General features: G+C 33.2%; 49 protein-coding genes and 1 tRNA gene (2 of these 50 cut by a window edge). 19 read left to right on the top strand and 31 right to left on the bottom strand.

Annotated features, from left to right (window positions below; all coding sequences use genetic code 11):
* The 6 genes from rpsB to ABD939_RS11595 form a co-directional block, all read right to left on the bottom strand.
* On the bottom strand, positions 1-157 hold the 5' portion of the coding sequence (gene rpsB / locus ABD939_RS11620; RefSeq protein ID WP_345168733.1) for a 30S ribosomal protein S2. It extends 626 nt beyond the left edge of the window; the window shows 157 of its 783 coding nt (coding positions 1-157); its start codon is at positions 155-157; its stop codon lies off the left edge, out of view.
* A 193-nt stretch (positions 158-350) separates the two neighbouring features.
* Positions 351-737, bottom strand: a complete 387-nt coding sequence (gene rpsI / locus ABD939_RS11615; RefSeq protein ID WP_345168730.1) for a 30S ribosomal protein S9 — start codon at positions 735-737, stop codon at positions 351-353.
* 1 nt (position 738) lies between these two features.
* Positions 739-1,194, bottom strand: coding sequence for a 50S ribosomal protein L13 (gene rplM, locus ABD939_RS11610; RefSeq protein ID WP_345168727.1), 456 nt, complete (start codon positions 1,192-1,194; stop codon positions 739-741).
* Between the two features lie 153 nt (positions 1,195-1,347).
* Positions 1,348-2,403 (bottom strand): DUF3179 domain-containing protein, encoded by a 1,056-nt coding sequence (locus ABD939_RS11605; protein WP_345168724.1) that lies wholly within the window; start codon positions 2,401-2,403, stop codon positions 1,348-1,350.
* Between the two features lie 6 nt (positions 2,404-2,409).
* Positions 2,410-3,381 carry a transporter gene (locus tag ABD939_RS11600; RefSeq protein WP_345168721.1) on the bottom strand — a complete coding sequence of 324 codons (972 nt, stop codon included), beginning with the start codon at positions 3,379-3,381 and terminating at the stop codon, positions 2,410-2,412.
* Between the two features lie 110 nt (positions 3,382-3,491).
* A complete protein-coding gene (locus ABD939_RS11595; protein ID WP_345168718.1) occupies positions 3,492-4,454 on the bottom strand; it encodes an L-threonylcarbamoyladenylate synthase in 963 nt (320 codons plus the stop codon).
* A gap of 132 nt (positions 4,455-4,586) precedes the next feature.
* On the opposite strand from ABD939_RS11595, the gene ABD939_RS11590 reads away from it, so the two are divergent.
* Both ABD939_RS11590 and ABD939_RS11585 read left to right on the top strand, forming a co-directional pair.
* Positions 4,587-6,539 (top strand): YgiQ family radical SAM protein, encoded by a 1,953-nt coding sequence (locus ABD939_RS11590; protein ID WP_345168716.1) that lies wholly within the window; start codon positions 4,587-4,589, stop codon positions 6,537-6,539.
* A gap of 133 nt (positions 6,540-6,672) precedes the next feature.
* Positions 6,673-7,467 carry a CPBP family intramembrane glutamic endopeptidase gene (locus ABD939_RS11585; RefSeq protein WP_345168714.1) on the top strand — a complete coding sequence of 265 codons (795 nt, stop codon included), beginning with the start codon at positions 6,673-6,675 and terminating at the stop codon, positions 7,465-7,467.
* Positions 7,468-7,624: 157 nt separating this feature from the next.
* Here the strand turns inward: ABD939_RS11585 and ABD939_RS11580 are convergent, their stop codons facing one another.
* The 15 genes from ABD939_RS11580 to ABD939_RS11510 all read right to left on the bottom strand — a co-directional run bounded on the left by ABD939_RS11580 (position 7,625) and on the right by ABD939_RS11510 (position 21,098).
* Positions 7,625-8,551 carry a DUF3078 domain-containing protein gene (locus ABD939_RS11580; protein WP_345168711.1) on the bottom strand — a complete coding sequence of 309 codons (927 nt, stop codon included), beginning with the start codon at positions 8,549-8,551 and terminating at the stop codon, positions 7,625-7,627.
* Between the two features lie 139 nt (positions 8,552-8,690).
* On the bottom strand, positions 8,691-9,197 hold the full coding sequence (locus ABD939_RS11575) for a DUF2480 family protein (RefSeq protein WP_345168709.1): 507 nt from the start codon (positions 9,195-9,197) through the stop codon (positions 8,691-8,693).
* 67 nt (positions 9,198-9,264) lie between these two features.
* The gene (locus ABD939_RS11570) at positions 9,265-9,588 is read right to left on the bottom strand and encodes an SUF system Fe-S cluster assembly protein (protein ID WP_345168706.1); all 324 of its coding nucleotides are present in this window, start codon (positions 9,586-9,588) and stop codon (positions 9,265-9,267) included.
* A 1-nt stretch (position 9,589) separates the two neighbouring features.
* Positions 9,590-10,012, bottom strand: coding sequence for a SufE family protein (locus ABD939_RS11565; RefSeq protein ID WP_345168704.1), 423 nt, complete (start codon positions 10,010-10,012; stop codon positions 9,590-9,592).
* Between the two features lie 40 nt (positions 10,013-10,052).
* Positions 10,053-10,847 carry an META domain-containing protein gene (locus ABD939_RS11560; protein WP_345168700.1) on the bottom strand — a complete coding sequence of 265 codons (795 nt, stop codon included), beginning with the start codon at positions 10,845-10,847 and terminating at the stop codon, positions 10,053-10,055.
* 56 nt (positions 10,848-10,903) lie between these two features.
* The gene (locus tag ABD939_RS11555; protein ID WP_345168697.1) at positions 10,904-12,118 is read right to left on the bottom strand and encodes an aminotransferase class V-fold PLP-dependent enzyme; all 1,215 of its coding nucleotides are present in this window, start codon (positions 12,116-12,118) and stop codon (positions 10,904-10,906) included.
* A gap of 31 nt (positions 12,119-12,149) precedes the next feature.
* On the bottom strand, positions 12,150-13,463 hold the full coding sequence (gene sufD, locus ABD939_RS11550; protein ID WP_345168695.1) for a Fe-S cluster assembly protein SufD: 1,314 nt from the start codon (positions 13,461-13,463) through the stop codon (positions 12,150-12,152).
* A gap of 10 nt (positions 13,464-13,473) precedes the next feature.
* A complete protein-coding gene (gene sufC / locus ABD939_RS11545) occupies positions 13,474-14,226 on the bottom strand; it encodes a Fe-S cluster assembly ATPase SufC (RefSeq protein WP_345168692.1) in 753 nt (250 codons plus the stop codon).
* Positions 14,227-14,233: 7 nt separating this feature from the next.
* Complete coding sequence (locus ABD939_RS11540; RefSeq protein WP_345168690.1) at positions 14,234-14,650, bottom strand: hypothetical protein; 417 nt, start codon at positions 14,648-14,650, stop codon at positions 14,234-14,236.
* 50 nt (positions 14,651-14,700) lie between these two features.
* Positions 14,701-16,149, bottom strand: coding sequence for a Fe-S cluster assembly protein SufB (sufB, locus tag ABD939_RS11535; RefSeq protein WP_345168687.1), 1,449 nt, complete (start codon positions 16,147-16,149; stop codon positions 14,701-14,703).
* A gap of 15 nt (positions 16,150-16,164) precedes the next feature.
* The gene (locus ABD939_RS11530; protein ID WP_345168685.1) at positions 16,165-16,494 is read right to left on the bottom strand and encodes a HesB/IscA family protein; all 330 of its coding nucleotides are present in this window, start codon (positions 16,492-16,494) and stop codon (positions 16,165-16,167) included.
* Between the two features lie 139 nt (positions 16,495-16,633).
* Complete coding sequence (locus tag ABD939_RS11525) at positions 16,634-17,701, bottom strand: cytochrome-c peroxidase (protein ID WP_345168682.1); 1,068 nt, start codon at positions 17,699-17,701, stop codon at positions 16,634-16,636.
* Positions 17,702-17,713: 12 nt separating this feature from the next.
* Complete coding sequence (locus ABD939_RS11520; RefSeq protein WP_345168680.1) at positions 17,714-18,481, bottom strand: MbnP family protein; 768 nt, start codon at positions 18,479-18,481, stop codon at positions 17,714-17,716.
* Positions 18,481-19,821 carry a hypothetical protein gene (locus ABD939_RS11515; RefSeq protein ID WP_345168677.1) on the bottom strand — a complete coding sequence of 447 codons (1,341 nt, stop codon included), beginning with the start codon at positions 19,819-19,821 and terminating at the stop codon, positions 18,481-18,483. The genes ABD939_RS11520 and ABD939_RS11515 overlap by 1 nt, the downstream gene beginning before the upstream one ends.
* A 17-nt stretch (positions 19,822-19,838) precedes the next feature.
* Entirely contained in the window at positions 19,839-21,098 is a 1,260-nt protein-coding gene (locus tag ABD939_RS11510) for a choice-of-anchor B family protein (protein ID WP_345168675.1), read from the bottom strand.
* A gap of 227 nt (positions 21,099-21,325) precedes the next feature.
* Between ABD939_RS11510 and thiL the strand changes: the two genes are divergently transcribed.
* Entirely contained in the window at positions 21,326-22,372 is a 1,047-nt protein-coding gene (gene thiL, locus ABD939_RS11505; protein WP_345168672.1) for a thiamine-phosphate kinase, read from the top strand.
* On the opposite strand, the gene ABD939_RS11500 is transcribed toward thiL, so the two are convergent.
* From ABD939_RS11500 to ABD939_RS11485, 4 genes are all read right to left on the bottom strand, one after another.
* Complete coding sequence (locus ABD939_RS11500; protein WP_345168669.1) at positions 22,362-22,604, bottom strand: CXXC motif containing zinc binding protein; 243 nt, start codon at positions 22,602-22,604, stop codon at positions 22,362-22,364. The genes thiL and ABD939_RS11500 overlap by 11 nt on opposite strands.
* Before the next feature lie 76 nt (positions 22,605-22,680).
* On the bottom strand, positions 22,681-22,947 hold the full coding sequence (locus ABD939_RS11495) for a hypothetical protein (RefSeq protein ID WP_345168666.1): 267 nt from the start codon (positions 22,945-22,947) through the stop codon (positions 22,681-22,683).
* 56 nt (positions 22,948-23,003) lie between these two features.
* Positions 23,004-23,783, bottom strand: a complete 780-nt coding sequence (locus tag ABD939_RS11490) for an alpha/beta fold hydrolase (protein ID WP_345168663.1) — start codon at positions 23,781-23,783, stop codon at positions 23,004-23,006.
* 93 nt (positions 23,784-23,876) lie between these two features.
* Positions 23,877-24,533 (bottom strand): hypothetical protein, encoded by a 657-nt coding sequence (locus ABD939_RS11485; RefSeq protein ID WP_345168660.1) that lies wholly within the window; start codon positions 24,531-24,533, stop codon positions 23,877-23,879.
* A 190-nt stretch (positions 24,534-24,723) separates the two neighbouring features.
* Here ABD939_RS11485 and ABD939_RS11480 point away from each other — a divergent pair, with 190 nt between their 5' ends.
* Positions 24,724-26,046, top strand: coding sequence for an aspartate kinase (locus tag ABD939_RS11480; RefSeq protein WP_345168657.1), 1,323 nt, complete (start codon positions 24,724-24,726; stop codon positions 26,044-26,046).
* Between the two features lie 201 nt (positions 26,047-26,247).
* On the opposite strand, the gene polA is transcribed toward ABD939_RS11480, so the two are convergent.
* A complete protein-coding gene (gene polA / locus ABD939_RS11475; RefSeq protein ID WP_345168655.1) occupies positions 26,248-29,097 on the bottom strand; it encodes a DNA polymerase I in 2,850 nt (949 codons plus the stop codon).
* Positions 29,098-29,163: 66 nt separating this feature from the next.
* Entirely contained in the window at positions 29,164-30,834 is a 1,671-nt protein-coding gene (locus ABD939_RS11470; protein ID WP_345168652.1) for an MFS transporter, read from the bottom strand.
* Between the two features lie 197 nt (positions 30,835-31,031).
* On the opposite strand from ABD939_RS11470, the gene ABD939_RS11465 reads away from it, so the two are divergent.
* Together ABD939_RS11465 and ABD939_RS11460 are read left to right on the top strand one after the other, a co-directional pair.
* A complete protein-coding gene (locus ABD939_RS11465; RefSeq protein WP_345168650.1) occupies positions 31,032-32,264 on the top strand; it encodes a metallophosphoesterase in 1,233 nt (410 codons plus the stop codon).
* Between the two features lie 140 nt (positions 32,265-32,404).
* Positions 32,405-32,701 (top strand): thioredoxin family protein, encoded by a 297-nt coding sequence (locus ABD939_RS11460; protein WP_345168647.1) that lies wholly within the window; start codon positions 32,405-32,407, stop codon positions 32,699-32,701.
* On the opposite strand, the gene ABD939_RS11455 is transcribed toward ABD939_RS11460, so the two are convergent.
* Both ABD939_RS11455 and ABD939_RS11450 read right to left on the bottom strand, forming a co-directional pair.
* Positions 32,698-33,342, bottom strand: a complete 645-nt coding sequence (locus ABD939_RS11455) for a polysaccharide deacetylase family protein (protein ID WP_345168645.1) — start codon at positions 33,340-33,342, stop codon at positions 32,698-32,700. The two genes, ABD939_RS11460 and ABD939_RS11455, sit on opposite strands and share 4 nt — an antisense overlap.
* A 7-nt stretch (positions 33,343-33,349) precedes the next feature.
* Positions 33,350-36,658 (bottom strand): protein O-mannosyl-transferase family, encoded by a 3,309-nt coding sequence (locus ABD939_RS11450; RefSeq protein WP_345168643.1) that lies wholly within the window; start codon positions 36,656-36,658, stop codon positions 33,350-33,352.
* A 235-nt stretch (positions 36,659-36,893) separates the two neighbouring features.
* Here ABD939_RS11450 and ABD939_RS11445 point away from each other — a divergent pair.
* A tRNA-Gln gene (locus tag ABD939_RS11445) sits at positions 36,894-36,966 on the top strand.
* Positions 36,967-37,002: 36 nt separating this feature from the next.
* Here the strand turns inward: ABD939_RS11445 and ABD939_RS11440 are convergent.
* The gene (locus ABD939_RS11440; protein WP_345168640.1) at positions 37,003-37,827 is read right to left on the bottom strand and encodes a universal stress protein; all 825 of its coding nucleotides are present in this window, start codon (positions 37,825-37,827) and stop codon (positions 37,003-37,005) included.
* Between the two features lie 135 nt (positions 37,828-37,962).
* On the opposite strand from ABD939_RS11440, the gene rimP reads away from it, so the two are divergent.
* The 3 genes from rimP (at position 37,963) to infB (ending at position 42,508) form a co-directional block, all read left to right on the top strand.
* Positions 37,963-38,424 (top strand): ribosome assembly cofactor RimP, encoded by a 462-nt coding sequence (gene rimP, locus ABD939_RS11435; protein ID WP_345168638.1) that lies wholly within the window; start codon positions 37,963-37,965, stop codon positions 38,422-38,424.
* Positions 38,425-38,437: 13 nt separating this feature from the next.
* Positions 38,438-39,670, top strand: a complete 1,233-nt coding sequence (gene nusA, locus ABD939_RS11430) for a transcription termination factor NusA (RefSeq protein WP_345168636.1) — start codon at positions 38,438-38,440, stop codon at positions 39,668-39,670.
* 78 nt (positions 39,671-39,748) lie between these two features.
* Entirely contained in the window at positions 39,749-42,508 is a 2,760-nt protein-coding gene (gene infB / locus ABD939_RS11425; protein ID WP_345168634.1) for a translation initiation factor IF-2, read from the top strand.
* A 78-nt stretch (positions 42,509-42,586) separates the two neighbouring features.
* Here infB and ABD939_RS11420 read toward each other — a convergent pair whose 3' ends face one another.
* Positions 42,587-42,982 carry an SPOR domain-containing protein gene (locus ABD939_RS11420; protein ID WP_345168632.1) on the bottom strand — a complete coding sequence of 132 codons (396 nt, stop codon included), beginning with the start codon at positions 42,980-42,982 and terminating at the stop codon, positions 42,587-42,589.
* Between the two features lie 213 nt (positions 42,983-43,195).
* Here ABD939_RS11420 and ABD939_RS11415 point away from each other — a divergent pair, with 213 nt between their 5' ends.
* From ABD939_RS11415 to ABD939_RS11375, 9 genes are all read left to right on the top strand, one after another.
* Positions 43,196-44,494 carry a c-type cytochrome gene (locus tag ABD939_RS11415; RefSeq protein ID WP_345169081.1) on the top strand — a complete coding sequence of 433 codons (1,299 nt, stop codon included), beginning with the start codon at positions 43,196-43,198 and terminating at the stop codon, positions 44,492-44,494.
* 73 nt (positions 44,495-44,567) lie between these two features.
* Positions 44,568-47,675 carry a TAT-variant-translocated molybdopterin oxidoreductase gene (locus ABD939_RS11410; RefSeq protein ID WP_345168629.1) on the top strand — a complete coding sequence of 1,036 codons (3,108 nt, stop codon included), beginning with the start codon at positions 44,568-44,570 and terminating at the stop codon, positions 47,673-47,675.
* Positions 47,676-47,703: 28 nt separating this feature from the next.
* Complete coding sequence (gene nrfD, locus ABD939_RS11405) at positions 47,704-49,440, top strand: NrfD/PsrC family molybdoenzyme membrane anchor subunit (RefSeq protein ID WP_345168627.1); 1,737 nt, start codon at positions 47,704-47,706, stop codon at positions 49,438-49,440.
* 9 nt (positions 49,441-49,449) lie between these two features.
* Positions 49,450-49,980, top strand: a complete 531-nt coding sequence (locus ABD939_RS11400; protein WP_345168624.1) for a DUF3341 domain-containing protein — start codon at positions 49,450-49,452, stop codon at positions 49,978-49,980.
* 8 nt (positions 49,981-49,988) lie between these two features.
* Positions 49,989-50,540 (top strand): c-type cytochrome, encoded by a 552-nt coding sequence (locus tag ABD939_RS11395; protein ID WP_345168621.1) that lies wholly within the window; start codon positions 49,989-49,991, stop codon positions 50,538-50,540.
* Positions 50,541-50,560: 20 nt separating this feature from the next.
* On the top strand, positions 50,561-51,934 hold the full coding sequence (locus ABD939_RS11390; RefSeq protein WP_345168619.1) for a quinol:cytochrome C oxidoreductase: 1,374 nt from the start codon (positions 50,561-50,563) through the stop codon (positions 51,932-51,934).
* Between the two features lie 29 nt (positions 51,935-51,963).
* Positions 51,964-53,037 carry a cytochrome c oxidase subunit II gene (locus tag ABD939_RS11385; protein ID WP_345168616.1) on the top strand — a complete coding sequence of 358 codons (1,074 nt, stop codon included), beginning with the start codon at positions 51,964-51,966 and terminating at the stop codon, positions 53,035-53,037.
* A gap of 29 nt (positions 53,038-53,066) precedes the next feature.
* Complete coding sequence (locus tag ABD939_RS11380; RefSeq protein WP_345168614.1) at positions 53,067-54,860, top strand: cytochrome c oxidase subunit I; 1,794 nt, start codon at positions 53,067-53,069, stop codon at positions 54,858-54,860.
* 223 nt (positions 54,861-55,083) lie between these two features.
* A protein-coding gene (locus ABD939_RS11375; protein ID WP_345168612.1) for an Ig-like domain-containing protein crosses the window boundary here: on the top strand, positions 55,084-57,671 show its 5' portion. Its footprint extends 2,122 nt past the window's final position; only the first 2,588 of its 4,710 coding nucleotides appear in the window; it begins with the start codon at positions 55,084-55,086; its stop codon lies off the right edge, out of view.

The following is a 57,671-nucleotide window of genomic DNA, read 5'->3' as shown; positions in this document are numbered from 1 at the left end:
CAGCTTCATCAATTTTAGCCGCTGTTTTGTAAAGGTTTATTATATGGATACCGTTACGCTCCATATAAACGTAAGGTGCCATATTTGGGTCCCACTTACGTGTAAGGTGTCCGAAGTGTACACCTGCTTCAAGTAATTCTTTTACTTCTACTGCCATTTTGTAATAGTTTACGTTCTGTTGAATTAGCAATGATTAAGTGGTCATTATTTAAAAAATTCGCCTTAACCATTTAGATGCTAAACTAAATCCTGTTTTTACACTAGGACAACAATAACTGTTTTTAATTTATTATTTGTTTTGAAAATGATAAAGGAATCTGATAATCAGATCCTGAACCAAGTCCAGGATATTAACGTTTAGAGAATTGAAACTTCTTACGTGCTTTCTTCTGACCGAATTTCTTACGCTCAACCATTCTTGGATCTCTTGTTAATAAACCTTCTGGTTTTAAGATTAATCTGTTCTCTGCATCAACCTCGCACATAGCACGAGAAATTGCTAAACGAACAGCTTCAGCTTGTCCAGTAATACCACCTCCATATACATTTACTGTAATATCAAAGTTGGCGTCATTGTTAGTCAAAGCTAAAGGTTGTTTTACTTTGTACTGTAAAGTAGCAGTAGTAAAATAATTAGCTAAGTCTTTTTTATTGATTGTAATGTTTCCTTTTCCTTTAGAAACATAAGCGCGCGCAACAGCCGTTTTTCTACGGCCAATTTTGTGAATTACTTCCATGTTATTTAAATTCTTCTAGATTTATTGCTTTTGGCTTTTGAGCTGCATGAGCATGCTCTGAACCAACAACAACTGTTAGGTTACGGAATAAAGCTGCACCTAATTTATTTTTAGGTAGCATTCCTTTAACTGATTTTTCTACTACTCTAGCAGGGTCTTTCCCGTACAACTCAGTAGCAGTTAAACTTCTTTGACCTCCTGGATAACCTGTGTGACGAATGTATGACTTGTCAGTCCATTTGTTACCAGATAACGTGATTTTTTCTGCATTAATAATGATAACATTATCTCCGCAATCAACATGAGGTGTGAAGTTTGGCTTGTGCTTACCTCTTAAAAGTTTTGCAACTTTAGAAGCTAAACGACCAAGCGCTTGACCTTCAGCATCAACCAAAACCCACTCCTTATTTACAGTAGCTTTGTTTGCTGAAATCGTTTTGTAGCTTAATGTGTCCACACTTTGATTTTTTTAATTATTAAACATTCCTCTCTCAAAAAGAGTTTGCAAATTTACGATAAACTATTGGATTAACAAACAGTGATGTAAGATAATTTTTTGTTGAATTTTAATATATGTAATTCGTTAATCTTCATGAAATTAATTAGAAAATTATTGGGTAGAAAAAATCTCTGGGTTCGGGTAAAAAACTGCAACAGCAAACCAGTAACTCATAACAGATTTTACAGATTCCAGAGATTCACCAGTTCTTGGGCCTTCAATGGCTGTACCGAATATAGACCACTTGTTGCCTTCATTATCTTTAAAGAAAGACTCTGAATCATTAAAATCATATTCAAAGGTTAGGTTGGCTTGATCGTTATTTAAGCCAAAACCATAAATTATATCATTATTACCAGCAATTAAATAGTTTTTACCTTCAAAAGAATCTTTTATGATTTTACCATTTGTAAAGTCTGAAAATTGGTATACTTTCGATTTTGTTTCATCAATTATCGCATACACTCTTTCTTTATTTGGTAAAGCAGGATTTGTAATTTCGGGTCTAAAAATAAAGCGATTATTATTAGTTGCATAATCTCCATAAGGCGAAGTTCCATAATTTCTAGAAAAGCCTGTTTGTGCATTTAAAACTTGAGAGTCAGGATAAAGTGCTTTCCATGTTTTCCAGTTGGTTTCAACAACGTTGTACAATTTTGGTTTGTCGTTAATGAGTTCTCCGTTAACACATTTTAACTGAAGTTGAGACCAATTACTATCAGTATTTCTATCGTACAATATGAGGTTAGCATTGTATAATAAACCAGAAACACCAAAAGTAGTTCTAGTGTTATTGGTTTTACTTTCCCAAGCAAAAGCTGTGCCAGTTAAGGGACAATAATTTAAAGTAAAAAAAGAACCATCAATTTCGTCGTTTACCACTTCATGCCAATCTAGAACAACATGTGGGTATGCCTTAGTTTCATTGCCTTTAATTATGCCTACCACTAAATCGTCATCTGCTAAAAATGAAACTGATGCAGCTTCAGTGAATTGTGGGTTGTCTATGGACGGAATACCATCCTTCCCTGGGCCGCCATCTAGAATTTGGTTGATAGGTATTAACCATTCGGAAAACTCATTAGGAATGCTGTTTTCTACACTTTCACTAGTGGTGCTACATGACGTTAATAGAACTAATAATGCCAATAAGATGTAATTTTTCATAGCTGCTTATCTTAAGTTTAATAATTTTGATTTTGGTTTAATTTTAAATAGAAAACCAGTTGTAATTCTATAGGTAGGTGTTAATTGTGTGCCATCAACATTACTATATAAAGGTAATTCTGCTCTGGTAGAAAACACCAAATTTGGTTTTATATTAATTGAAAAATCTGGAATTATAAATAACCAATTCCCACCTGTATTGTCTAAGTTAAATCCGTCTATTTCATCCTGTTTAGCATCCCTATATTTTAAACTTATACTTGGGGTTGCTAATGTTTTTAAGATTGAAAATTGATCTGAAACACCCAAAAAGGTTTGAATTTCGTTCCCAAATTTATAGCTTGAATTTTCAAAATAAGAATTATTGGTGCCGGTACTTCTATAAATAATTCTTCCAGAAAAAGTAAGTGAAGGCCTAAAATTAGCTTGCTTTGATGCTGAAAGAAAATAAACAACATCCCAAGCATTACTACCAGGTTGTAAATCGGCATTTAGAGTAATACCTTGATTATTTGTTTCTGTTGAAGAACCAAAAGGGATTTTAGCTCCTAAACCCAATTCGATATTACTGTTTTTTCCAAGCCCATTTTTAAAGTTATATTTCAGTAATAATAGGCCATCTCCAATTCCAGAAGTTTGGTCTAAATTTTCATTTCCAAATTGAGAAATAACCCTACGTTGGTTAACCCAAGTAAATAAGCCTTCTACAGATAGCCTGTTGGTTACAGCATAGCTTATGTTAAAAAGTATTGAATTGGTTATTCGTAATCTTGAATCGTCATTCAATTTTTCTGTTCCGTTATTTAAAGTATTAAGGTTATTGTAATCGTAATTAAGACTTAGTTGGAATGTTCCTTTTTCTTCAACAGACATGCCAATGTTATTAGAAAGTGGAATTCCGCCAGAACAACACGTTTGAGCATACATAGTTGATGCACAAATAATAAAAACGATAGAAATCGATTTTTTTATTAACATAGCTTTTTTAAATACGACTACCTAAAGTGTCGATAAAGCTTTTGGTTTCTTACTTATTTTAAAATTAAAGGTCAAAAAAGGGAAATATTGACAAGAAAATAGCTTATTCTTCAAGAAGAATAAGCAGCACGTTGCAATCTATCATTGATTGATTTGCCTAAACCATAATCAGGAAAAATTTCAGCAATAATTACATCTAAATTTTGTTTGTCCAACTCATGCAAAGCATCATACAATTTTGAAGTTGCTTCCTGAAAGCTTCCTGTTTCAGATAGTATAATTTGTTTTTGAATTACATCACTTTCAATAGCAGATTTAAAAATTAAAACCCCAATGCGTTTTCCAGAATAATTTTTAAGATCTTCTATTACATTTTTTGATAAAACAGTTAAAGTTGAAGGTGCATAATGTCTCTCTAACATTCCTGGGGCATCTGGATTAATTTCTTTTCGGTTTTTTATTTTAACTTTTCCAACAACCGTTTCAATTTCTTCAAGAGCTAAAGCTCCCAAACGGTAAACAACAGGTTCGTCGTTTTCAAAACCTATAATAGTAGATTCTATACCATTGTTACACGAACCGCCATCTAAAACTTGCTCTATATCATCCTTAAAATAGCGTTCTACATGTTCTGGTTTTGTTGGGCTAATACTTCCAAAAGGATTTGCGCTAGGAGCTGCTAAAGGAAATGGTAATTCATTTAAAAGTTCTAAAGTTACCGGATGATTAGGAACCCTAACAGCAACGGTGTCTTTCCCAGCAGTTATTATATCTGGAATTGAAGATTGCTTTTTTAAAACTAAGGTCATGGATCCTGGCCAAAAAGCATCGGCTAGTAATTTTGCTTTTTCAGGAATGTAGCTAACAATACTTTCTAAAGCTTCCTTTGATGGAATATGAACAATAAGCGGGTTGAAAAACGGACGTTTTTTTGTTTCAAAAATACATTTAATAGCTTTTTCACTATAAATATTTCCAGCAAGGCCATAAACAGTTTCGGTAGGAATAGCTACCAGTTTATCATCAGTTAAAAGAGCAACAGCTTTTTGTATGTCTTTTGAAATAATACTCATTAATTCAATTTAAGCGATGCAAAAATACGTTGTTTTATTATAATTCCAATTTATTAAAGGAATTCTAGATGTAGAAGTAATAATGTATAAATATGATTTAGGCATAGCTTTTTTAACTATTTTTGCAAAGCTATGGAGGAGTTAAAACTTTCGGATTGGTTACCTACCACAAACAAAGAGGTGAAAATTCGCGGATGGGATGCCCTAGATGTAATTCTATTTAGTGGAGATGCTTATGTAGATCACCCTACTTTTGGTCCAGCTGTTATTGGGCGACTACTAGAAAGTTTTGGCTTACGTGTTGCCATTGTACCGCAACCGAATGTTAATGATAATCTTCAGGATTTTGTAAAATTGGGAGCGCCAAAATTGTTTTTTGGAGTAACAGGTGGCTGCATGGATCCTATGATTAGTAACTATAATGCTAATAAAAAGCGTCGTGATAAGGATGCTTATACCCCAAATGGTGACATTGGTTTTAGGCCAGATTATGCAACTACAGTATACTCGAAAATTTTAAAAGAAAAATGGCCAGATGTACCTGTTTTACTTGGCGGTATTGAGGCTTCGTTACGTCGTGTAACACATTATGATTATTGGAGCGATACACTTATGCCAACTATTTTGGAAAGTTCCAAAGCAGATATGTTGGTTTACGGTATGGGAGAACAGCCACTGCGAGAGGTGGTGCGATTGATGCAGAAAGGTGTTCCGTTTTCAAGTATTACAACAATTAAACAAACAGCAGTTTTGTTGGATGCTGAGGCAAGAATCCCCAAAAATAGTAATTGGGAAGATGTTGAAATTGCTTCACATGAAATATGTTTAAAGGATAAGAAGAAATATGCTTCTAACTTTAAAATTATTGAGCAGGAGAGTAACAAATTAGCTGCGCGTAGAATTTTTCAGGAGGTAGGCGATAAAACGTTGATGATTAATCCGCCTTATCCAACCATGACGGAGGATGAAATTGATGCCTCTTTTGAGTTGCCTTATACACGTTTACCGCATCCAAAATATAACAAGCGCGGACCCATTCCTGCGTTCGAGATGATTAAGTTTTCTATTAACATCCACCGTGGATGTTTTGGTGGTTGTAGTTTTTGTACTATTTCTGCACACCAAGGCAAGTTTATTGCATCTCGTAGTCAGGAATCTGTATTGAGAGAGGTAGATAAGGTGGCAAACATGCCAGATTTTAAAGGATATTTGTCTGATATTGGTGGTCCAAGTGCGAATATGTATAAGATGAAAGGGAAAGTGCAATCTATCTGTGATAAGTGTGTGGCTCCTTCTTGTATTTCGCCTGTTATTTGTAGTAATCTAGATACCTCACATAAACCGTTAACAGATTTATATCAGGCGGTTGATAGTCATCCTAAAGTAAAGAAATCGTTTATAGGTTCTGGTATTCGTCACGATATGCTCGTGCCAGAATTTAACAAAAATGCTGACCCTAAAGAGTTGGATGATTATACAGAAGAAGTTATGACTAAACATGTTTCTGGTAGGTTGAAAGTGGCTCCAGAGCATACCAGCGATCCTGTTTTAAAATTGATGCGCAAACCTTCGTTTTCGTATTTCCATAAGTTCAAGCAGCGTTTTGATAAGATTAACATCAAGAAGGGCTTGAAGCTGCAATTGATTCCTTATTTCATTTCAAATCACCCTGCTTGTGAGACTGAAGATATGGCTAACTTAGCTGCTGAAACTAAAGATATGGGCTTTCAGTTAGAGCAAGTTCAAGGTTTTACACCAACACCCATGACGGTAGCCACAGTTATTTATTATAGTGGTTACCATCCATACACACTTAAAAAAGTAAATACGCCTAAAAGCCGCAAAGAAAAAGATGACCAGCATCGTTTTTTCTTTTGGTACAAAGATGAAAACAAAGCTTGGATTAAAAATACTTTGAACAAATTAGGTCGTCAAGATTTATTGAAAGTGCTCTTGCCAGAAAAAAATGAGAAGTGGCGTAAAAATAAACCAAAAGGAGATCCTAAAAATACGTTTAATGATGCGGTGCCTTTTAATCAAAGAAAAAATAAGGCTAAATTTAGAAGCAAGAAGAAGCGCAGGTAAATGTAATACGCTTTAATTAATTTATCTTTTTAAGTAGTTTTTAGATAAATTTTCTAAAGAGTTACATAATTATTTAGAGGTTTGTTGTAGTGTTTATATTCTAAGTTATCCAAAATTAAAAAAATAAAGAATATTGAGAATCATCAAAGCTATATTATTAACTGCATTACTTTTAGCAATACAAAATATACTTGAAATTAGCCTTTTTGTCGGACTTGACAAATACACGAACTTACTTGAAAAGGAATATAAAGAACATGTTTTTGGTATGGCTTTAATTTTAATTTGGATTTCATTCTTAATTGTTACCTACTTTTTTTGGAAACCTAGACCGAATTTAAAATCAGAATTGAATATTAAACAGTTAGATTTTACTTTAATTCCATATTTATTAATAATTGTAATTGGACTTGGTTTCGTAACACAACCGATAATTGATTTTAATAGAATTATAGATTTTTATTTGAATTCAGAGATAAAGCCTCATTATAAATTTCATGGATTTAGTACCCTTTTTATTTATTTCAGAGCTTCGAGTATTTTATTTGCTCCTATTTTTGAAGAATTATTTTTCAGAAAATTTTTGTTCTTAAAACTTCTTGAAAAAAATAAGGTTTGGATAGCTATTTTAATTTCGAGTTTATGCTTTTCGGCAATTCATTTTCCAACTCCAAATAATTTGATTCCAACTTTTATTTATGGAGTAATTGCCTGTATAATATATTTAAAAACGAAAAATATTGTTTATCTCATAATTATTCATTTTTTAAATAATCTATGTTCATTACTATATGCTGTTTTTGGAGAATCCTTTTATGATTGGGTTTATGGACTAAACTATGATTTTATGTATTGGGCTTTGTTTATATTTGGAATACTAATAACAATTTTAGGAGTAAAAAAAATAACTATAACTAACAAATTATAAAATTAATGCTTGGGTTTGTTTTAAAACCGCATTAATCTTATACAAACTTAGTTTTGGCAAACCAGATCAGTTGCAAAACCCTAAAAACGAAAAAATGCACCTCCATTTATTAGGAAGTGCATTTTTTGTAGATTATATTATTGTTTCTAAAAGTAGATTAGAATTTATAACTCAAACCAAAAGTGTAATACGTTTGTAAATCATTATCCACACTCTCAAAAGTCTCACCAGTATTTCCTAAAGTGTTTATTGAGTAGCTTAAGGCTTCTTGTTTGTTGTTTCTTAAACCAAAATCGAAACCAACACCAATCATTTTCCATAAAGTATAACCAAAAGAGTTTGTCCAAGTCCAGTTAGATAAGTCTCCAGATTTATAACTTTGGAAAGCAGATAGGTTGGTCTTGAAGTTTACAGCACCAATTTGTCTTGTATAATCTGCAACTATTTTAGCTCCTAAAGAAGATTCAAAAACAGTATTGCTATCAGCAAAAACAAAGTTGTAGTTTAGAGGGTGTACGACTACTATTAGGTTTTCAATAGGTGTCCAAGTTGCACCAATACCAACATCTAAATAGCCTGGGTCGTTAAAGTTATCTAAAAGTGTAGTTCTATATTCTGCTAATCCAGAAATGGCTAATGTTTTTGATATGTTTCTACCGTATAATGACGAAATATTGAACACATCAGTTCCAGTTCTAAAACTATCATCATCAGTAGGGTCATCTTTATCATCAAACTTTACCCAATTTAGATTAGTAGTTAATGCGTTTCTCCAGAAAAACTTTTCTTGAATTAAATTAGCAAAGGCATTTACAGTAAACCCTATATTACCCGAAGCATTATTAGGAGTTCCCTGTGCGTACCAATTATTAAAGTTAGATAAGCTACCCCCAATAGTACCAAAAGCTCCTTTTCTCCATCCTGGAAGGGCATCGATTTTTGCTTGTAAAGCATTTGCTTCAGCTTGTGCAGCATCTGCGATAGCTTGCTTTTCAGCTTTTTGAGTTTCTAATTCCTCTTTAGTTTGAGCATTAACGGAAAAAATTCCGAAGAAAAGGATTATTAAAAATAATAGTTTTTTCATTGTAATTCGTTTTTTTAATGTTGGCAAATATATATTAATTTTAACAAATGTTAATTTTTAAAATTAAAAATACTTTTAGTTGAAATAGGTTTTAATTTAGATTTTAGACCCTTTTAATATAAAAAGTCACTTATAAAATTTATTTCTTTTTGAATAGTGGCACAGAAGAACATGCTTCACCATACATAATGGATTTTGCAACAGGTTTTAACTTTGTTGCTAACATAATGTAAGCATTTTGAGGGACAGGTTTGTTTGAGCATCCTTTGATAATAATGGGTTTGTCTTTATATTCAGAAACATCTATTCTTTCAATGATGTTTTGATATAAAGATGTTTCTAGCTGATCTAAATTACCAGTGATTACTTTTTTTACAAAAGGTTGAAGTTGTAGGCTTAATAGCATATACGCCCAACCTGGAATAATGGCATCGCTACTACAAGTTAAAGCTACATAGTTATCTTGGTATTGAGCCCAATCGTGCTCAGAAACCTGAGCTCTGAAGTCTTTTTCGCGAAGTACAAAACCTTCATAGAGCCAATCTTTAATATCAAATAAAACACGTTTACCTTCAGGGTAATAATCTTCAAGGTTTAAAGTGACCAGTTTGCTATTCGCTACGCGATTTATAATTTCGTCTTTCAAAAAAATGATGTTAAGTTTTATTTAATAAGAAAACTTTAAACTAAGTTAAAACTAAGTTAAAACTGAATTAAAGCATTCCCAATTCCAACTTCGCTTCCTCACTCATTAACTCCTGCGTCCATGGCGGATCAAAAGTAATTTCAACTTCAGCGTCTTTTACTGCGTTTAAAGATTTTACTTTTTCCTCAACTTCCAATGGTAAAGTTTCTGCTACAGGGCAGTTTGGTGTTGTTAAGGTCATTAAGATTTTTACATCATAATCTTCGTTTACAAATACGTCGTATATTAACCCTAGTTCGTATATGTCAACGGGTATTTCGGGATCATAAATCGTTTTTAAAACGTTTACTATTTTTTCGCCTAATTCGGCTGTATCTATTACTTCACTCATTTTAATTCAATTGTGTTTGGTACGCTATAGCATACATTTTAAGCTGCTTCACCATACTTACTAAACCATTAGCACGTGTTGGGGATAAATGTTCTTTTAATCCAATTTTATCAATAAAATCGGTATTGGCATCAATAATATCTTTTGGGTGTTGATTTGAAAAAGCACGTATTAAAATAGCAATAATGCCTTTGGTGATAATTGCATCACTATCAGCTGTAAAATCTATTTTATTATCTTTCATTTCGGCATGCACCCAAACCTTACTCTGGCAACCTTTTATAATGTTACTTTCGGTTTTGTATTGGTCGCTAATTAGGGGTAAATCTTTTCCTAAATCAATCATATATTGGTAACGCTCTTCCCAATCTTCAAACATTGAGAATTCGTCAATTATTTCGTTTTGGATATCTTCAATACTCACAATCACAAATTTTTATACAAAAATACAACAACAAATGTTGCTATTCAATATTTTCAGCTATTGATAGAATTTCTTTAATAAGTGGGGCTATGTTTTTGTTTGGGTTTCCATGGTCAAATGGTGGTGTAACATAGACAGTATTTTCAAAAGAAATTTTTAAATTAGCTAAAGGTGCTCCATCAAATAAGAAATCTTTGCTCGGAGCTTCTAATGATGAAATTGTACTAATATCAATAGCATTTATAGTTTCTATAATTCTATCCCAATATTCTTTTTTACAAACTTCTGTTTTTGGATTACTACTTTTTTTGCCAGAAACAGAAATAGTTTTTTTATTAATAATAATCTTTTTGAAACCACCCATTGAAGATGAAGAATATTCAATACTTATAGGTTCATTCAAGGGTTCTTTAATAGCTGATAATAAGAATTTCTTTTTGTTATAAAGTGAAAAACCATTTCGCGAGAATAAAATTGAATTCGCTTTTTTAAAAACTTTGAATAACTTAACTTCTATTTGATTAGCATTTTCATCACACAACATTTTTGTAGAACCTATTTCGCCAAAGTTTAATGTATTATTATTTAGGCTATAAGGTCCAAAAAAACGATTACAACCTGAAAAGCCAGAAACTTGTTTAGAGCTTTCGTTAAAAGTTATATTTAGGTTGAAGTCGGAAATGTCCTCATACTTTAAGTGCTTAATATTGTATTTACCATCAAGTTCTTTTAATATAGTATCGTTATTTTGCATGTCCGCCATTAATTGATATTCGGTAGGTCCCCAACAGCATCGTAATATAACTAAACTAAAAATCATTAAAATAGATTTCATATTTGTGTTATTATAGATTTACTAAATTAAGTTACAAAAAAGACGCCAAAGACAATTTAAGAGAGCATCATTTTTGCTTTCTTAACGCCTTCAATAAAAATATCAATTTCTTCTTTTGTATTATAGAATGAAAAAGAAGCACGGATTGTGCCAGGTATTTTATAAAAGTCCATAATGGGTTGAGCACAATGATGTCCTGTTCTAACCGCTATTCCTAATTTATCTAAAATAGTGCCCACATCGTAAGGGTGAATACCTTTAAGGTTAAACGAAATAACAGAAGTTTTATGTTTTGAAGTACCGTATATTTTTAAACCATCAATTTCTAAAAGTTTTTCTGTACCATATTTTAACAACTCATTTTCATAAGCAGCTATATTTTCAAAACCAACGGTATTCATATAATCGATGGCAGCACCAAAGGCTATTCCGCCACAAATGTTTGGGGTTCCTGCTTCAAATTTATGAGGTAAATCTGCGTAAGTAGTTTTTTCGAAAGTAACTTCTGAAATCATTTCTCCACCTCCTTGATAAGGTGGTAATTTTTTAAGCCATTCCTCTTTGCCATAGAGCATTCCAACACCTGTTGGTCCACAAATTTTATGAGCCGATGTTACATAAAAATCAGTGTTTAATTTTTGAACATCTGGTTTTATATGAGGACTAGATTGTGCACCATCAATTAAAACTGCTGCACCAACTTTATGTGTTTTTTCAATAATGTATTCAATAGGATTAATAGTTCCTAAAGCATTAGATATATGATTTACAAAAACAAGTTTCGTGTTTTTTGATAGTAATTTGTCAAATTCAGTCATAACAAGTTCACCATCTTCATTCATTGGAATAACTTTTAAAGTTGCTCCAGTGCGTTCGCAAAGCATTTGCCACGGTACAATATTACTATGATGCTCTAAAGCGGAAACAATAATTTCATCACCTTCTTTTAAAAGCGTCGAAAACCCATTGGCTACTAAATTAATACCATGTGTTGTGCCTGATGTGAATATGATTTCATGCGAAAACTTTGCGTTAAAATGCGTTTGTATTTTTTGTCTTGCCTGCTCATATAAATCAGTAGCTTCTTGGCTTAAAGTATGGACCCCACGATGGATATTAGCATTGTAATTGGAATAATAATCGACAATAACATCAATAACTTGTTGAGGCGTTTGTGATGTTGCTGCATTATCAAAATATACTAAAGGTTTACCATTTACTTTACGAGAAAGAATAGGGAAATCTTTTCTGATGTCTTCGACTTTAAACATAAATATTAACCTGAAATAATTTCAAATAATTTTATAAATCGAAACCTATATTTACACCTAATTTATTTGCTATAATTTTGGTAATACGTTGTTTTAATTCAGGAATTTTTACTGAACTTAACACATTATTACTAAACGCATACATTAAAAGTGCTTTAGCTTCTTTTTTAGGAATACCTCGCGATTGCATATAAAATAATGCGCTCTCATCTAGCTGACCAATAGTACACCCGTGCGAACATTTAACATCGTCAGCAAAAATTTCAAGTTGAGGTTTTGTATTTATTGTAGCTTTATCGCTTACTAAGATATTATTATTAGCTTGAAATGCATTCGTTTTTTGAGCTTCTTTTTCAACAATAATTTTGCCATTAAAAACTCCTGTAGCACTTTCGCCAAATATACCTTTATAGTCTTGGTGGCTTTCGCAATTTGGTTCTATATGATGAACTAAGGTGTTATGATCCACATGTTGCTTACTTCCAATAATAGTAACTCCTTTTAAAATTGAATCTATTCGTTCCCCTTCCTGATAGAAATTAAGATTGTTTCGTATTAATTCCCCCCCAAAAGCAAACGTATGAACAGATGCAACGCTTTCTTGCTTTTGTTTGATAAATGTATTATCAATTAAAGATGCGTTTTCAGTATCATTTTGGATTTTGTAATAATCTACAATAGCACGTTTTTTAGCAAAAATTTCTGTAACACAGTTTGTTAATACTGCATTACTGGTTAAACTTTGATGACGCTCTATAATTTGGACATGAGAATTCTCTTCAACTACAATTAAGTTTCGTGGTTGCAACATAGTTGCAGATTCGTTGCCTGTTGAAAAATGAATAATTTGAATAGGCTTTTCAACTAGTTTATTTTTCGGAATATGAATATAGGCACCTTCACTAGAAAATGCCGTATTTAAAGAAGTTAAACTATCTTTTGTGGCTGCCTTATTGAAATAATTCTCAATAACTAAACGGTACTTAGGTTTAGAAAATGCTGCCGACATTAAGCAAACATCAATACCATCGTGTGTTGTTTGTGATAGGTGTGATGAATATTTACCATCAATAAAAACAACTTTATAAGTGTCTATGTCATGAATAAAATACTTTTTTACATCCCGATATTCCAAAGCATTTTCTTGTTTTGGAAAAACACTAAAATCTTCTTTTAAAATTTTATTTAAAGAAGTGTATTTCCATGCTTCTTCTTTTTTTGAAGGGAAACCTTTTTCTTCAAACACTTTTATTGCTTCAGATCTTACATCATGAACATAGGCATCTACATCAACACTGTTTTCAAATGCTAAAAATGATGATACTAATTTTTCTTTTAATTCCATTTGCTGAATGTTAAGCGTTCACTTCTTCTTTAATCCAGTCGTAACCTTTTTCTTCTAATTCGTGCGCTAATTCTTTTGTTCCAGATTTAACAATACGTCCATTGTACAAAACATGCACATAATCAGGAACAATATAGTCTAACAAACGCTGATAGTGTGTTATAACAACAACAGCATTGTCTTTACTTTTTAACTTGTTTACGCCATTGGCTACAATACGAAGCGCGTCAATATCTAGTCCAGAATCTGTTTCGTCAAGAATAGCTAACTTAGGTTCGAGCATGGCCATTTGAAAAATCTCATTACGTTTTTTCTCTCCACCAGAAAACCCTTCATTTAAAGAACGTGACAAGAACTTTCTGTCTATCTCTAATAATTCAGATTTTTCACGAATAAGTTTCAGCATATCTTTAGCAGGCATATCTTCTAAACCTCTTGCTTTTCGAGATTCATTGATTGCAGTTTTTATAAAGTTAGTAACAGAAACACCTGGAATTTCAACTGGATATTGAAACGATAAAAATACACCTTTGTGTGCTCGCTCTTCTGCAGCTAATTCTTCTATGTCTTCGCCGTCAAAAACAATATTTCCTTCGGTAACTTCATACTCTTCTTTTCCTGCTACAACAGATGCTAAGGTACTTTTGCCAGATCCGTTCGGACCCATTATTGCATGTACTTCACCTGGTTTTACTTCAAGATTTATACCTCTTAAAATACCCTTGTCTTCAACACTTGCGTGTAAATTATTTATTTTTAACATACTTAAATTATTGCCCTATTTTTATAGTATTATCTTCTTCTTTTGGTCGCTTAACATTTAATATTTCTACAATTTCAAGCTTGTTTTCCCAAAGAATTTTTTCATCTTTTTGGTTTGTTATTTTTCCTCTTACTTCAACAGAAACCATATCTGTTGGTTCTTTTTTATAGGCATCGGCCATTTTGTCTAATTCCAGCATTTTATCTGTAATTAGTACACCGTATATTTGCGCATGAGTTTGTAAAACAGCAGCGCCATCATGGTAAACAAATTCACCTTTAAGCAAGGTTAAACCATCACTTTGTTTAGCTGTTCTTTCATTAGACTCTGTAGAAGCATCTATTTCTTTGTTCTCTGATTTTGAATCGTTTTTACAGCTGATGAACGCTGTAAATATTAATACAATAAAAACTATTCTTTTCATTTTAATAAATCTTGATGATACACTTTAGCTACACTAAGTGCAACTTTTAATTATCCTACACTTCCTTCTAAACTTATTTCCAATAGCTTTTGAGCTTCAACAGCAAATTCCATTGGTAGTTTATTTAAAACTTCTTTACTAAAACCATTTACAATTAAGGCAATGGCCTTTTCTGTATCTATTCCACGTTGGTTACAATAAAAAATTTGGTCTTCACCAATTTTACTTGTTGTTGCTTCGTGTTCTATTTTTGCTGTTTTATTTTTTGCTTCTATGTATGGGAATGTATGTGCGCCACACTCGTTACCCATTAATAAACTATCACACTGCGAAAAATTACGTGCGTTTTCAGCTCTAGAATTTATTTGAACTAAGCCACGATAACTGTTTTGTGATTTACCTGCCGAAATTCCTTTAGAAATAATGGTCGATTTGGTGTTTTTTCCCAAATGAATCATTTTAGTCCCAGTATCTGCTTGCTGATAGTTGTTAGTTACTGCAATCGAGTAAAATTCACCTACAGAATTATCACCTTTTAAAACACAACTAGGGTATTTCCAAGTAACCGCAGAACCCGTTTCAACTTGCGTCCAAGAAATTTTTGCATTTTTCTCGCACAAACCACGTTTTGTTACAAAGTTGTATACACCGCCTTTTCCTTCTGCATTTCCTGGATACCAATTTTGTACCGTTGAGTATTTAATTTCAGCGTCATCTAAAGCAATCAATTCTACAACTGCAGCGTGTAATTGATTTTCATCACGACTTGGTGCTGTACAACCCTCAAGGTAACTAACATAACTGCCTTCGTCAGCGATTACTAAAGTTCTTTCAAATTGTCCAGTTCCAGCTTGATTGATTCTAAAATACGTTGATAATTCCATTGGACAACGAACACCTTTTGGAATATAACAGAATGAACCATCACTAAATACTGCTGAATTTAATGCTGCATAAAAATTATCTTTTTGAGGAACAACTGTGCCTAAATGTTTTTTTACAAGTTCTGGATGCTCTTTAATAGCTTCAGAAATACTCATAAAAATGATTCCTTTTTCACCAAGAGTTTTCTTGAATGTTGTAGCTACTGAAACAGAATCTACAACAACATCCATGGCTACTCCAGCTAATTTCTTTTGCTCATCAAGAGAAATACCTAACTTCTCAAAAGTTGCCAATAATTCTGGGTCAACCTCGTCAATACTATCGTATTTTGGTTTGCTATTTGGCGCAGAATAGTATGAAATACCTTGAAAATCAGGTTTTTCATAATGTACGTTTGCCCATTCTGGTTCTTCCATCTCTTTCCAAACACGAAATGCCTCCAATCTCCAATCGGTCATCCATTGTGGTTCCTCTTTCTTTTTAGAAATGGCACGAACAATATCCTCATTTAATCCGTTAGGAAATGTATCTGAGTCAATATCTGTATAAAAACCGTATTCGTATTCTTTAGTTTTTAGTTCTTCGCGTAAATCATCTTCTGTATATTTCGACATAATGCGTTCTAGATTTTAAAGTGAAAATGATTCTCCACAACCGCAAGTACGGTTAGCGTTAGGATTGTTAAAAACGAAACCAGTTCCGTTTAATCCTCCAGAGTATTCAAGTGTAGTTCCTATTAAGTATAAGAAACTTTTTTTATCAACTATAATTTTTATATCGTTATCTTCAAAAACTTTATCGTCTTCTTGATTTTCTTTATCAAACTTTAAATCGTAAGATAAACCAGAACAACCACCACTTTTAACTCCAACTCTAACAAAATCTGTAGTTGGATTATAGCCATCGTCTTGCATAAGCTCGATAACTTTTTTCTTAGCTGTTTCAGAAACTTTTATCATATTATTTTTATTTAATCTAGTAAACTATCTCACAGTACTTTATTAAGACAGTTTCTAAATAGAGGACAAATATACAATATAAGTCATGGATTACCATATAACCTAACATTATATTAGCATATAGTTTTATAGGTTTTTCTTATTGATTTATGAAAGCAGGATTATTAATAAAATCATAATCAGAAAGGGTGAGTAAAAAGGCTTTTAAATCGGCTTTATCTTTAGTTGTTAAACCAACACCTCCTTGCGCTACTTTCTTCATTAAAGGGTCTATAGTTGGTGAGTTTTTTAAGCCATCACTATAGTGATTTATTACTTCTTCAAGGGTTGTAAATCTGCCATCATGCATATAAGGCGCAGTAAATTCTAAATTACGTAATGAAGGGGACCTGAATTTCCCATTATCGGCAGGGTCTCCAGTTACTCTTCCTAAGCCCAAATCTGAAAAAGTTTCATCTAGGCCATTATTATGGAAAACATTATCTGTCCATAGAGGGTTTTTGTCGCTTCCATGACAATGAAAGCAATCGCCTCGAGCTTCATCCATAAAAACATTAAATCCATTTTGTTCTTCAGGTGTTAAAGTCGCTTCGCCTGTAAGGAACTTATCGAATTTAGAATTTGATGAAATTAAGGTACGTTCAAATTGTGCAATAGCTTTTGTTACCATCGTGGAATCTATATTTTTTGTTCCAAAAGCGGCTTCAAATAAATCTGGATATTCTAAATGATTTTGTAGTTTCTGCTCTACAATAGTCCAAGAGCTTTTCATTTCTTTTGGGTCTGAAACCGGAACAAAAACTTGATGTTCTAAGCTAAAAGTATTACCATCCCAAAAGAATTTTTCATCATAATTCCATGCTAAATTAAACAGAGGCATAGAGTTTCGGTTTCCTAGAGAACCATCTATACCATCACTAAATCTATTTATGTCTGTAAAAGCATTTTCTGGAGTGTGGCAATCTGCACAAGCTTGAGTATTATCTCCAGATAAAATAGGGTCGAAAAATAGTTTTTTCCCTAAAGCGATGCCTTCTTTAGTTTGAAGATTGTCAATTGGAATAACAGGATTTAGAATATTTGCTTCAAATAATTCGGGGATTTGCAGAGGAGCTGGGGTCGCAACTGAAACATATTGGTTTACGGGTTCATTTTCACAAGAAAAAAAAACTAAAACTATAATTATATGTAATTTCCAGAATTTCAAATAATTGATTTTTTATTGAGAAACAGATTCTAAACTAAATACATTTTGCCCGTTTTCAAATATTAAAACTTGTGCGTTAAAGTTTGGCATTAGCATATTGTTTAGAGCATTCAAATCCCATGTGTTGGGTGATTTAAACCATTCAGCTATATTCATGTTAATATTAAAAGTAGCATTGTTTGTTATTTCAACTTCACCTAAATTAACCTCAAAAAAAGTATCTTGAAACACCTGTGTTGCGCCAGAATTATCAACTGCTCTAATGGCATGATAAGCATATCCTGTTTCGGTAGCTGTATTATCAATAAACTTGCCTTCTAATTGCATGAAATGGTAACCGCCACCAAGTATTCCTGGTACGTTCCATGATGCAGAGTTTAAGTCTTGATAATTATTATTGTAGTTGTCATCATTATTAAAGCCAAAAGTGAATTTTACATTTGCATAAGTGCCAGTTGGTATGGTGTTTACAGGGCTATAAGTAAGTTTTGAATTATTAGTTACATCAATTAAATTATAACCATCTAAAACAAGTTCTTCCCCACTAGATTTTATAAATGTAATTTTTGAAATGAGATATCGCAACTTTGTTATGCTTAGATTTTCTTCGTTTTCATTTTTAAACTGAATAGTATTGAAATTAGCATTAGACACGTTAGTGTTATCCCAACTATGAGTAAAGTTAAATGTTGTGGTTATTTGCGAAATATTATCATCACTATCTGATGCACACGAAAAGATTGAGATTAGTATAGAGAAAATGTAAATTATCTTTTTCATTAGTCTATTTTTAAAATCAATAAATCAGTAAACCCTTTGTTTTCTGGAATATCTATATTGTTGCTGCTCGATTCTCCAACTGCTATTATGGATTGGTTATTAAGTTCTATGGCATCGAAAGAAAAATCAATATTTGAGCCACCAATTGTTTTTTGCCATTCTAGGTTTCCATTAGTGTCTATTTTTAAAACCCAAGCGTCGTTTTGTCCTTGGTTTACAGAAACGTCTCCGTTTGCACTTCTCGAGCTTCCAGAAATTATAAACCCGTTATCTAGAGTTTTATTTATAGATCTTCCCACATCAAAGTTATTTCCGCCAAAAGATTTTTCCCAGATAATACTGCCATCAGGTGTTATTTTTAGAACCCATAAATCGGCAGCACCATTATTTTCAGAAACGTCTAAATCGTTACTTCTAGTATCTCCAACGATAACATAATTACCATCTGCACTTAATGTAATTCCTCTGGCTTCATCTATTTCTGATCCTCCAAAAGATTTTTCCCAAATAAGATTTCCGTCTTCAGATATTTTAAGAACCCAAAAGTCGTAAGTGCCTTTGTTGTCACTAATGTCTACATCGTTACTGTCTGACGAACCAATTATTACATAGCTGTTATTTTCAGCTTGAATAGCATCATAGGATGTGTCTGTAAACGTACCACCAAAAAATTTACTCCATTCTTTTTCTCCAGAGGCATCTAATTTAACCACCCAATAATCGCCACCTGCATGCCTTTTGGCGGTAGAAAATTTACTATTTCCTTTTCCACCAGAGGCAGAAACATCTAAAACACCAGTTAGTAAGTAGCCACCATCATTAGTTTGTATTAAGGAAAATCCACTATCCGCACCAGAAAAGCCAAAAGACTTCTCCCAAGTTATATTTCCAGAATCATCTAATTTTAAAATCCATAAATCTTCAAATCCATTGTTTTCTGTAACGTCTCCATCGCTACTTTTACTGCTTCCCAAAATGGCAAATCCGTTGTCCGATGTTTGTATAATATCGGTTCCTCTATCATCATCAGTACCGCCGTAAGTTTTTTGCCATTGTAAATTATCTGAACTATCAAATTTTAGTAGAAAGTAATCAAAGGACTCATTTGTTTTGTTTTCTATATCTCCGTCATTACTTTGTGTATATCCTAAAATAGCGAAGCCTCCGTCTTGAGTTTTAGTAATAGATTGTGCACTCTCGTTTTTTGAGCCACCTATTGTTTTTACAAATTCAATGATTTTAGAATTAGTTTTTTTTGTACTTCCATCATCATTAGAACAACTTTGTAGAATAGCAAAATTGCTTATAGATAGTAATATGTAGAAAAGCGCATTTTTCATTTGGGAGTTTATGATGCCTACAGCTCACTTTTTTTAACAACAATTAACCCTCGATTTATGTCGCTAAGCACAATGTTGCCACTTTCAAAATATGGATAAACACTCCAAACACCATCAAAAGCTGTGGCGTTATCATCTGGAAAAGTATCAAAAAAAGCAGTTTCTGTGAAGGTTTCATTTTCAATTTGAGAAATGTCTATAACTCTTAAACCTGCACGATAGCTCGCCTGATAATATAGGTTTCCTTTTACATAGCCATTGTGGTCAACAGCTCTAGATGGGCCTAAATAATCAAAATGGAAAAGTGGGTTATCTAAATCTGTGAAATCGAAAATAATGGTTCTTGTATTTATTCCAACTCGTAATTCATCTAGCTCATCACCTAAAATAAAATATCTCATATCCTCAGTAAACCAACCTTGGTGTGCATATCTTACATTATTATAACTAATTGTTGAAATTATTGAAGGATTCATCTTATCTGTAACATCTGCAATTACAACTTCATTTTCATTACTTCCAATTAAAATTTCTCTGCCGTTATAGTCTGCGTCTGGACCTGTATAGGTAACTACTTGAGCATCATGAGAGTAACCGCCATCTGAAAATCCGCCTTCAATAACGGGGTTTTTAGGGTCTTGGATATTTACAAAAACAGGGCCGCCAGCAAATGTACTACCACGATTTCCTCCAACTATATAGGCGAAACCACTATCTTCATTAATTACAATATTATGAGCTCTTCCAATATCAGTTAAACGTGCATCAGCTGTAAAAGTTTCTGGAGGGTTTGCTACGTTTCTTAAGCGCGTTAAATCAAAAACTTGCATGCCATGACTGTCTTCGCCTGTATTATTATCGGCAACAATAAAGGCATGGTTATTATAAACTTTTACATCACGCCAAGGGCTACTAGTTGTTGCAGTAGGTAAGTTGCCTAGATATAAAGGGTTTTCTGTATCAGTTATATCTATAAAAGCAGTATTTATATTTGTGGCAATTAACGCATATTCGTTGCCAGTTGCTGGGTCTGTCCAACCCCAAGAATCATTACCTCCAGCAGCACCAAATACACTTAAAGGAATTTGCGCCATTAAATCGTAACCATTACATGGAAATATACCAGCAAAACCATTTTCACATTTTTCAAGAGCTGTTACACCTGTATCAATTATTTCTTCCTCTTGATCTATAAGTTCATTATTACAACTTTGGAATGAATATGTAAAAGCTAGTAGGATTAAAAATAGCAACGAGGCTTTGTGTATTGAGTTCATAGAATTAGCAATTTTTATTAGTTTAGGACTTAGATAAAACGCTTAAATTTTTACAATTATTGCAGTAGTTAAATTAAGTGTTTCTTAACAAAGTTAATTTATTAAAACTAATTGTACTTGTAAGTTGTCGAATATATTGTTAAAACCATACTAAGTTACTTTTTGCATTTCAAAATATTTAAAAACTAAAACCCTTGTTTTTTTAAATAGCTTCTTATTTTTGCATCATGATAGAAGATAAAAATCAGCAACGAACTCAATTAAGTGATTTAGGTGAATTTGGACTTATTGATCATTTAACTAAAAATTTTAATATCAACCATAAATCAACCATCAAGGGAATTGGTGATGATGCAGCGGTTTTAAATTTTGATAAAAATAAAATAGTAGTTACCACAGATTTATTGGTGGAAGGAGTTCATTTCGATTTAAGTTACATGCCTTTAAAACATTTAGGGTATAAAGCAGTTGTTGTAAACCTGTCTGATGTTTATGCTATGAATGCACAAGCTACACAAGTAACTGTTTCCATAGCAGTTTCAAATAGGTTTCCTTTAGAAGCATTAGAAGATTTATATGCAGGAATAGAAACAGCTGCAAAAATTTATAATATTGATGTTGTTGGCGGAGATACTACTTCATCAAACAAAGGTTTATTAATTTCTGTTACAGCTATTGGAGAGGTTGAAGCTAATAATGAAGTTTACAGAAACGGAGCAAAACCAAACGATTTACTGGTAGTATCTGGCGATTTGGGAGCTGCTTACACGGGATTACAAATACTTGAAAGAGAAAAAGAGGTGCATAAAGTGAACCCAAATAATCAACCAGATTTAGAACCTTATTCATATGTAATAGAGCGCCAATTAAAACCAGAAGCTAGAAAAGACATTATTAAGTTGTTACAAGACTTGGATGTGAAACCTACATCAATGATTGATATTAGTGATGGTCTGTCTTCAGAAATTATTCATATTTGTAAGCAAAGTAAAGTAGGCTGCGATTTGTATGAGGCCAAAATACCGCTAGACCCGCAAGTAATTTCTACTTGTGAAGAGTTTAATATTGATAGTACAACAGTGGCTCTAAATGGTGGTGAAGATTACGAACTTTTATTTACTATTTCTCAAGAGGATTTTCCTAAAATTAAAGCAAACCCAAATTTATCTGTTATAGGTTTTATGAAAGAAGAAAACGCAGGAATGCACTTAGTAACCAGAGCAGATACAAAAATTCCTATTGAAGCACAAGGATGGAAAAATTTTAATGCCTAAAAACTAGTAAGTCTCCTTTTTGTTTTGTGAGCCTCATTAACCTTCTGGTATGAATACGTTCTAAAACATCATTTATCTCCTTAAATTTAGGAGTAAGTTCGGTTAATTTGCCAGAGCTGTTTATGGTTAGTTCTTTTTTACAGTTTTTACAAGTAAATTCTTTGACATGATTTGTAACTCTTCTAGAAACTTGGTAATCATGACCAAACATTTTGCAATGAATGCTTTTCATTTTTTTTGCTGTTATTAATTGTTTAGGAGAGACAGCTTAAAAGTATTAAAAACATTTAGAAGTTATTAACATGTTGTTAATAAATCGATGAAGCGAGTGTTTTTTTCTTTGAACGTTCCATTCTATTTGCGTGTATGCGTTCTAATATGGCATTTATTTCTTTAAACTTAGGAGTAAGCTCTGTTAAACGTCCATTACTATTTGTGGTTAATTGCTTTTTGCAATGACTGCATGTATATTCTTTAACATGATAAGTTACCTTTTTGGTAACTTCATATTCATGACCAAAAAGGTTACAGTACATTCTAGGAATAAAAGTAGGTTTGCTGGTAGTTTTTTTCATGGTAAAAAAATTTGGGACTTAAATTTATATAAAAAAAACAAATAAGCGTTAAAATGCTATATATTTTCGATGAAATGCATTAATTTTTGTAAGAAATCGTTTTTATTTTCAATATGGCACATATGTCCATCAGGAAATTCTATTATTTTAGTATTGGTTTTTTTGGCTTGGTTTATTAGTGAGCTGTAAATTAAAACAGGGTCTTTTTTACTAATCATCATTATTTTATTTAGAGCACTATCTTTTAAAATATGTTCTCTAGACTTTCTAATTTTCATGCCTTCCAAAGCAGCAATAATTCCCTGAACTGGAGTCTTTAAGGCTTCACTAATAACTTTATTTATTTCTTCAGAAAACAATGTTCTATTTTTTGGTCTAAATAAATTTACAATTCCCATTTTTACAAATCGCTCGTGGTTTTCTTTTACAAGAGCTATTGCACGATCTCTATTTTGTTTTCTTTCAATACAATCTGCTTCAGCTGTTGAATTCATTAAGCAAATTCCACTTATTTTATCTGGATTTTTTTCTGCAAAAGCTAAAACAACGTAACCGCCCATAGAATGCCCAACAAATGTTGCTTTGGTAATTTTTAAATATTTAAGTACAGCTTCAACAGCTTCAGCCATAAGCTCCATGCTATGGATGTAGCCTAGACATTCTGTTTTTCCATGGCCTAGTAAATCAATACAAATTACTCTGTTATTTTTTGATATTGTTGGGATAAATGGTTGCCACATATTACTGTTTTCTAGAAAACCATGTAACAATATTACAGGGCTTCCAGAGCCAGTATCTGAGAAATATATATAAATACCTTTGTGTTGTAAATTCATTATCACTTGGGTTTAGTCAAAGATAAATCAATGCCTCAATAATGCTCAAGAGTAGTTTAAAGATTTACTCTATTTTTTTAGAGTAAAAATGAATTAAGATTTTACTTTTTTAATAGCAGCAAATGCTTTGTCAACATAATCATCTTCAACCAGAATAGTAAATTCATTTGTTGTAGAAATTACTTCGTAAAGTACAACACCTTCCCAAGCTAAACGTTTAAAAAAGTGATAATATAACCCAGCAATTTTAGAGTTGTTTTGCGGTAAATTTATACTAATAGCAGAAAGTCCTTCTTGAACGGCAAGAAATGTTTCATTCTTTAAATTCTCATGAATAAAATTATTTAAACTACTGGAAATAATAATATTACTCTCATGAATTCCTCTGGTAAATGTGTAAAATAATTTTGATTCTTGATTTATACGATCTAAAATCTTAGCATGATTGTCAATAATTGTATCTGAATTTTTTACAGTAAAATCGGTTAAATTTGAGCGTACCGTTATATCACCCAAATTTTCTATTACGCGTTTCATTTTGATAGAGTTTCCCAAAGTTGGGGGTGGATTATAACGCCTTAAAGCCATCATAATAGCTCCTGGCTTAACATCTTTTTTAAGCATTTTACTAATAGGCTCTGTTAATTCTAAAGCTAAAGCACTAAAGTTTATAATGTTTCTTGAAAGTGCTTCTTCTAAGTACGGTTGTGTTATTAAAATGTCTTCTACACAGTTAGATACAGTTCTCATGTTAAATATTTAACAGTTTGTGCAAAAATAAACTTTTTTTTAAATAAATATCTTTTTAATGCTAGTTAGTTATAATTTTACATCATAAAATTATGAAACGAACATGCTAAAGGTTTTATCATGTAACGCAACTGTTTATTTGTAAGTTCTTGGAAGTTATAAAAAACAGTAAAAAACACTTGAAAAGAAAATGAAGGTATTGAAATTTGGAGGGACCTCTGTAGGTTCCATAGAAAACATTACTAATGTTAAGAGCATTATAAATGATGGCACCAAGAAAATTGTGGTATTGTCTGCCATGTCTGGTACCACAAATAGGTTAGTAGCAATTTCAAATGATATTTCGGAAGGATTATCAGATAAGGCAATAGAAAAGATTAAAGCATTGCACGAAACTTATTTTATTACTATTGATAGTTTAATTTCAAATCCAGATTTAAATTCTAATGTTAAAGATTATGTGTCTAATGTTTTTAACTTTTTAATAGAGTGTGCTTATCAATCTTTTTCAAAAGTTTTAGAAAATAATATAGTAGCACAAGGCGAACTTTTGTCTACATATATGGTTAATGCCTATTTAAATCAAGAAGGCATTCGTTCAGCTTTATTGCCAGCCCTAAGTTTTATGCGAATTGATAGCGCTAATGAACCAAATATGGACTATATAAAGACTCATTTTGATAGCGTTTTTAAAGCTACTTCTGAGGCTGATATTTACATTACTCAAGGTTTCATTTGTATAGATGATAACGATGAAGTTTCGAATTTACAACGTGGAGGTAGCGATTATACTGCAACAATAATTGGAGCAGCCATACAGGCTGAAGAGGTGCAGATTTGGACAGATATTGATGGAATGCATAACAACGATCCAAGGCATGTTGAAAACACCAAACCAATTTCAAATTTATCTTTTGATGAAGCTGCTGAATTAGCATATTTTGGAGCCAAGATACTGCATCCTCAAACGGTTACACCAGTTAGAAAAGATTGTATTCCAGTGCGTTTAAAAAACACAATGGCTCCCGAGGCTTATGGTACTTTAATTTCAAATGCTACTTCAGAAAACGGTGTTAAGGCTATTGCTGCAAAAGATAATATTACAGCTATTAAGATTAAATCTGGCAGAATGTTGCAAGCTCATGGCTTTTTAAGAAAGGTTTTTGAAATTTTTGAGACTTATGAAACCTCTATTGATATGATTACCACATCAGAAGTTGCTGTTTCATTAACTATTGATGATGATAAAAACCTAGATAAAATTGTAGCTGAATTGGAAACATTTTCTCTAGTTGATGTGGATAATAACCAAAGTATTGTTTGTTTGGTTGGGCACTCTATAGTAAATCATCAAGATACTTATAAGCTGTTTCAGATATTACAAGATGTGAAAATTAGAATGATTTCTTATGGTGGTAGTAAAAATAATATATCACTATTAATAAACTCAAAAGATAAAATTAATACGCTACAACAACTGAACGATTATTTATTTGAATTAGTCACTCTATAAAATTTATAGGTTAGTTAGCAAAAGGGTTGTTGAAAAACAACCCTTTTTTTATGAATTTGTTTTGTGTATTTAATGACGTTTATTCGTTCAATAGTTAATTCTCAAGACATTTTTAAATAATACAATATTCTTCAATTTCTTGTAAATTATCAAAAGGGTTTAATAACTATTACAATTTTCGTGAATTAAAATATTTAAATTTTAATGTGCCTCCAACCAATTATCTCCCATATCAAAATCAACATCCAAAGGAACGTCTAGTTTATAAGCATTCTCCATTTCGGTTTTAACCAAAGTTTTTATGGATTCAATTTCAGATTTATGCACATCAAAAACCAATTCATCATGCACTTGTAGTAGCATTTTAGTTTTGTATTGGCCTTCTTGTAGTTTGTTGTAAATATTAATCATGGCAATTTTAATAATATCCGCTGCGCTTCCTTGTATTGGGGCATTTACAGCATTTCTTTCTGCAGCACCACGAACAACAGCGTTTCTAGAATTAATATCTTTTAAATAGCGTCTGCGTCCCAATACTGTTTGAACATAACCATTATCTCGTGCAAAATCGACTTGCTCGCTGATGTAGTTTCTAAGCTTCGGATAAGTAGCGTAATAGGTGTCAATCAACTCTTTAGATTCACTTCTAGACAAATCTGTTTGGTTACTTAACCCAAAAGCAGAAACCCCATAAATAATTCCAAAGTTTACTGTTTTTGCATTGCTACGTTGTTCACGTGTAACATTTTCAAGAGGTACATTAAATACTTTTGAAGCGGTAGAAGCATGAATATCTTCTCCATTTTTAAACGCAGAAATCATAGTTTCCTCTTTACTTAAAGCAGCAATAATACGGAGTTCTATTTGAGAATAATCGGCAGCTAATAAGGTGTAATCTTCGTTTCTTGGGATGAATGCTTTTCGCACTTGTCTCCCACGTTCTGTTCTAATAGGAATATTCTGTAAGTTTGGGTTGTTGCTACTTAATCGTCCTGTAGCAGCAACGGTTTGCATGTAATCTGTGTGTACACGCCCTGTAGATTCTTCAACCTGTGTTGGTAAAGCATCCACATAAGTACTTTTTAGCTTAGATAAACCTCTAAAATCTAAAATATTCTGAATAATTTCATGGTCTTTTGCTAGATAACTTAATACATCTTCAGCAGTAGAGTATTGTCCTGTTTTTGTCTTTTTTGGTTTATCAACTAATTTCATTTTTTCAAATAAAATAACACCTAATTGCTTGGGAGATGCAATGTTGAACTCTTCACCAGCTTCAGTATAAATTTTTTGTTCTAAAGTTTTAATATCTCTATCTAATTCCTCCGATAAACCATTTAAAAAGTCTTTATCTAGATTAATACCTTCCAGTTCCATGGCCGCTAAAACCCTTAACAACGGGATTTCAATCTCATCAAATAGTTTTTGTGTATTGGCCTCACCTAATTCATTTTGAAAATGCTCTTTTAGTTGCAAAGTAATATCTGCATCTTCAACCGCATATTCGGTTTGTTTTTCTAAAGGAACATCTCGCATCGATAATTGGTTCTTTCCTTTTTTACCAATCAATTCTGTTATGGAAATAGGTGTATAATTTAAGTACGTTTCAGCCAAAACATCCATATTATGACGCATATCCGGATTAATCAAATAATGGGCCAGCATGGTGTCAAACAACTTGCCTTTTACATCAATATTATACTTTGCTAAAACTTTAATATCATACTTTAAATTCTGTCCAACCTTTTCAATCGTTTCGCTCTCAAAAAACGGACGTATTTGTTCAATTAATTCTTGCGCTTCGGTTCTATCTTCAGGAAATGGCAAATAAAAGCCTTTACCAGTTTCCCATGAAAATGCGATACCAACTAATTCAGCAGTTAATGGGTTTAGCCCCGTGGTTTCAGTATCAAAACAAACCGATGTTTGGCTCATTAAATTTTTAATAAATAATTTTGTAGCTATCCCAGAAGCTACGCTTTGGTAGAAATGTGAATTGCTTTCAGCTGTTTTACGTTGCGAGGTATTTTCTGTTTTCGCTTCCGCGGAATTGATATCTGCTCCAAATAAAGAAAATTGCCCTGCTCCAGCAGATTTAACTTCTTTTGGTGTTGCATTTGTTTCTGATGCTTCTGAAGCTTTAGTGGTTTGGTTTGAGGTAGGCGTTTCAACTGAAAATGTTTTAACAAAATTATCGGTTAAACGTCTGAATTCTAAATTCTGAAAAATCTCTTTAACTTTTTCAACATCAGGATGGTCTAGTTCAAAATCTTTAGCATTAAATTCTACAGGCACATCAAGCATAATAGTTGCTAATTTTTTAGACAATAAGCCTAATTCTCCATTAGCTTCCACTTTCTCTTTCATTTTACCTTTTAATTGATCGGTGTTAGCCAACAAACCTTCCATACTGCCAAATTGTGCAAGGAATTTTTTTGCTGTTTTTTCACCAACTCCAGGTAGACCGGGAATATTATCACTAGAATCTCCCATCATGCCTAAAAAGTCTATAACTTGCATAGGGTCGGTCACTTCAAACTTTTTTTGAACTTCAGGGATTCCCCAAGTTTCATAACCTCCCCCAAACACAGGACGATACATAAAAATATTTTCAGTTACTAACTGTGCAAAATCCTTATCTGGTGTAACCATGTAGGTTTTGTAACCTTCTTTTTCTGCCTGACGCGATAATGTTCCAATAACATCATCGGCTTCATAACCTTCCTTAACCATGATTGGAATATGCATGGCTTTCAAAATTTCGTAGATATAAGGAATCGCAGTTTTTATGCCCTCAGGAGTTTCATCTCTGTTTGCTTTATAGGCTTCGTACATTTCAACACGGTCGGCACTTCCACCTTTGTCAAAACAAACCGCTAAGTGGTCTGGGCGCTCACGTTTAATAACATCCAATAAAGAGTTCATGAATCCCATTATAGCAGAGGTGTCTTCTCCTTTTGAATTGATTCTTGGGTTTTTTATAAAGGCATAATACCCACGAAAAATTAAGGCGTAAGCATCTACTAAAAAAAGGCGTTTTTGGTCTGACATCGGTTTAATTTTGAAAGAAAACCAAAGCTACGAAAAGTTATTCTTATTTTGTTAGAAGAAAAAGTCTTAATAAGTTACTTTTTGCTTATCTAAAACAGTTTTAGTTCTAAAGGCATAAAACAGTAAATAGGCAAAACAAGCAACAGCAATCCAATAGGATGATTGAATATTAAAAACATCAGCTAATTTACCCTGAACAGGCGGTATAATGGCGCCACCTAGAATCATCATAATTAAAAAGGCAGAACCTTGAGATGTATATTTACCTAAACCTGCAATGCTTAAAGTGAAAATACATGGCCACATTATTGAGCAAAACAGACCTCCAGATAAAAATGCAAATAAGGCAACGTTGCCTGAAGAAAATAGTCCGACTAACATACCTATAACTCCAAGTAAGCTAAAGATTTTTAAGGTAGCTACGGGATTATCTTTAGCTAAGAAAAAACCTAAAATTTGAACTGCAATACAAATACTGAAAAACATAATTTCATTTGTAGTAAAGCTGTATTTAATGGAATTAACCAAAACAATAACACCAAAAGCGATGTAAGGTACTATGATTAATAGGGCCTTTTTTAAACCTTTACTAGGGTTGAAAACGGTAATTGAGCCAACCCAACGACCAATCATTAAACCTCCCCAATACAGCGAGATGTATGATCCAAGTTCTGAGTCATTTAAAACGGGTAATCCAAGAGCATTCAATCCTGAATCTTCAACACCTTTTTTAAGTAATTCGCCTAAATTACTTCCAATGGTAACTTCAACGCCTACGTATGTAAAAATAGCTAACATACCTAAAACGAGTTGCGGATATTTCATGGCGCCCCAGCCTTCCGGTTTCTTTGAAGCACTAGAATAGGCTACAAAAACAGCAGCTAAAACAGCAAAAAGGGCTACGAATAATATCATTAAACGGGTTTGTTCTAAGTCTTCAGTAGAAACAGCATTGCCTGAATACGTGCTAAAAATATAGCCAAAACATCCTATTATAATAAGTGTTAGCACAATCAATAAATTTCGAGCTTTATTTGCAGGTTCAAAAGCAGTATCTGATTTTAAAGCAGGTAATTTTTTTGAGAAATGAAATAAAGCTGCTGCAGCTAAAAATAACAATCCAACACCAACGTATAGCCATTGTACTGTAATTAATGTGATTTCATTATTTTCAATCATGTTAGCCAACTCACTAGTTGACCAAGAGGCAGAACCAAAAATAATTAGACTTACAACCACAGGACCAATAGTTGTCCCGAAAGAATTAACGCCTCCAGCAAGATTTAAACGGTGTGAGCCTGTTTTTGGGTCGCCTAAGGCAATAACAAATGGATTAGCAGCGGTTTGTTGCAGTGAAAACCCTAAACCAACAATAAACAGAACAACGAGTACAAAATAGAATACAGCCGTTTGCCCTTGTTCTGCTCCTGAGGTTGCAGGAAACATAATAAATGCACCAATGGCTGATAAAAGTAAACCATAAACAATCCCATTTTTATAGCCCCAATTATTCAAAATATCACGTTTTACAGCGCTAGACATTATAAAAAGAAGTAAGGCACCAATGTAATACGCACCATAAAAAGCGAAATCAACTAATTGAGATTGGAACTGATCGATATTAAAATAGGTCTTGCAAAAAGGAATAAAAACGCCGTTTGAAGCAGCAATAAATCCCCAAAAGAAGAATACAGTTACTAAGGTTGCAAGAGCCGATTTGTTATTTTGATTATTCATATTTTAGAATTAGCTGATTTGTTTTGAAACTTTTTAAATCTTACACAAAGGCTAAATATACTAAAATGTATTTCAAAAATATTTTTAATAAAGGGTTAAATAAATTCAAAAAAGTAAGCTTGTATTTAACCAAAAAGCTTTAACAATTTGATAAGATAAAAGGTTTTACTAATGCTTATCTTTGAGAAAAAAGAAACATGCTTCGTTGGATTATTTTCTTACTCATATTTGTTGTTATAGACATTTATGCTTTTCAAGCTTTCCGATCTATTACTAAAAGCATATGGTTAACTGTTCCATATTGGTTAATTACCATATTGGTTTCTGGTAATTTTATATATCAATTTTATGGTTTAAACAGAAGTGATTTTGGGAACGCGCAAGCCTATGCTTTTGGTTTTTTTCTTTCACTTTTAGTCCCGAAAGTTTTAATTTTAGGTGTGATGATAACAGAAGATGTTTTTAGGTTACCTCAAGCTGTTTTTCGTTACTTCACAGAAGGTTCTAACTCCAATGTGCAATATATGCCGTCGCGCAGGTCTTTTATTTCTAAAATTGTGTTAGGTATTGCGGCAATACCCTTTGGAGCAATACTTTACGGTATGTACAAAGGGAAATATAATTTTAAAGTTTTAAAATACACCTTAACTTTTGATGATTTACCAAAAGCTTTTGACGGCTATAAACTCACGCAAATTAGCGATGTGCATTCAGGTAGTTTTGATGATATTGAAAAGGTAAATTATGCTATCGATTTAATAAATGAGCAAGAAAGTGATGTTATTTTGTTTACTGGAGATATGGTAAACAACAAAGCAGAGGAAATGAAACCTTACATAAACATCTTTAGTAAATTGAAAGCAAAAGATGGATTGTATTCTGTTTTAGGAAATCATGATTATGGAGATTATGTGAGTTGGGATTCTAAAGAGGCTAAACATGAAAATTTAGAAGCACTTAAATCCATACAAAAAGAAATTGGATTTGATTTACTACTTAACGAAAGCAGATTTATTGAAAAAGACGGTGAAAAAATAGCATTAGTAGGTGTTGAAAATTGGGGAAAAGGAGGCTTTAAAAAAGCAGGAGATTTAAAAAAGGCAGCTAAAAATGTTAGCGCTGAAGATTTTAAAATTCTAATGAGTCACGATCCTTCACATTGGGAGCTAGAAGTTGTTCAAGACAATTACCATTATCATTTAACACTAAGTGGGCACACACACGGTATGCAGTTTGGTATTGAAATTCCAGGATGGATTAAGTGGAGTCCAGTAAAATGGCGATACAAATATTGGGCAGGCATATACAAGGAAATGGGACAATACATAAATGTAAATAGAGGTTTTGGTTATTTAGGATACCCTGGGCGTGTTGGTATTTGGCCAGAAATTACAGTTATTGAACTGAAAAGGGCAATAAAAGAAGCTTAAAAAACAGGTATTATTGCGTTTAGCACTAATTTGCTTATATTTATAAATATATATAGTAATTAACTTACTTAATGTATTGGTTTTCAAACCAGAAAAATGTTAGTTTATTAAAATATAATTTGACTAAATACTTTTAAGACATGTCAAAATTTGGAGAACTTATTGATGTAGATATTCCAGTTTTGTTGGATTTTTTTACTGAATGGAATGAGCAATCTACTGCCATGCATGCTGTGTTAAGAGATGTAGCTGCGGCACTTGGGGATAAAGCTAAAGTTATTAAAATTGATGTTGAAAAAAATCAAGAATTAGCTGAAGCTCTGCGAGTTAAAGGTTTGCCTACGCTTATTGTTTACAAAGATGGTGAAATGAAATGGCGCCAAAGCGGTGAGCAAGATGCTAATACGCTTATTGGTATTATTCAGCAGTATGTTTAAATAGCGCTAAAACTATAATTTAAGTTACTAAAGTGTTCTAATACTTTTGGTAAAGTATATTTCATGTTTTTTGAAGCTTTAATACTGTCGTGAAATACAACAATACTTCCCTCTCTAGTTTTTGAAATTACATTTTCCAAACAAGTTTTTTTTGATACATTTTTATCCCAATCAAAAGATAGTACATCCCACATAATAATTTTATAGCCTAAAGCCATAAGTTTTTTGCCTTGTTTAGGAGTAATTTGACCGTATGGAGGCCTAAAAAGGTTAACAGTCTTATCGCTGTAATGATTGGTTTTTTCAATAGAAATTTTAGCTTCTTCAATATTTTTTAAATATTTTTTTGAAGAAGTTTTCCAGCCTTTCATGTGGTTCTGAGTATGATTTCCTATGCTGTGACCTTCTTTTAGTATATTTTGAAAAATTTCAGGATTCTCTTCAATGTTTTTACCAATACAGAAAAACGTGGCTTTTGCATTAAAATCTTTAAGCGTTTTTAAAGTCCAATCAGTAATTTTTGGAGTTGGTCCATCATCAAAAGTGAGATAAATAGTTTTGCTAGTAGTTGATATGTCCCAAATATAGTTGGGGAACATTTTTTTTGCAACTACAGGAGTTTTTATGGGCGTTAAAGCCATATTATTTTTAATCTATTTTTATCTGAATACTACTATCTGCTGGGATATCTTTATCTACAGGCGGTGTAAATTCTTCCTCTCTTGTATCATCACCATAAAAATATTTAAATAGCATTAAATAACTATTAAATGTATCTCCTTCAGTTTTAGCAAAATCGGTATCATATTCAATTAAAACGTCTACAAGTCCTTTATAACGCTGAATATCTGTGTATATATCTTCAAATAAACGTTCTTGATTATCTCTTTTTAAGCTGCTGTAATAGCTGAGGTTTTCTTGGTATTTAGCAGCAACATCTTTAAATAATTGTCTTGCTTTTTCTTTGTTACCAACTTCGTAATAAGCACTAATGTAGGGCTCTAAAAGTGTGTAATATCCAAAATAATCTACGGGCATATTATTCATAGCAATATCTGCTACTTCTTCAGCTTTGTCTAGTTTATCTTCATTAATAAGTACCTCTATCAATCGTGCTAAATTTCCTCTATAAGTAATGGAGTTTTTTCTAGTTTCGGTATCATGATAAATATCTGAGCTACCACTATTACCCCAATCCCAGTTTTTTACTTTTTCGTACATTAAATCGGCATCAACACGTCCCATATCAAAAGGATTGTTTTTATCAACCTTTGTTTTAATAGGCACTAATTTGTAACACATTCCATCTAATTGAAGGTAGTCTTTCATCCATAAATAATCATCGTCTCCAAAGCTACCACCAGTAAAGTATATTGGTCGTTTCCACTCGTTATTGGCAACTATATCTAGCATTAATAATCTGTTTTTATAAAGTGCACCTCCGCTAACTTCAATATCGATATAGGGTACTATTTTATCAGCATCTTGTGGTTTTACAATACCAGAGTTTAATGCATTTTGTTTTTCTACAGGAATTCGTAAAAAGTTTGTTGGTAAATAACTAGAGTTTAAGTCTTGAGACCTAACTTGAGATAAATCTACACCTTGTTGTTGTAAAATGTATTTATATTTTGTTTTTGGATTATCACTAGCAATAAAGTTTAAAAATTGTTTAACCTCTAGTGTGTCTTTAACAACAGATTCAATAACGATATAATCGTTAGTGCCATACTTATATAAATCATGAGTTAGTTGAGAGGGAACAGGGTCGCTCTCGTAAGCCTTACGTTTCATTTGATCTATGTACCAATCCGTTTGAAACAAGCTGGTGTTTACAACACGTACATCGGTTCTGTAACCTTCAATTTCTTGTGCATACCAAAGAGCAAACGTATCGTTGTCTCCAATAGTAAATAGTATAGCATTTTCAGCACAGGAATCTAAATATTTTTTTGCCATAGCTCTGGCGGTATATTTACCAGAACGGTCATGGTCGTCCCAGTTGTTTGCCGCTAGAATTCCTGGAACTAAAATCAAGCAAACTACTGTTATAACAGGTGCTGCTAGTTTTTTAGGTAAATATTTTTTTAGTGTATCGTAAATAGCATAAACGCCAAAACCTATCCATAGCGCAAAAACGTAAAAGGACCCAACTACTGAGTAGTCTCTTTCACGAGGTTCAAAGGGGCGTACGTTTGTATATACTTGAATAGCAATTCCTGTGAAAAGGAAAAACACTAACATCACCCAAAATAGTTTTTTGTCTTTATTGAACAAGAAGAAAAAACCAATAAGCCCTAGTATAAGCGGTAATAAATAGTAAGTGTTTCGTGCTTTATTGTTTTTTACATCGCTGGGTAAATTATCTTGAGAATAACCTAAATGCCATTCATCTAGGGGTTTTATGCCGGTAATCCAATTTCCATGATTATCATATCGACCTTGAATATCGTCTTGCCTTCCTGCAAAATTCCACATAAAATAACGCCAATACATATAGCCTAATTGGTATTCAAACATATAAACTATGTTGCTGGCTAAGGACGGTTTTTCAATATCTATGTAGCTTTTAAATCTTTTTAAAAAGTTATTATAATCCTCATAATCTACATTGCCTTGAGCTACATCATTCCTGAAATTTGAAACTATTGTTCTCAACTCGTTTTGCATTTGATGTTCTGGTTTTAACTTGAAATTTAAAAAACCAGAAAACATCATATAATTTTCGGCATGTTCTGCACTCCACATTCTTGGTAAATAGGAAGCATGATCAGAATTGTAGTTTTGTCTAGCATTTTTGTAATCGTTTACAATTACATATTTACCTTTTTCTTCATCTTTTTCATATTTAGGTTTATCATCAACATATGGGTTGTTTTCATCTAAATATGCATATTGGTCTGTAAACTGAGGCCCGTAAAACAAATGTGTTTCAGGATACTGCTCAAGGTTGTAATAAGCTAAAAGCTCTCTTGCACTAGACGGGTTGTTCTCATTAATAACCACATTTGCGTTGGCACGTATAGGCAACATTAACCACGTAGAAAATCCTATAATAACAAAAGTTAAACAAAGAATACCCGTATTTATGTGGGTGTATTGCTTTTCTCGAGTATACTTTAAAGCATAAAAAATAATAGCTACTAAAACTAAACCAGCAATCACAGAGCCTGAGTTAAAAGGAAGCCCTATAGAATTCACAAAAAAGATTTCTGAAACACTAAATATTTTTAAGATATTAGGAGCTAATAATTTAAAAACGAATAATAAAACACCAACTGAAGCAACATTTGCTATAATGAAGTTTTTAACAGAAATGTTTTTATAGTTTTTGAAGTAATAAATTAATCCGATAGCAGGAATAGTTAGTAAGCCCATAAAGTGAACACCAAAAGACAACCCAATTACAAAGGCAATTATTATAAGCCAACGATTACCACGAGGTTTATCCATTTCTTGTTCCCAACGCAAGCCTAACCAAAATAACACAGACATTATTAAAGTAGCCATGGCGTAAACTTCAGTTTCAGCTGCGTTAAACCAAAAAGAATCTGTAAAAGCAAATGCTAAACTACCCACTAAACCGCTACCTAAAATGGCCATCGATTTACTCTGAGACAAGTCTTTTTTACTTCCAACTAACTTTTTTAGTAGCAGCGTAATGGTCCAAAACATGAATAAAATAGTGAATGCGCTTGCAATGGCACTCATCATATTCATCATAAAACCAACTTGTGAAGGCTCTAACGCAAACATAGAGAAAAAAGCACCTAACATTTGAAACAAAGGCGCTCCCGGTGGATGCCCAACTTGCAATTTTGCTGAGGTTAAAATATATTCGCCCGCATCCCAGAAACTTACCGTAGGTTCAACAGTTAAGCTATAGGTTATAAGTGCTATTAAAAAAGAAAACCATCCTAAAATAGTGTTCCATTTTTTATAGTTGAAATGTGCCATGTAAATTTTTGTTTGTTTGCTTTGGCGAATTTAATAATAAATATGAAATGACGTGTAAGTATTTAGTTAGTCTTAACATATATAGTTCGTTGGAATTAACATTGAATACAATGAGTGTTGTACAAACCTTCTTAGTTGTCAAAGGTTTTATAAAAACGTTAAGTATTGAAGATTATTTTAAAAAAAACTTGTGCAAAGAAAATTTTGTTTTAAATTTGCCACCTCATTACAAGAATGGCCCATGGTGTAACTGGCAACACGTTGGTTTTTGGTACCAAAGAGTCTAGGTTCGAGCCCTAGTGGGCCAACAAAAGTCTTCCTAATTTAGGAAGACTTTTTTGTTTTTATATCTTAAAAGTAATTACAGGTCGTTTAGCATGATTTACCAAATCTTCACTAATACTACCATTAAAAAAATGTGAAATACCTTGCCTGCCGTGGGTACTCATGCCAATTAAGTGCGCTTCAATAGATTGCGAAAAATTCATTATACCTTTTTCAATATTTAAATCATTAAATATATTTATGGTGTGTTTGTCGTAATCAAAGTTTTTGGCAAATTTTTTCATTCTATTGTTAGCCTTGGTAGAAGTAACAAATTTTGTAGGGGTATTTACCATAAGTAAATGGATTTTTGCTCCTAGAATTTTAGCAAATTTAAGTGCTTTTTTGTAGGGTATTTTACTTTCATCTTTAAAGTCTGAAGCAAATACAAAATCTTTTACTTTAAAATTTTTATGTTCGTTTTTTATTACTAATACAGGTGTTTCAGAGGTTCTAACTACTTTTTCGGTATTCGAGCCAATAAGCATTTCTTTAAAACCAGTAGACCCATTGGATCCCATAATAACCAAATCTATATCTTGTTTTTTGCAAACATGAAAAACACCTTTAAATATTTCATGAAATTCTACATGTTCATGTAAAACTAAATCGTTTAAATAGTCCTTGCTTTTTAATTCTAAAAACTGTTTGTGTGCTAGTTTCATAAAATAAACCGCTTCGGGTAAATTGTTGTATGTGCTTAATGCATCAACTTCGTGAAGAGGAATTTCTAAAACATGTAATAAATGAATTTCGCAGTCATGTTTTTTAGCCAGTTGAGCAGCGACTTTTAAAGCATTTTCAGCTTGAGCCGAAAAATCGGTGGGTACAAGAATTTTTTTCATAATTAGTTTAGTTGTGGTGTACCTAAATTTATGAAATATTACTTTATAAATCGATAAAATATCATATATTTGCACCGTTGAAAGGCGAATTAAGAAAATGAGGGGACGGAAAGTCCCCTCTTTTTATACTAGAAAATGTTTAAAAATAGAGTTACAGAATTACTTGATACTGCATTAGCGGAACGTTCAGATTTATTTCTAATAGAATTTTCAATACAAGGTGATAATCAGATAAAAGTAATTATTGATGGTGATAATGGTGTTTTGGTTGAAGATTGTATGTTTATTAGTAGAGCCATTGAACACAATTTAGATAGAGAGGAAGAAGATTTTTCTTTAGAAGTAATGTCTGCAGGTGCTACAGCACCATTAGTAAACAAAAGACAGTACAATAAGAACTTAAAAAGAACACTTAAGGTAAAAACAGCATCAGAGAGCATTGAAGGAACACTAGCAATAGCAACTGATGATACTATTACATTAGAGTGGAAAGTTAGAGAGCCAAAACCAGTTGGTAAAGGCAAAATAACTGTAAAAAAGGAAGCAAATATTCCTTACGAAAATATTGTAGAAGCAAAAGTGATGATTAAATTTTAATTCAGTAAGAGTTATGGAGAATATCGCGTTAATTGAATCTTTTTCAGAATTCAAAGACGATAAGTTAATTGACAGAGTAACGTTAATGGCCATTTTAGAAGATGTGTTTAGAAGCGCATTAAAAAAGAAATATGGCGATGATGATAATTTTGATATTATTGTAAATCCCGATAAAGGTGATTTAGAAATATGGAGAAATAGAATTGTTGTTGCAGACGGGGAGGTTGAAGAACCTAACCAAGAAATTTCTTTAACTGAAGCTCAAAAAATTGAGCCAGATTTTGAAGTTGGTGAAGATGTATCTGAAGAAGTTAAACTTATCGATTTAGGAAGACGTGCTATTTTAGCGTTGCGTCAAAACTTAATTTCTAAAATTCATGAACACGATAACACCATAATCTACAAGCAATTTAAAGATTTAGTAGGTGAGATTTATACAGCAGAAGTGCATCATATCCGTCACAGAGCAGTTATTTTGTTAGACGACGAGGGTAACGAAATTGTACTTCCAAAAGACAGACAAATACCATCAGATTTCTTTAGGAAAGGTGATAACGTAAGAGGTGTAATTGACAGTGTAGAGCTTAAAGGAGCAAAACCTACAATAATTATGTCTAGAAGTTCCCCAGCGTTTTTAGAGAAACTATTTGAACAAGAAATACCAGAAGTTTTTGATGGCTTAATAACCATTAAAAATGTTGTTAGAATACCAGGTGAAAAAGCAAAAGTAGCTGTAGATTCTTATGACGATAGAATAGATCCAGTAGGAGCTTGTGTTGGTATGAAAGGTTCGAGAATTCATGGTATTGTTCGAGAATTAGGAAACGAAAATATTGACGTAATAAATTACACCAATAACTTACAACTTTATGTAACTCGTGCTTTAAGTCCAGCCCGTGTAACATCTATTAAATTAGATGAAGAAACCAAACGCGCTGAGGTTATTTTAAAGCCAGAAGAAGTTAGTAAAGCCATTGGTAGAGGTGGACATAACATTCGTTTAGCTGGCCAATTAACGGGTTACGAAATTGATGTATTTAGAGAAGGAGCAGAAGAAGATGTTGAGTTAAGAGAATTCTCTGATGAAATAGAAAAATGGATTATCGACGAGTTTAGTAAAGCAGGATTAGATACAGCAAAAAGCATCTTAGAACAAGAAGTTGATGATTTAGTGAAAAGAACTGATTTGGAAGAAGAAACCATTTTAGATGTAATAAGAATTCTGAAAGAAGAATTTGATGAATAAATAAATTCAATGCAGATTTGCATTTTATTGTGCCTTAAATTGGCATAATATATATATTTGAGTATTTTAAAGGCGATTATGGCTGAAACAATTAGATTAAATAAAGTATTACGCGAGCTTAATATCTCTCTAGATCGTGCCGTAGAATTTTTAGATTCTAAAGGTGTCGAAATAGAAAAGCGTCCCACTACAAAAATTTCTGAGGAAACTTACAATATTCTTTCAGATGAATTTGAGACGGATGCTAATAAGAAAATGAAGTCGCAAGAGGTAAGCGAAGCTAAGCTTAAAGAAAAGGAAAGTTTACGTATTAAGCGTGAGCAAGAGTTGGAAGCAAAGCAAAAAGCCCAAGAAGCCAAAGAAAAAGCACAGCAGGAAGAAGTTGTTAAAGCTTCAAAAACGCTTTCTGGCCCTAAGCAAGTTGGTAAAATTGATTTGAATTCACCAAAACAAGACTCTAAACCTGTGGCTAAAGAAAAAAAAGCTACAAAACCAGAGGAACCAAAAGCTGAAACTCCAAAAACAGAAAAAGAAACTCCAAGTGCTGATAAAGATTCTGGTAAAACTCCAAAAGTAAAAGCTGAGGTTAAAACTGAAGAAGTTGAAAATGCTAAACCAGTTATTGTTGATGGCGAAGTAGTAGTTCCAGACGAGAAAGTTACAACGCAATATAAAAAACTATCAGGTCCAAAAATTGCTGGAGATAAAATTGATTTATCAAAATTCAATAAGCCTAAGAAAAAGAAAGAAGATAAAAAACCTGATGCGAAAGCAGGAGATGCAGGAACAGCAAACAAGAGGAAGCGTCGTAGAATAAGTAAAGCAGGTGGAGCACCATCTGGAAATAACAGACCTAGTGGAAATAGATCGGGAGGAAACGACCGTTTTAATAAAGGAAAAGGCGGGCGTAGAAACGTTGTTAAGGAAGAACCTAGTGAAGAAGATGTAAAAAAACAAGTGCGTGAAACACTTGAAAAACTTCAAGGTAAATCTAACAAAGGTAAAGGCGCAAAATACAGAAGAGATAAAAGAGATCAACACAGAGAGCAAACTGAGATTGATGAGCAAATAGAAGCAGCAGAAAGTAAGATTTTAAAGGTAACCGAGTTTGTAACAGCAAATGAAGTTGCAACTATGATGAATGTTGGTGTTACTGAAATTATTTCAGCATGTATGTCCCTTGGAATGATGGTTACCATGAATCAGCGTTTAGATGCTGAAACATTATCTATTGTTGCTGAAGAATTCGGATATCAGGTAGAATTTATAACTGCAGATATTGAAGAATCTATTGAAGAAGTTGAGGATAATCCAGAAGATTTAAAACCACGTGCGCCAATTGTTACAGTAATGGGTCACGTAGATCATGGTAAAACATCGCTTCTAGATTATATCCGTGAAGAAAATGTAATTGCAGGTGAGTCTGGTGGCATTACACAACATATTGGTGCTTATGGTGTAGAGTTAGAAAACGGACAAGAAATCGCGTTTTTAGATACTCCTGGTCACGAGGCCTTTACAGCTATGCGTGCTCGTGGTGCTCAAGTAACAGATATTGCTATTATTGTTGCTGCTGCAGATGATGATATTATGCCGCAAACCAAAGAAGCTATCTCGCATGCACAAGCTGCGGGAGTTCCGATTGTATTTGCTATAAATAAAATTGATTTACCTGATGCTAACCCAGAAAAAATTAAAGAAGGTTTAGCTAATATGAATTTATTAGTTGAAGATTGGGGTGGGAAAGTTCAGTCTCACGATATTTCAGCTAAAATGGGTACAGGTGTCAATGAACTATTAGAGAAAGTATTGCTAGAAGCAGAATTATTAGAGCTTAAGGCAAACCCTAACAAACCAGCAATTGGTACTGTTGTTGAAGCTTTCTTAGATAAGGGTAGAGGATATGTATCTACTATTTTAGTTCAAGCAGGAACTTTAAAAATTGGAGATTACGTTTTAGCGGGTCAGCATAGTGGAAAAGTAAAAGCGATGCATGATGAACGTGGAAATGATGTTGCTGAGGCTGGTCCTTCAACACCAGTATCTATTCTAGGTTTAGATGGGGCTCCTCAAGCAGGAGACAAGTTTAATGTTTTTGCAGATGAACGTGAAGCGAAACAAATTGCTACAAAACGTGCGCAATTACAACGTGAACAATCGGTAAGAACACAACGTCATATCACACTTGATGAAATTGGTCGTCGTATTGCACTTGGAGATTTCCAAGAATTAAATATAATTCTTAAAGGTGATGTTGATGGTTCTGTAGAAGCATTAACAGATTCTTTCCAGAAATTATCTACAGAAGAAATTCAAGTAAATATTTTACATAAAGGCGTTGGAGCCATTACAGAAAGTGATGTTTTATTAGCTTCAGCATCTGATGCTATTATCGTCGGATTTAACGTGCGCCCTGTTGGTAATGCAAGAATGATTGCAGATAAGGAAGAAATTGATATTAGAACATACTCAATTATCTATGATGCTATTAACGACCTTAAAGATGCGATGGAAGGGATGTTATCTCCAGAGCTTAAAGAAGAGATTACGGGTACTGCTGAAATTAGAGAAATCTTTAAAGTATCTAAAATCGGAACAATCGCTGGTTGTATGGTAACTAATGGTAAAATCCTTAGAAGCTCGGGAATTAGATTAATTCGTGATGGAGTTGTTGTTTACACAGGTGAATTAGCTTCATTAAAACGATTTAAAGATGATGCTAAAGAAGTGTCAAAAGGATACGATTGTGGTATGCAAATTAAAAACTACAACGATATTAAAGAAGGTGATATTATTGAAGCTTTCCATGAAGTAGAAGTTAAGAAGAAACTAAAATAAATTCTAAAGTAATTCAATAAAAAAAGCGACTAAATTAGTCGCTTTTTTTATTGAATATTATATTACAAAACCTAATATTTATTCTTTTTTAGGTTTAAGTATAAAGGCGTTAGGAAATTTTCTTTTAACTCGTTTTAGAGCTCTGTCGGCTTCTAAACGACTTCTAAATACACCAACCCAAGTTTTGAATTCTGGGTTTTCAAATAATACTTTTGTAGGCCATTCTGAAAACGATTCTAAAAATTCTTTTTGAGCACTGTAAGCTCCCGATCGAACATTACCATTATAAATCTGAATTCTAAAAAGATCAGAATTCGTCTCACTTTTATTCATTTCCTTTTTTAAATCAAGTAATTCAGTAATTTTTTGGTCTTGATTTACTGTTACAGAACCCTGTTGAGAAAAACCATATGCTGATGCAATTAATAAAAATAAAATGGCTAAAATGCTTGTTTTCAAATTGAATCTTTTCATTTTTTAATATATTTATACAAATGTATACGTTCTAAACTTATTTATGGCTCTTTTTATTATTTAGAATCCCTCTAAATTATCAATTAACAGTTCCCTAACATTTCGCAAATGGACTTTAAGTATTACTTTTGCGAGAGATTTTTTTAACTGTATTTTTTTCTATTGTATATGAAAAAATCATACCAAAGTTTAGAAGTTAATTTAACCAACAATATGAGACAGGTGATTCACCGTAGATTAAGCAACATTATTCTTCATTATTGCTTAATTATTTTATTAGCATTTACAACGGCTCTTTCTGCTCAAGAAGGAGATCCAGCAAAAGGGAAATCATTATTTAATGCCAATTGTGCTGCTTGTCATAAATTAGACAAGAAAATGACAGGCCCTGCTTTGCGTAATGTAGAAACACGTTTAGCTGAAGCAGAAGGTTTAGATAGAGAATGGTTGTATGCTTGGATAAAAAATAGTGCTGGTGTTATTAAATCTGGTGATGCTTATGCAAACAAGATCTATAATGAGTATGGTGGTGCTGCAATGACGGCATTTCCACAATTATCAAATGAAGATATTGATAATATTTTAGCTTATACTGCTGAAGAAAAACCAGCTCCTCCAGTTGGCGTTAATGCTCCAGTAATTAATGATGGTTCAGGAGGAAATTCTGGTGGTATTTCAAATGAAATCATTTTAGGTGCATTAGCTATATTATTTATTCTTTTAGCTGCTGGATTATATTTAGTAAATAAAACACTCCGTCGTTTTGCATCGGCTCAAAACATAGAAATACCAGAAGATTCAAAAAGAACACCGCTTTGGAAAGCATTTGTGCAAAATCAGTTTTTAATGATTGTTGTAGCCATATTCTTTTTATTGTCAAGTGCATATTTTGTTTATGGTTATCTATCTCAAATTGGTGTAGATCAAGGTTACCAACCGGTACAACCAATACATTATTCTCACAAAATTCATGCTGGAGATAATGGAATTGATTGTAAATATTGTCATTCATCGGCTAGGGTAAGCAAGCATTCTGGAATACCATCATTGAATGTTTGTATGAATTGCCATAAATCAATTTATGAGGTTTCGCCAGAAACTGCTACTGCAGAATATAGTAAGGAGTTCTATGATGGAGAAATTAAAAAATTATACGCCGCAGTTGGTTGGGATGATGCAGAGCAAAAATATACAGGAGAAACACAACCAGTAAAATGGGTGCGTATTCATAATTTACCAGATTTTGTTTATTTCAATCACTCACAACACGTTACTGTTGCAGGAGTTGAATGTCAAACATGTCACGGTCCTGTAGAGGAAATGGAGATTATGTATCAACATGCTCCATTAACAATGGGCTGGTGTATTAATTGCCACAGAGAAACAAATGTTAATGTAAAAGATAATGCTTACTACGATAAAATTCACGAAGAATTATCAAAAAAATATGGTGTTGAAGAGTTAACAGCTGCTCAAATGGGTGGTTTGGAATGTGGTAAGTGTCATTATTAAATAAAGAAGAATAAGTTATTGTTTTAGAGAAATACTAACACTAATAACTAACAACTAATAACTAGTAAACAATATGTCATCAAACAAGAAATACTGGAAAAGTGTTGAAGAGCTAAACGAAAATAGCTCTATTGTTGAGACGCTAAAGCAAAACGAGTTTGTAGCTGAGATTCCTACTGATGAATTTTTAGGTGATAAAGAAACATTAGAAGAAACATCTACAACGCGTCGCGATTTCTTAAAGTATGTAGGTTTTAGTACTGCGGCAGCATCTTTAGCTGCTTGTGAGGGACCGGTAAAAAAATCGATTCCTTATGTAGTGCAACCAACAGAAATAATTCCTGGTGTTGCTAACTATTATGCAACAACAATTGCTGATGGATTTGATTTTGCAAGTGTTTTAGTAAGAACTCGTGAGGGTCGTCCAATTAAAATTGAAAATAATGCTATGGCTTCTACCAATGGTAGTGCAAACGCCAGAGTAAATGCTTCGGTTTTAGGTTTATATGACAGTTTAAGGCTTCAAGGCCCTATAAAAGCAGGAGAAAAAACAACTTGGGATACATTTGATACTGAAACTACCAGCAAATTAACAAGTATTGCTGCGGCTAACAAAAGTATTGTGTTATTAACACAAACTTTTGCAAGTCCGTCAACAAGTAAGTTAATTTCAGAGTTTAAAGAAAAATATGGTAATGTTAGTCATGTAATATATGATGCTGTTTCAGAATCAGCTGCATTGGATGCTTACCAAGCTAAATATGGAGAACGCGGATTAGCAAATTACGATTTCTCTAAAGCGATGACAATCGTTTCTGTTGGTGCAGATTTCTTAGGAGATTGGCAAGGTGGAGGTTTTGATTCTGGGTATTCTAAAAACAGAGTTCCAGATCATGGTAAAATGTCACGTCATATTCAGTTTGAATCTAACATGTCGTTAACTGGTGCAAATGCTGATAAACGTGTGCCTTTGACACCATCACAACAAAAATTGGCATTAGCTAAATTGTATAGTTATGTAGTTGGTGGATCAGTTTCTGGTTCGTTGCCAGCAAATATTGAAGATGCTGTTAAAAAAGCGGCTTCTCAACTAAAAAAAGCAGGTAGTAATGGTTTAGTAGTTACAGGAATACAAGATGTAAATGCTCAAACTGTAGCTTTAGAAATAAATGAAGCTTTAGGAAGCAAAGCTTTTGATAAAGCAACGCCAATTAAAACGAGACAAGGTAGTGATAAAGCTGTAGCACAATTAGTAGCAGATATGAAAGCTGGTAAAATTGGAGCACTTATCACGAGTGGTGTTAATCCAATGTATACTTTGGCAAATGCTTCAGAATTTGCTGAAGGATTAAAGAAAGTAGAATTGTCTGTAGCGTTTTCTATGAAAGAAGATGAAACATCTACAGAAACACAATATATAGCAGCAGTACCTCATTATTTAGAATCTTGGGGCGATGTTGAAATTAAAAAAGGACACTATAGTTTAACTCAACCTACTATTCGTCCTTTATTCGACACAAGACAATTTCAAGACTCTTTACTAAAATGGACAGGAAACGATGTTTCTTATCACGATTATATTAAAGATGCTTGGGGAACAACAATTTTAGATGGAAGCTCTTTTAATAAGGCTTTACACGATGGTGTTTTTGTTGGAAGTATAGCAACCAAAATAGAAGATACTTCTATTGTAGAAAATAATGAAGAAACTGCTGAAACGCCTTCTGGAAATGCAGCAAGAGCTTTAGCCTCTTCTGTTAAACCAGCTGGAGGTTTAGAATTAACATTATATACTAAGGTAGGTATGGGTGACGGACAACAAGCCAACAACCCATGGTTACAAGAATTTCCAGACCCTTTAACAAGAACGTCTTGGGATAATTATTTAACGATTTCAAAAGCTGATGCTGATGCATTAGGTTTAATGAATAAACATGTTGCAAATGGTGCTTTAAATGGTAGTTATGCAAATGTTTCTTTAAATGGACAAGAACCAATAAAAGTTCCTGTAATGATTCAACCAGGACAGGCAAAAGGTTCTGTTGGATTAGCATTAGGTTATGGAAAAACATTAGGCTTAAAAGCTGAAATGCAAACAGGTGTTAATGCTTACAAATTATACCAAGGTTTCAATAATGTACAAAACGTAACAGTTGAGGCTGCTGCTGGAGAGCATGAATTTGCCTCAGTGCAATTGCACAATACATTAATGGGGCGTGGTGATATCATTAAAGAAACAACTTTAGAGATATTCAATACTAAAGATAAAGAACACTGGAATCCAATTCCTATGGTGTCTTTAGATCATGAAGAAACTCCAGTGACATCACCAGAGGTTGATTTATGGGATGAGTTTGATCGTTCTATTGGGCATCATTTTAATCTTTCTATAGATTTAAATGCTTGTACAGGTTGCGGTGCTTGCGTTATTGCTTGTCATGCTGAAAACAATGTACCTGTTGTAGGAAAAACTGAAGTACGTCGTAGCCGTGATATGCATTGGTTACGTATTGATAGATATTATTCATCTGAAGAATCATTTGAAGGAGACAACGATAAAAAAGATAATATTTCTGGATTAGGAAGCTCATTAAGTGAGTTTGGTGAAATGGAAAATGCTTCTGTTAATCCTCAAGTAGCTTTCCAACCAGTAATGTGTCAACATTGTAATCATGCACCTTGTGAAACTGTATGTCCAGTAGCTGCAACGTCTCATGGTCGTCAAGGTCAAAACCATATGGCTTATAACCGTTGTGTTGGTACAAGATATTGTGCAAACAACTGTCCTTATAAAGTACGTCGTTTTAACTGGTTCTTATACAATGGAAATGATGAGTTCGATTATCATATGAATGATGATTTAGGACGTATGGTATTAAATCCAGATGTGGTTGTTCGTTCCCGTGGTGTTATGGAAAAATGTTCTATGTGTATTCAAAAAACACAAAAAACTATTCTTGATGCAAAACGTGATGGTCGTGAAATCAAGGATGGAGAATTCCAAACAGCGTGTTCTGCAGCTTGTAGCAATGGAGCAATGACTTTTGGAGATATTAATGATAAAGAGAGTAAAGTTGCAAAACTTTTAAAAGATGATCGTATGTATCACTTATTAGAGAGTGTTGGTACTAAGCCTAACGTGCAGTATCATACTAAGGTGAGAAATACAACTGAAGCATAAATTTAATTAAAGAATCAATTATATAATTATGGCGTCTCATTACGAAGCACCTATTAGAAGACCCTTAGTTACAGGAGAAAAATCATACCATGATGTTACCGTGGATGTGGCAAAACCTGTTGAAGGAAAAGCAAATAAACAATGGTGGATAGTTTTTGGTATTTCACTTGCGGCTTTTCTATGGGGTATTGGATGTATTATTTATACAATATCTACAGGTATTGGAACTTGGGGTTTAAATAAAACCGTAGGTTGGGCCTGGGATATTACTAACTTCGTTTGGTGGGTAGGTATTGGTCACGCAGGAACGCTTATTTCTGCTGTACTTTTATTATTCCGCCAAAAATGGAGAATGGCGATTAACCGTTCTGCGGAAGCCATGACGATTTTCTCGGTTGTTCAAGCAGGTTTATTCCCTATTATACACATGGGTCGTCCGTGGTTAGGCTATTGGGTATTACCTATTCCAAATCAGTTTGGTTCTTTGTGGGTAAACTTTAACTCACCTTTACTTTGGGATGTATTTGCAATTTCAACATATTTATCAGTATCATTAGTATTCTGGTGGACTGGCTTATTACCAGATTTTGCAATGCTTAGAGATAGAGCTATTAAACCGTTCCAAAAGAAAATCTATTCATTATTAAGTTTCGGTTGGTCAGGTAGAGCAAAAGATTGGCAACGTTTTGAAGAAGTATCATTGGTACTTGCAGGTTTAGCAACACCATTAGTACTTTCTGTACATACTATTGTATCGTTTGACTTCGCTACATCGGTTATTCCTGGTTGGCATACCACCATATTCCCGCCATACTTTGTTGCAGGTGCGGTATTCTCGGGATTTGCTATGGTAAACACGCTTCTCATCATTATGAGAAAAGTGTGTAATCTTGAAGATTATATTACAGTACAACACATCGAATTAATGAATATTGTAATCATGATTACAGGTTCTATAGTTGGTGTAGCATATATTACAGAGTTATTTATTGCGTGGTATTCTGGTGTAGAATATGAGCAATACGCCTTCTTAAACAGAGCAACTGGTCCTTACTGGTGGGCATATTGGGCGATGATGACATGTAACGTATTCTCTCCACAATTTATGTGGTTCAAGAAATTAAGAACAAGTATCATGTTCTCATTCTTTATCTCTATTGTAGTAAATATTGGTATGTGGTTTGAGCGCTTTGTAATTATTGTAACCTCGTTACACCGTGATTACTTACCATCATCATGGACGATGTTCTCGCCTACATTTGTGGATATTGGAATTTTTATTGGAACAATAGGATTCTTCTTTGTGTTATTCTTACTTTATTCTAGAACATTCCCTGTTATCGCTCAAGCAGAAGTAAAAACAATTCTTAAATCTTCAGGTGAACGTTATAAAAACATTAGAGAAAGAGGTGATAGCTTAGTAGGAACTGGTGCAGATGCAAGAACATCTGGTAATACGGTAACAAAACCAGTTACAGAATCAAATATGGATACCTCTACTGATAATTCTGAAAAAGTAAATAGCTTACTAGGGAGCATTGGTGTTTTTGATGCAGCTACCCAAAAGGCTGATGATTTGAAGAAGATAAGTGGAGTTGGACCTAAAATGGAGGGTGTGCTTAATAGCATTGGTATTTATACTTTCCTTCAAGTTAGTAAGATGACGAAAAAAGAATATGATTTGTTAGACTCAATTACTGAATCTTTCCCAGGAAGAGCAGAACGTGATGATTGGGCAGGACAAGCTAAAAAATTAATAAACTAAACATAGTCAATGGAAGCTTCAAAAGTTATTCACGCTATTTATACCGATGATGATATTTTAATGTCAGCCGTTAAAAAGGTTAAGGCAGAAAAACATCACATTGAAGAAATATATACACCATTTCCGGTTCACGGTTTAGACAAAGCCATGGGATTAGAGCCAACACGTATTGCTATAACAGCATTTATGTATGGTTTGGTTGGTTTAACAGTGGCCATATTAATGATGAATTTTATTATGATTGAAGACTGGCCTCAAAACATTGGAGGAAAACCAAGTTTTAGTTATATAGAGAATATGCCTGCGTTTGTTCCTATTATGTTTGAGCTTACAGTATTCTTTGCAGCACACTTAATGGTTATTACATTTTATTTACGTAGTAGAATGTGGCCTTTTAAAAATGCTGAAAATCCAGATCCAAGAACTACAGATGACCATTTTTTAATGGAAATAGCAGTTCATGGAAACGAAAGTGAATTAGAAAGTTTACTTAAAGAAACTGGAGCCGTTGAAGTTAATTTAGTTGATAAAGCCCATTAATAATACATATGAAAAGCTTAATTAAAATATTAGTAATAGCAGTTGTTTTAGTAGCTGTATCATGTAAAAAAGATACGGCACCAAACTATCAATTCATGCCTAACATGTATGAGTCTGCTGGATATGAAACTTATGGTGAAGCCGTATTTCCAAATGGAATTGAAGCACAGTTGCCAGCAGAGGGATCTATACCTAGAGGTTTTGTGCCTTTTGACATCGAAAATTCAACAGAAGGCTACGAGTTAGCAAAAGCAACTTTATTAAGCCCTATTGATTCTACTCAAGTAGATTTAGTTAGAGGTAAAGAATTATATGATATTTATTGTGGTATTTGTCATGGTAATAAAGGTAATGGACAAGGTAAATTGGTACAACGAGAAAAGATATTAGGAATTCCTAGCTATGATGATGTAGGCAGAGCTATAAACGAAGGAAGTATTTATCACACAATTTATTACGGAAAAAACACTATGGGTAGTTACGCCAATCAATTAAATGAGGAAGAGCGTTGGCAAGTTGTTTCGTATGTGTTAAAGTTGAAAGCAGATTTAGAAAAGTAAGAAGATAAGATTATATAGATATGTATACATTTTCAAATAAATTAAAGACATTTTCTTTCGTACTAATAATTTTAGGATTGTTAGGTGTTGGATATGGTTTTATGACATCTCATAAATCTTTTGAAGAGGTTGAAACCTTACTTGCAGAAGAGGCTCACCATGTTGGAGGTCATGGAGAAGAGGCAGGACATAATGAAGCGAGTCACGGTGCACATGCAACAGTAGATTCTCATGGCGATGAAGGGCATTCAGAAAAAGCAGGTGAGCATCATGTTGATGAACACAAAAAACATGTAGAGCACGTACAGCACCAAATAGCAAATCGACCATGGTCTGCGCTTTATGTTGCAGCATTCTTCTTTATGATGATTGCTTTGGGAGTTCTTGCATTTTATGCTATTCAAATAGCTTCTCAGGCAGGTTGGTCTCCCGTACTGTTTAGAGTTATGGAAGGTATCACCTCTTATTTATTACCTGGTGCATTAATTGTATTAGCGATAGCAGTTGCTTCAGGCACCATTGGACATTACAATTTATTCATTTGGATGGATCCAGATGTAGTGGCTCATGATAAGTTAATTGAAGGAAAATCAGGATGGTTAAACTTAACAGGTTTTACAATTCGAGGTTTAATATTTATTGCTGGTTGGAGTTTATACCGTCATTTTTCACGTAAATTTTCAATCGCTCAAGATACTGCTGAAGATAAAAGTAATTTTAAAAAATCATTTAGAATCTCTGCAGGATTTTTAGTATTCTTTATATATACAGAATCTATGATGTCTTGGGATTGGATTATGAGTGTAGACCCTCACTGGTTTTCAACATTATTTGGATGGTATGTTTTTGCTAGCATGTTTGTAAGTGGTATAACAGTAATTGCTTTAATTACACTTTACTTAAAATCTAGAGATTATTTACCTTTTGTAAATGAAAACCATTTACATGATGTTGCTAAATTTATGTTTGCTTTCAGTATTTTCTGGACATACCTATGGTTTTCACAATTCATGTTAATATGGTATTCAAATATACCAGAGGAGGTAACATATTTTGTAACGCGTTTTAATGATTATAAATTACCTTTCTTAGGTATGGTAGTTATGAATTTTGTATTCCCAATATTAATGTTAATGAATGCAGACTACAAACGTATTCCTTGGTTTGTAGTTATGGCAGGATTAGTTATTTTATTTGGACATTACATAGATATATTCAATATGATTATGCCTGCTACCGTTGGCGATAGATGGTTTATAGGTATTCCAGAAATAGGCTCAGTATTACTATTTGCAGGATTATTCATATTTGTAGTATTCACAGCTTTAACAAAAGCACCTTTACTTGTAAAAGGTTATCCTTTTAGAAAAGAAAGTGAAGAATTTCATTATTAATTAGATATAAATAAAGACGAACGATAACAATGACTGCTTTATTAACAATTATAGTTTTAGTATTTATTTTAGTTGCCATTTGGCAAATGGTTAAAATTTTCGATTTAGCACAAGCAAAAAATGAAAATGATAACCCAGGTGTAGCAACCGATAAAGATAATAGCATCAATGGTTACTTAATGATGGGCTTTTTAGCATTCATTTATGTAATAACTATTGTGTCTTTTGTAAAATGGGGAGATTTACCATTAGTGTCTAATTCTGCTTCAGAGCATGGACCAACAATTGATAATTTAATGATTATCTCCATGATAATCATCTTCTTTGTTCAAACTGTTACCCAGTTTTTATTACACTACTTTGCATTTAAATACAAGGGAGAAAAGGGTAAAAAGGCATTATTCTTTGCTGATAATAATAAATTAGAAGCTATTTGGACGATTATTCCTGTAATTGTTTTGGCTGGTTTAATTATATACGGATTAAATACTTGGATTAACATTATGGGTGTTGATGAAAGTGATGATCCTTTAGTAGTTGAATTATATGCACAACAATTTAACTGGAAAGCCAGATATGGTGGTGCAGATAATACCTTAGGTAAAGCCAATGTTCGTTTAATAGACATTGATCGTGCTAATATTTTAGGTTTAGATGAGTCAGATCCAGATGCTCAAGATGATATAATCACAACAGAATTACATTTACCAGTAGGAAGGCCGGTTTTATTTAAAATGCGATCTCAAGATGTTTTACACTCAGCATATATGCCTCACTTTAGAGCGCAAATGAACTGTGTTCCAGGTATGATTACTCAATTTGGTTTTACGCCAACTATAACCACAGCTGAAATGAGAGAAACACCTCAAATGCAGGAGAAAGTAACGAATATTAACAATATAAGAGTTGAGAAAAGTAAAGCATTAGTTGCTAAAGGTGAAGAAGCTTTAGAACGTTACGAGTTTGATTATTTGCTTTTATGTAATAAAATTTGTGGAAAATCTCACTACAACATGCAAATGAAAATTGTAGTTGAAACACAAGAAGAATATGATGCTTGGATTGCAGAACAAAAAGAATTCAAGAACTCTCTAGTAAACTAATTAAAAAAAGATAAACACGATATAAGATTATGTCAGCACACGCAGATAACCACGCTCACGACGACGATCACGGACATCATCATAAAGAAACATTTGTGACTAAATATATATTTAGTCAAGACCACAAAATGATTGCTAAGCAGTACCTAATTACGGGAACTATAATGGGCGTTATTGGGGTTTTAATGTCTATGATGATGAGAATGCAAATAGCATGGCCAGAAGAACCTAATGTTATCTTTGAGGCATTACTAGGCAAATGGGCACCAGATGGTGTTATGGATGCAGATATTTATTTAGCTTTAGTTACCATACATGGTACTATTATGGTATTCTTTGTATTAACTGCAGGATTAAGTGGTACGTTTAGTAACTTATTGATTCCATTACAAATTGGTGCACGAGATATGGCATCAGGTTTCTTAAATATGGTATCATATTGGTTATTCTTTTTGTCAAGTGTAATTATGGTTATTTCATTATTTGTTGAAGCAGGACCAGCGGCAGCGGGTTGGACTATTTATCCACCATTAAGTGCTATAGAATTAGCACAAGGAGGTTCTGGTATGGGTATGACATTGTGGTTGGTATCTATGGCAATATTTATAGCGTCATCTTTACTTGGTTCATTAAACTATATAGTAACAGTAATAAACTTGCGTACTAAAGGAATGTCTATGACAAGGCTACCTTTAACTATATGGTGTTTCTTTATTACTGCAGTAATAGGTGTTATTTCATTCCCAGTATTATTATCTGCAGCGTTATTATTAATCATGGACAGAAGTTTTGGAACATCATTCTTCTTGTCTGATATATTTATTCAAGGCGAAGTATTACATTACCAAGGAGGTTCACCTGTATTATTTGAACACTTGTTTTGGTTTTTAGGTCATCCAGAAGTATATATCGTAATTTTACCAGCAATGGGATTGGTATCCGAAATTATGGCATCTAGTTCACGTAAACCTATTTTTGGTTATCGAGCTATGATAGCATCGGTATTAGCAATTGCATTCCTTTCAACTATTGTTTGGGGACACCATATGTTTATCTCAGGAATGAACCCATTTTTGGGGTCTGTATTTACGTTTACAACCTTATTAATTGCCATTCCATCTGCTGTAAAAGCGTTTAACTGGATAACTACGCTCTGGAAAGGTAATTTACAATTGAATCCTGCAATGTTATTTTCAATTGGTTTCGTTTCTACATTTATAACAGGTGGTTTAACAGGAATTATTCTTGGTGATTCTGCTTTAGATATTAATGTACATGATACATACTTTGTAGTAGCTCACTTTCACTTAGTAATGGGTATATCGGCATTGTATGGTATGTTTGCAGGTATTTACCATTGGTACCCTAGAATGTTTGGGCGTATGTTAAATAAAAATTTAGGTTATATTCATTTCTGGGTAACAGCAGTTTGTGCCTATGGTGTATTCTTCCCTATGCACTTTATAGGTATGGCAGGTTTACCTCGTCGTTATTACACTAACAGTAATTTCCCTTTATTTGATGATACAGCGAATGCGAATGTTATAATTACAATATTTGCTTTAGTTGGAGGAGTCGTTCAAATAATATATTTATACAATTTCTTTGGCAGCATTTTCTATGGAAAGAAAGCAACACAGAATCCTTGGAAGTCTACTACTTTAGAATGGACAGCTCCTGTAGAGCATATGCACGGGAACTGGCCAGGTGAAATTCCACACGTACACCGTTGGGCTTACGATTATAGTAAACCAGGACACGATGTAGACTTTGTTCCACAAAATATTCCTTTAAAGGACGGAGAAGAAGAACTACAGCACTAGTAGTATTTAAAATTTCTCATATAATTTAAAACCCACTTATTCAGGTGGGTTTTGTCGTTTAAAAACATTTTTTATCGATAAAATGTAAAAAAATTACAAAAAAATCGATGAAATACAAAAAAATCAGTTAAATTGCAATCGTAAATTTATTTTGAAATACACTATTAGGGTGTGTTCTAAAATATTTAAAAACAAAACTAAAGCTATTAATAAACCTAAATTTATGAAAGCAAATCCCCTTTTAAGGTATAAGAAAAGTTTCGCTACCTTTATAATGGTATTCTTTTGGACGCTACTCTCACTGAATGCTCAGTGTCCAACAATTCCAGATCCCACGCCTACTATATGTGATGCCTCTGGGTTCACATTTTCTGATTTGAGTAATCCAACTTATGTAACAGATACCGGAGGCGGTATTATTTGGTTCAGTAATCCTACAGGTGGATCACCAATTGATATGAATCAATTAGTTTTAGAAGGAGTAACTTATTATGCAGATAATACAAGTGAAACATGTGTTACACGACCATCAATTATAGTTGATTTCCAAGTTGATAATTCTGGTCAAAGTTTAGATGGAATTTATTGTAGTAACGAAAACCCAACAGTACAAACTTACATTGACGATGTACTTCAACCAAATGTGCCTTTAGGTGGGTCAGTAGAAGTATATGATGATTTAGAACTTACAATTTTAGCTAACCCAACAGACGCAATTCCTACTGGCGGTTCATTTTATTATGTTGTTTTTGTAGATAATGGAGGTTGTAGAAGTCAAATAGAAATAGGTAGCACGGCAATATTTGTGTCACCTGCTGACCCTACACCACCTATAAATCAAATGTTTTGTTCAGACACAAATCCAACTATTGGAAGTTTAGACCCTGGAACAACAGCTAATTTTAGATGGTACGCAAATGTTGATGGTTTTGGAGATCCAATTCCTCCAGCTTTATCATCTAGTTTACCTTTAGTAAATGGTGCTACATATTATGTACAAGTTGATGATTTCTTTTGTGATAGTAATGCAATAGCAGTAGCGGTTACAATTGACGATCCAAATAACCCAGGTACTCCAGCGAATTTAGAATATTGTAATGATAATATACCATCCACAGATTTTGATTTATTTGACGAACTAGGAGGGCCTAAAGATACCATTGGTGTTTGGTCGGGACCTCTTACAACTACAAATGGGCATTTAGGAACGGTTAATATAACAACCTTAACTACTCCAGGAATTTATACGTTTGTTTATACAGTGCCAAGTAATGGTGCATGTCCAGAGCGAACCGCAAATGTAGCTATTACTATAAATGAAACCTTTACATCAGGTACTGTAGCTGCAATAAATCCGGCAGTTTTTTGTGAAAAAGATTTACCAGCAGCATTCGATTTACTAACTTTATTGGATAATGAAGATGCCGGAGGTCAATGGACTCAAGGTACTTTAAGTACCGACCCTATAGTTACATCTCCAATAGATTTAACGGGTTTAACCCCAGGAATTTATAATTTCACTTATACTCAAAATGTATTGCCTAATCCTTGTCCGGAGGAATCTACCACGGTTCAAGTTGAAGTTTTACAAGATCCAGAAGCAGGTAATGCTGTGAATCAGATTTTTTGTGAAAATGACTTAGTTGCTAATTCACCTTTTAATTTATTTGATGCTTTAGATGGCTCTCAAGATAATAACGGTGGTGTTTGGACAGATGCTAGTAGCACAACAATCTCAAATTCAATTGATATTACTGGCTTTACAGTTGCAGGAAGTCCATACTTGTTTACTTACACCATTTCAAATGGGACATGTGATGATATGGAAACTATTTCAATTACAGTTGAGCCCGCACCTGAATCAGGAAACGCATTAGCACCTTTTGAAGTTTGTGAAGAAAATGTAGGTGCCAATTCGCCATTCGATTTATTTACACTTTTAGATGGCACACAAGATACAAACGGAACATGGTACACAGGTTCAGACACTTCGGGTGCTGTTGCTACAAATCCGGTAGATATTTCAACCTTAACAGACGGAACTTATAATTATACATATTTAGTTCCAGATATTGGAAGTTGTTCTGATGTTGATGTTACAGTACAAATTATTGTATTTCCAACACCAGAAACCGGCACACCAAGTGCAGCTATTTTCTGTGAGAATGATTTAGTAGCAAACTCACCGTTAGATTTATTCGGACAATTATCTGGTGAAGATACTGGTGGAACATGGACAGATGATAATACAACAGGCGCATTATCAGGAAGCGATGTAGATTTAACAGTATTAACAATAGGGGCATATAATTTTACATACACTATTACAGATTCTAATGGTTGTACAAATAGTTCAACTGTTGTAGTAACTGTTGAAGATGCACCAGAGTCTGGAAACGCATTAGCACCTTTTGAAGTTTGTGAAGAAAATGTAGGCGCCAATTCGCCATTCGATTTATTTACACTTTTAGATGGCACACAAGATACAAACGGAACATGGTACACAGGTCCTGATACTTCGGGAAGTGTAGCTACAAACCCGATAGATATTTCAACCTTAACAGATGGAACTTATAATTATACATACTCAGTTCCAGATATTGGAAGTTGTTCAGATGTTGATGTTACAGTACAAATTATTGTATTTCCAACACCAGAAACTGGTACACCAAGTGCAGCCATTTTCTGTGAAAATGATTTGGTAGCAAATTCACCGTTAGATTTATTCGGACAATTATCTGGTGAAGATGCTGGTGGAACATGGACAGATGATAATACAACAGGTGCATTATCAGGAAGCGATGTAGATTT

The sequence above is a fragment of the Algibacter aquimarinus genome (genome assembly GCF_039543265.1).
Lineage (GTDB): Bacteria > Bacteroidota > Bacteroidia > Flavobacteriales > Flavobacteriaceae > Algibacter_B > Algibacter_B aquimarinus.
This window is presented reverse-complemented; position numbering and strand designations above follow the sequence as displayed.

What these genes read in the sequence shown, in the direction of transcription:
- rpsI (WP_345168730.1), bottom strand. Translation starts at nt 737, where the DNA reads ATGGAAGTAATTCACAAAATTGGCCGTAGAAAAACGGCTGTTGCGCGC.
- ABD939_RS11605 (WP_345168724.1), bottom strand. Translation starts at nt 2,403, where the DNA reads ATGAAAAATTACATCTTATTGGCATTATTAGTTCTATTAACGTCATGT.
- ABD939_RS11600 (WP_345168721.1), bottom strand. Translation starts at nt 3,381, where the DNA reads ATGTTAATAAAAAAATCGATTTCTATCGTTTTTATTATTTGTGCATCA.
- ABD939_RS11595 (WP_345168718.1), bottom strand. Translation starts at nt 4,454, where the DNA reads ATGAGTATTATTTCAAAAGACATACAAAAAGCTGTTGCTCTTTTAACT.
- ABD939_RS11590 (WP_345168716.1), top strand. Translation starts at nt 4,587, where the DNA reads ATGGAGGAGTTAAAACTTTCGGATTGGTTACCTACCACAAACAAAGAG.
- ABD939_RS11580 (WP_345168711.1), bottom strand. Translation starts at nt 8,551, where the DNA reads ATGAAAAAACTATTATTTTTAATAATCCTTTTCTTCGGAATTTTTTCC.
- ABD939_RS11570 (WP_345168706.1), bottom strand. Translation starts at nt 9,588, where the DNA reads ATGAGTGAAGTAATAGATACAGCCGAATTAGGCGAAAAAATAGTAAAC.
- ABD939_RS11560 (WP_345168700.1), bottom strand. Translation starts at nt 10,847, where the DNA reads ATGAAATCTATTTTAATGATTTTTAGTTTAGTTATATTACGATGCTGT.
- ABD939_RS11555 (WP_345168697.1), bottom strand. Translation starts at nt 12,118, where the DNA reads ATGTTTAAAGTCGAAGACATCAGAAAAGATTTCCCTATTCTTTCTCGT.
- sufD (WP_345168695.1), bottom strand. Translation starts at nt 13,463, where the DNA reads ATGGAATTAAAAGAAAAATTAGTATCATCATTTTTAGCATTTGAAAAC.
- sufC (WP_345168692.1), bottom strand. Translation starts at nt 14,226, where the DNA reads ATGTTAAAAATAAATAATTTACACGCAAGTGTTGAAGACAAGGGTATT.
- ABD939_RS11540 (WP_345168690.1), bottom strand. Translation starts at nt 14,650, where the DNA reads ATGAAAAGAATAGTTTTTATTGTATTAATATTTACAGCGTTCATCAGC.
- sufB (WP_345168687.1), bottom strand. Translation starts at nt 16,149, where the DNA reads ATGTCGAAATATACAGAAGATGATTTACGCGAAGAACTAAAAACTAAA.
- ABD939_RS11530 (WP_345168685.1), bottom strand. Translation starts at nt 16,494, where the DNA reads ATGATAAAAGTTTCTGAAACAGCTAAGAAAAAAGTTATCGAGCTTATG.
- ABD939_RS11520 (WP_345168680.1), bottom strand. Translation starts at nt 18,481, where the DNA reads ATGAAAAAGATAATTTACATTTTCTCTATACTAATCTCAATCTTTTCG.
- ABD939_RS11515 (WP_345168677.1), bottom strand. Translation starts at nt 19,821, where the DNA reads ATGAAAAATGCGCTTTTCTACATATTACTATCTATAAGCAATTTTGCT.
- ABD939_RS11510 (WP_345168675.1), bottom strand. Translation starts at nt 21,098, where the DNA reads ATGAACTCAATACACAAAGCCTCGTTGCTATTTTTAATCCTACTAGCT.
- thiL (WP_345168672.1), top strand. Translation starts at nt 21,326, where the DNA reads ATGATAGAAGATAAAAATCAGCAACGAACTCAATTAAGTGATTTAGGT.
- ABD939_RS11500 (WP_345168669.1), bottom strand. Translation starts at nt 22,604, where the DNA reads ATGAAAAGCATTCATTGCAAAATGTTTGGTCATGATTACCAAGTTTCT.
- ABD939_RS11495 (WP_345168666.1), bottom strand. Translation starts at nt 22,947, where the DNA reads ATGAAAAAAACTACCAGCAAACCTACTTTTATTCCTAGAATGTACTGT.
- ABD939_RS11490 (WP_345168663.1), bottom strand. Translation starts at nt 23,783, where the DNA reads ATGAATTTACAACACAAAGGTATTTATATATATTTCTCAGATACTGGC.
- ABD939_RS11485 (WP_345168660.1), bottom strand. Translation starts at nt 24,533, where the DNA reads ATGAGAACTGTATCTAACTGTGTAGAAGACATTTTAATAACACAACCG.
- ABD939_RS11480 (WP_345168657.1), top strand. Translation starts at nt 24,724, where the DNA reads ATGAAGGTATTGAAATTTGGAGGGACCTCTGTAGGTTCCATAGAAAAC.
- polA (WP_345168655.1), bottom strand. Translation starts at nt 29,097, where the DNA reads ATGTCAGACCAAAAACGCCTTTTTTTAGTAGATGCTTACGCCTTAATT.
- ABD939_RS11470 (WP_345168652.1), bottom strand. Translation starts at nt 30,834, where the DNA reads ATGAATAATCAAAATAACAAATCGGCTCTTGCAACCTTAGTAACTGTA.
- ABD939_RS11465 (WP_345168650.1), top strand. Translation starts at nt 31,032, where the DNA reads ATGCTTCGTTGGATTATTTTCTTACTCATATTTGTTGTTATAGACATT.
- ABD939_RS11460 (WP_345168647.1), top strand. Translation starts at nt 32,405, where the DNA reads ATGTCAAAATTTGGAGAACTTATTGATGTAGATATTCCAGTTTTGTTG.
- ABD939_RS11455 (WP_345168645.1), bottom strand. Translation starts at nt 33,342, where the DNA reads ATGGCTTTAACGCCCATAAAAACTCCTGTAGTTGCAAAAAAAATGTTC.
- ABD939_RS11450 (WP_345168643.1), bottom strand. Translation starts at nt 36,658, where the DNA reads ATGGCACATTTCAACTATAAAAAATGGAACACTATTTTAGGATGGTTT.
- ABD939_RS11440 (WP_345168640.1), bottom strand. Translation starts at nt 37,827, where the DNA reads ATGAAAAAAATTCTTGTACCCACCGATTTTTCGGCTCAAGCTGAAAAT.
- rimP (WP_345168638.1), top strand. Translation starts at nt 37,963, where the DNA reads ATGTTTAAAAATAGAGTTACAGAATTACTTGATACTGCATTAGCGGAA.
- nusA (WP_345168636.1), top strand. Translation starts at nt 38,438, where the DNA reads ATGGAGAATATCGCGTTAATTGAATCTTTTTCAGAATTCAAAGACGAT.
- infB (WP_345168634.1), top strand. Translation starts at nt 39,749, where the DNA reads ATGGCTGAAACAATTAGATTAAATAAAGTATTACGCGAGCTTAATATC.
- ABD939_RS11420 (WP_345168632.1), bottom strand. Translation starts at nt 42,982, where the DNA reads ATGAAAAGATTCAATTTGAAAACAAGCATTTTAGCCATTTTATTTTTA.
- ABD939_RS11415 (WP_345169081.1), top strand. Translation starts at nt 43,196, where the DNA reads ATGAGACAGGTGATTCACCGTAGATTAAGCAACATTATTCTTCATTAT.
- ABD939_RS11410 (WP_345168629.1), top strand. Translation starts at nt 44,568, where the DNA reads ATGTCATCAAACAAGAAATACTGGAAAAGTGTTGAAGAGCTAAACGAA.
- nrfD (WP_345168627.1), top strand. Translation starts at nt 47,704, where the DNA reads ATGGCGTCTCATTACGAAGCACCTATTAGAAGACCCTTAGTTACAGGA.
- ABD939_RS11400 (WP_345168624.1), top strand. Translation starts at nt 49,450, where the DNA reads ATGGAAGCTTCAAAAGTTATTCACGCTATTTATACCGATGATGATATT.
- ABD939_RS11395 (WP_345168621.1), top strand. Translation starts at nt 49,989, where the DNA reads ATGAAAAGCTTAATTAAAATATTAGTAATAGCAGTTGTTTTAGTAGCT.
- ABD939_RS11390 (WP_345168619.1), top strand. Translation starts at nt 50,561, where the DNA reads ATGTATACATTTTCAAATAAATTAAAGACATTTTCTTTCGTACTAATA.
- ABD939_RS11385 (WP_345168616.1), top strand. Translation starts at nt 51,964, where the DNA reads ATGACTGCTTTATTAACAATTATAGTTTTAGTATTTATTTTAGTTGCC.
- ABD939_RS11380 (WP_345168614.1), top strand. Translation starts at nt 53,067, where the DNA reads ATGTCAGCACACGCAGATAACCACGCTCACGACGACGATCACGGACAT.